At 53.1% G+C, this 57,245-nt stretch carries 61 protein-coding genes and 3 tRNA genes (2 of these 64 cut by a window edge); 10 read left to right on the top strand and 54 right to left on the bottom strand.

Annotation, left to right across the window (positions count from 1 at the left end):
• A protein-coding gene (locus DS878_RS05205; protein ID WP_113814927.1) for a PEP-CTERM sorting domain-containing protein crosses the window boundary here: on the top strand, positions 1-516 show its 3' portion. The gene continues 252 nt to the left of window position 1, outside the view; only the last 516 of its 768 coding nucleotides appear in the window; its start codon lies beyond the left edge, outside the window; its stop codon occupies positions 514-516.
• A gap of 99 nt (positions 517-615) precedes the next feature.
• On the opposite strand, the gene prpF is transcribed toward DS878_RS05205, so the two are convergent.
• The 10 genes from prpF to DS878_RS05255 all read right to left on the bottom strand — a co-directional run bounded on the left by prpF (position 616) and on the right by DS878_RS05255 (position 14,233).
• On the bottom strand, positions 616-1,794 hold the full coding sequence (gene prpF, locus DS878_RS05210; RefSeq protein ID WP_113814928.1) for a 2-methylaconitate cis-trans isomerase PrpF: 1,179 nt from the start codon (positions 1,792-1,794) through the stop codon (positions 616-618).
• 70 nt (positions 1,795-1,864) lie between these two features.
• A complete protein-coding gene (acnD, locus tag DS878_RS05215) occupies positions 1,865-4,477 on the bottom strand; it encodes a Fe/S-dependent 2-methylisocitrate dehydratase AcnD (RefSeq protein WP_113814929.1) in 2,613 nt (870 codons plus the stop codon).
• 25 nt (positions 4,478-4,502) lie between these two features.
• Positions 4,503-5,633 (bottom strand): 2-methylcitrate synthase, encoded by a 1,131-nt coding sequence (prpC, locus tag DS878_RS05220; protein WP_113814930.1) that lies wholly within the window; start codon positions 5,631-5,633, stop codon positions 4,503-4,505.
• Positions 5,634-5,650: 17 nt separating this feature from the next.
• Positions 5,651-6,538: a methylisocitrate lyase gene (prpB, locus tag DS878_RS05225; protein WP_113815425.1), complete on the bottom strand. Its 888-nt coding sequence runs from the start codon at positions 6,536-6,538 to the stop codon at positions 5,651-5,653.
• 17 nt (positions 6,539-6,555) lie between these two features.
• Positions 6,556-7,236 carry a GntR family transcriptional regulator gene (locus DS878_RS05230; protein WP_113814931.1) on the bottom strand — a complete coding sequence of 227 codons (681 nt, stop codon included), beginning with the start codon at positions 7,234-7,236 and terminating at the stop codon, positions 6,556-6,558.
• 119 nt (positions 7,237-7,355) lie between these two features.
• The gene (locus DS878_RS05235; RefSeq protein ID WP_113814932.1) at positions 7,356-8,942 is read right to left on the bottom strand and encodes a glucan biosynthesis protein; all 1,587 of its coding nucleotides are present in this window, start codon (positions 8,940-8,942) and stop codon (positions 7,356-7,358) included.
• A 77-nt stretch (positions 8,943-9,019) separates the two neighbouring features.
• The gene (gene mdoH / locus DS878_RS05240; RefSeq protein ID WP_113814933.1) at positions 9,020-11,116 is read right to left on the bottom strand and encodes a glucans biosynthesis glucosyltransferase MdoH; all 2,097 of its coding nucleotides are present in this window, start codon (positions 11,114-11,116) and stop codon (positions 9,020-9,022) included.
• Positions 11,109-11,378 (bottom strand): hypothetical protein, encoded by a 270-nt coding sequence (locus DS878_RS05245; RefSeq protein ID WP_113814934.1) that lies wholly within the window; start codon positions 11,376-11,378, stop codon positions 11,109-11,111. Before DS878_RS05245 ends, mdoH begins: the two co-directional genes overlap by 8 nt.
• A 34-nt stretch (positions 11,379-11,412) precedes the next feature.
• Positions 11,413-12,963 (bottom strand): glucan biosynthesis protein G, encoded by a 1,551-nt coding sequence (locus DS878_RS05250; protein ID WP_113814935.1) that lies wholly within the window; start codon positions 12,961-12,963, stop codon positions 11,413-11,415.
• A 115-nt stretch (positions 12,964-13,078) separates the two neighbouring features.
• A complete protein-coding gene (locus DS878_RS05255) occupies positions 13,079-14,233 on the bottom strand; it encodes a ShlB/FhaC/HecB family hemolysin secretion/activation protein (RefSeq protein ID WP_113814936.1) in 1,155 nt (384 codons plus the stop codon).
• A gap of 315 nt (positions 14,234-14,548) precedes the next feature.
• On the opposite strand from DS878_RS05255, the gene galU reads away from it, so the two are divergent.
• Positions 14,549-15,388, top strand: a complete 840-nt coding sequence (gene galU, locus DS878_RS05260; protein ID WP_113814937.1) for a UTP--glucose-1-phosphate uridylyltransferase GalU — start codon at positions 14,549-14,551, stop codon at positions 15,386-15,388.
• A gap of 30 nt (positions 15,389-15,418) precedes the next feature.
• On the opposite strand, the gene DS878_RS05265 is transcribed toward galU, so the two are convergent.
• Positions 15,419-15,835 carry a helix-turn-helix domain-containing protein gene (locus DS878_RS05265; protein ID WP_113814938.1) on the bottom strand — a complete coding sequence of 139 codons (417 nt, stop codon included), beginning with the start codon at positions 15,833-15,835 and terminating at the stop codon, positions 15,419-15,421.
• Positions 15,836-16,053: 218 nt separating this feature from the next.
• On the opposite strand from DS878_RS05265, the gene DS878_RS05270 reads away from it, so the two are divergent.
• From DS878_RS05270 to DS878_RS05290, 5 genes are all read left to right on the top strand, one after another.
• Positions 16,054-17,127: a hypothetical protein gene (locus tag DS878_RS05270; protein WP_113814939.1), complete on the top strand. Its 1,074-nt coding sequence runs from the start codon at positions 16,054-16,056 to the stop codon at positions 17,125-17,127.
• 36 nt (positions 17,128-17,163) lie between these two features.
• On the top strand, positions 17,164-18,252 hold the full coding sequence (locus DS878_RS05275; protein WP_113814940.1) for a hypothetical protein: 1,089 nt from the start codon (positions 17,164-17,166) through the stop codon (positions 18,250-18,252).
• A 124-nt stretch (positions 18,253-18,376) separates the two neighbouring features.
• Entirely contained in the window at positions 18,377-19,327 is a 951-nt protein-coding gene (locus DS878_RS05280; RefSeq protein ID WP_113814941.1) for a DMT family transporter, read from the top strand.
• Positions 19,328-19,382: 55 nt separating this feature from the next.
• Positions 19,383-19,459: transfer RNA gene (locus DS878_RS05285), tRNA-Val, on the top strand.
• A 213-nt stretch (positions 19,460-19,672) separates the two neighbouring features.
• Entirely contained in the window at positions 19,673-20,140 is a 468-nt protein-coding gene (locus DS878_RS05290) for a c-type cytochrome (protein WP_113814942.1), read from the top strand.
• 30 nt (positions 20,141-20,170) lie between these two features.
• Here DS878_RS05290 and DS878_RS05295 read toward each other — a convergent pair whose 3' ends face one another.
• Complete coding sequence (locus DS878_RS05295; RefSeq protein WP_113814943.1) at positions 20,171-20,854, bottom strand: cytochrome b/b6 domain-containing protein; 684 nt, start codon at positions 20,852-20,854, stop codon at positions 20,171-20,173.
• A gap of 109 nt (positions 20,855-20,963) precedes the next feature.
• Here DS878_RS05295 and DS878_RS05300 point away from each other — a divergent pair, with 109 nt between their 5' ends.
• Positions 20,964-21,359, top strand: a complete 396-nt coding sequence (locus DS878_RS05300) for a glutaredoxin family protein (protein ID WP_113814944.1) — start codon at positions 20,964-20,966, stop codon at positions 21,357-21,359.
• Here the strand turns inward: DS878_RS05300 and DS878_RS05305 are convergent.
• From DS878_RS05305 to dapA, 9 genes are all read right to left on the bottom strand, one after another.
• Positions 21,319-21,948, bottom strand: coding sequence for a flavodoxin domain-containing protein (locus tag DS878_RS05305; protein ID WP_113814945.1), 630 nt, complete (start codon positions 21,946-21,948; stop codon positions 21,319-21,321). The genes DS878_RS05300 and DS878_RS05305 overlap by 41 nt on opposite strands.
• Positions 21,945-22,748, bottom strand: coding sequence for a DUF4198 domain-containing protein (locus DS878_RS05310; RefSeq protein WP_113814946.1), 804 nt, complete (start codon positions 22,746-22,748; stop codon positions 21,945-21,947). Before DS878_RS05310 ends, DS878_RS05305 begins: the two co-directional genes overlap by 4 nt.
• 25 nt (positions 22,749-22,773) lie before the next feature.
• Positions 22,774-23,292: a DUF2271 domain-containing protein gene (locus DS878_RS15600; RefSeq protein WP_113814947.1), complete on the bottom strand. Its 519-nt coding sequence runs from the start codon at positions 23,290-23,292 to the stop codon at positions 22,774-22,776.
• A 9-nt stretch (positions 23,293-23,301) separates the two neighbouring features.
• Entirely contained in the window at positions 23,302-23,958 is a 657-nt protein-coding gene (locus DS878_RS15605) for a PepSY-associated TM helix domain-containing protein (protein ID WP_113814948.1), read from the bottom strand.
• Positions 23,959-24,216: 258 nt separating this feature from the next.
• The gene (locus tag DS878_RS05325) at positions 24,217-25,224 is read right to left on the bottom strand and encodes an NAD-dependent epimerase (RefSeq protein WP_113814949.1); all 1,008 of its coding nucleotides are present in this window, start codon (positions 25,222-25,224) and stop codon (positions 24,217-24,219) included.
• A gap of 25 nt (positions 25,225-25,249) precedes the next feature.
• Positions 25,250-25,972 carry a TIGR04219 family outer membrane beta-barrel protein gene (locus DS878_RS05330; RefSeq protein WP_113814950.1) on the bottom strand — a complete coding sequence of 241 codons (723 nt, stop codon included), beginning with the start codon at positions 25,970-25,972 and terminating at the stop codon, positions 25,250-25,252.
• Between the two features lie 45 nt (positions 25,973-26,017).
• Positions 26,018-26,731 carry a phosphoribosylaminoimidazolesuccinocarboxamide synthase gene (gene purC, locus DS878_RS05335; RefSeq protein WP_113814951.1) on the bottom strand — a complete coding sequence of 238 codons (714 nt, stop codon included), beginning with the start codon at positions 26,729-26,731 and terminating at the stop codon, positions 26,018-26,020.
• 48 nt (positions 26,732-26,779) lie between these two features.
• Positions 26,780-27,922, bottom strand: a complete 1,143-nt coding sequence (bamC, locus tag DS878_RS05340; protein ID WP_113814952.1) for an outer membrane protein assembly factor BamC — start codon at positions 27,920-27,922, stop codon at positions 26,780-26,782.
• A 47-nt stretch (positions 27,923-27,969) separates the two neighbouring features.
• Complete coding sequence (gene dapA / locus DS878_RS05345) at positions 27,970-28,848, bottom strand: 4-hydroxy-tetrahydrodipicolinate synthase (protein WP_113814953.1); 879 nt, start codon at positions 28,846-28,848, stop codon at positions 27,970-27,972.
• A gap of 74 nt (positions 28,849-28,922) precedes the next feature.
• Here dapA and DS878_RS05350 point away from each other — a divergent pair, with 74 nt between their 5' ends.
• The gene (locus DS878_RS05350; protein WP_113814954.1) at positions 28,923-29,393 is read left to right on the top strand and encodes a peroxiredoxin; all 471 of its coding nucleotides are present in this window, start codon (positions 28,923-28,925) and stop codon (positions 29,391-29,393) included.
• Positions 29,394-29,402: 9 nt separating this feature from the next.
• Here DS878_RS05350 and DS878_RS05355 read toward each other — a convergent pair whose 3' ends face one another.
• Both DS878_RS05355 and DS878_RS05360 read right to left on the bottom strand, forming a co-directional pair.
• Entirely contained in the window at positions 29,403-30,482 is a 1,080-nt protein-coding gene (locus DS878_RS05355; protein ID WP_113814955.1) for an AI-2E family transporter, read from the bottom strand.
• A gap of 16 nt (positions 30,483-30,498) precedes the next feature.
• A complete protein-coding gene (locus tag DS878_RS05360) occupies positions 30,499-30,726 on the bottom strand; it encodes a sulfurtransferase TusA family protein (RefSeq protein WP_113814956.1) in 228 nt (75 codons plus the stop codon).
• Positions 30,727-30,948: 222 nt separating this feature from the next.
• Here DS878_RS05360 and DS878_RS05365 point away from each other — a divergent pair, with 222 nt between their 5' ends.
• The gene (locus DS878_RS05365; RefSeq protein WP_410003464.1) at positions 30,949-32,373 is read left to right on the top strand and encodes a M48 family metalloprotease; all 1,425 of its coding nucleotides are present in this window, start codon (positions 30,949-30,951) and stop codon (positions 32,371-32,373) included.
• On the opposite strand, the gene nadA is transcribed toward DS878_RS05365, so the two are convergent.
• The 31 genes from nadA to ruvC form a co-directional block, all read right to left on the bottom strand.
• Entirely contained in the window at positions 32,370-33,431 is a 1,062-nt protein-coding gene (nadA, locus tag DS878_RS05370; protein WP_113814958.1) for a quinolinate synthase NadA, read from the bottom strand. The genes DS878_RS05365 and nadA overlap by 4 nt on opposite strands.
• A 66-nt stretch (positions 33,432-33,497) precedes the next feature.
• A complete protein-coding gene (locus DS878_RS05375; RefSeq protein ID WP_096781582.1) occupies positions 33,498-34,052 on the bottom strand; it encodes a BMC domain-containing protein in 555 nt (184 codons plus the stop codon).
• Positions 34,053-34,076: 24 nt separating this feature from the next.
• Complete coding sequence (locus tag DS878_RS05380; RefSeq protein ID WP_113814959.1) at positions 34,077-35,426, bottom strand: 4Fe-4S dicluster domain-containing protein; 1,350 nt, start codon at positions 35,424-35,426, stop codon at positions 34,077-34,079.
• The gene (eutL, locus tag DS878_RS05385; protein WP_113814960.1) at positions 35,423-36,079 is read right to left on the bottom strand and encodes an ethanolamine utilization microcompartment protein EutL; all 657 of its coding nucleotides are present in this window, start codon (positions 36,077-36,079) and stop codon (positions 35,423-35,425) included. Before eutL ends, DS878_RS05380 begins: the two co-directional genes overlap by 4 nt.
• A 73-nt stretch (positions 36,080-36,152) precedes the next feature.
• Complete coding sequence (eutC, locus tag DS878_RS05390) at positions 36,153-37,109, bottom strand: ethanolamine ammonia-lyase subunit EutC (RefSeq protein WP_113814961.1); 957 nt, start codon at positions 37,107-37,109, stop codon at positions 36,153-36,155.
• A gap of 10 nt (positions 37,110-37,119) precedes the next feature.
• Entirely contained in the window at positions 37,120-38,484 is a 1,365-nt protein-coding gene (locus DS878_RS05395) for an ethanolamine ammonia-lyase subunit EutB (protein WP_113814962.1), read from the bottom strand.
• 15 nt (positions 38,485-38,499) lie between these two features.
• The gene (locus tag DS878_RS05400; RefSeq protein ID WP_113814963.1) at positions 38,500-39,933 is read right to left on the bottom strand and encodes an ethanolamine ammonia-lyase reactivating factor EutA; all 1,434 of its coding nucleotides are present in this window, start codon (positions 39,931-39,933) and stop codon (positions 38,500-38,502) included.
• 2 nt (positions 39,934-39,935) lie between these two features.
• Positions 39,936-41,228, bottom strand: coding sequence for an ethanolamine utilization protein EutH (eutH, locus tag DS878_RS05405; RefSeq protein ID WP_113814964.1), 1,293 nt, complete (start codon positions 41,226-41,228; stop codon positions 39,936-39,938).
• A 33-nt stretch (positions 41,229-41,261) separates the two neighbouring features.
• Positions 41,262-42,509 (bottom strand): iron-containing alcohol dehydrogenase, encoded by a 1,248-nt coding sequence (locus DS878_RS05410; RefSeq protein WP_113814965.1) that lies wholly within the window; start codon positions 42,507-42,509, stop codon positions 41,262-41,264.
• Position 42,510: 1 nt separating this feature from the next.
• The gene (gene eutJ, locus DS878_RS05415) at positions 42,511-43,356 is read right to left on the bottom strand and encodes an ethanolamine utilization protein EutJ (RefSeq protein ID WP_113814966.1); all 846 of its coding nucleotides are present in this window, start codon (positions 43,354-43,356) and stop codon (positions 42,511-42,513) included.
• Positions 43,357-43,369: 13 nt separating this feature from the next.
• Positions 43,370-44,767 (bottom strand): aldehyde dehydrogenase family protein, encoded by a 1,398-nt coding sequence (locus DS878_RS05420; protein ID WP_113814967.1) that lies wholly within the window; start codon positions 44,765-44,767, stop codon positions 43,370-43,372.
• A 51-nt stretch (positions 44,768-44,818) separates the two neighbouring features.
• On the bottom strand, positions 44,819-45,124 hold the full coding sequence (locus DS878_RS05425; protein WP_113814968.1) for a EutN/CcmL family microcompartment protein: 306 nt from the start codon (positions 45,122-45,124) through the stop codon (positions 44,819-44,821).
• A gap of 31 nt (positions 45,125-45,155) precedes the next feature.
• Positions 45,156-45,476: an ethanolamine utilization microcompartment protein EutM gene (gene eutM, locus DS878_RS05430; RefSeq protein ID WP_148707073.1), complete on the bottom strand. Its 321-nt coding sequence runs from the start codon at positions 45,474-45,476 to the stop codon at positions 45,156-45,158.
• 91 nt (positions 45,477-45,567) lie between these two features.
• The gene (gene eutM, locus DS878_RS05435) at positions 45,568-45,867 is read right to left on the bottom strand and encodes an ethanolamine utilization microcompartment protein EutM (RefSeq protein WP_113814969.1); all 300 of its coding nucleotides are present in this window, start codon (positions 45,865-45,867) and stop codon (positions 45,568-45,570) included.
• 23 nt (positions 45,868-45,890) lie between these two features.
• Positions 45,891-46,874, bottom strand: coding sequence for a phosphate acetyltransferase (gene pta / locus DS878_RS05440; protein ID WP_187298741.1), 984 nt, complete (start codon positions 46,872-46,874; stop codon positions 45,891-45,893).
• Positions 46,871-47,695 carry an ethanolamine utilization cob(I)yrinic acid a,c-diamide adenosyltransferase EutT gene (gene eutT / locus DS878_RS05445; protein WP_113814970.1) on the bottom strand — a complete coding sequence of 275 codons (825 nt, stop codon included), beginning with the start codon at positions 47,693-47,695 and terminating at the stop codon, positions 46,871-46,873. The genes pta and eutT overlap by 4 nt, the downstream gene beginning before the upstream one ends.
• A gap of 14 nt (positions 47,696-47,709) precedes the next feature.
• A complete protein-coding gene (gene eutQ, locus DS878_RS05450; protein ID WP_113814971.1) occupies positions 47,710-48,405 on the bottom strand; it encodes an ethanolamine utilization acetate kinase EutQ in 696 nt (231 codons plus the stop codon).
• Between the two features lie 24 nt (positions 48,406-48,429).
• Positions 48,430-48,984, bottom strand: coding sequence for a EutP/PduV family microcompartment system protein (locus DS878_RS05455; protein ID WP_261977613.1), 555 nt, complete (start codon positions 48,982-48,984; stop codon positions 48,430-48,432).
• Positions 48,963-49,325, bottom strand: a complete 363-nt coding sequence (eutS, locus tag DS878_RS05460) for an ethanolamine utilization microcompartment protein EutS (protein WP_113814972.1) — start codon at positions 49,323-49,325, stop codon at positions 48,963-48,965. The genes DS878_RS05455 and eutS overlap by 22 nt, the downstream gene beginning before the upstream one ends.
• Positions 49,326-49,622: 297 nt before the next feature.
• Positions 49,623-49,698: transfer RNA gene (locus tag DS878_RS05465), tRNA-Lys, on the bottom strand.
• A gap of 71 nt (positions 49,699-49,769) precedes the next feature.
• Positions 49,770-49,845, bottom strand: a tRNA-Lys gene (locus DS878_RS05470).
• An 85-nt stretch (positions 49,846-49,930) separates the two neighbouring features.
• Entirely contained in the window at positions 49,931-50,704 is a 774-nt protein-coding gene (gene ybgF, locus DS878_RS05475) for a tol-pal system protein YbgF (protein ID WP_113814973.1), read from the bottom strand.
• 27 nt (positions 50,705-50,731) lie between these two features.
• Positions 50,732-51,301 carry a peptidoglycan-associated lipoprotein Pal gene (pal, locus tag DS878_RS05480; protein WP_113814974.1) on the bottom strand — a complete coding sequence of 190 codons (570 nt, stop codon included), beginning with the start codon at positions 51,299-51,301 and terminating at the stop codon, positions 50,732-50,734.
• A 67-nt stretch (positions 51,302-51,368) separates the two neighbouring features.
• Positions 51,369-52,628: a Tol-Pal system beta propeller repeat protein TolB gene (gene tolB, locus DS878_RS05485; RefSeq protein WP_410003465.1), complete on the bottom strand. Its 1,260-nt coding sequence runs from the start codon at positions 52,626-52,628 to the stop codon at positions 51,369-51,371.
• 73 nt (positions 52,629-52,701) lie between these two features.
• Complete coding sequence (tolA, locus tag DS878_RS05490) at positions 52,702-53,667, bottom strand: cell envelope integrity protein TolA (protein ID WP_113815429.1); 966 nt, start codon at positions 53,665-53,667, stop codon at positions 52,702-52,704.
• Positions 53,668-53,746: 79 nt separating this feature from the next.
• Entirely contained in the window at positions 53,747-54,193 is a 447-nt protein-coding gene (gene tolR / locus DS878_RS05495) for a protein TolR (protein ID WP_113814976.1), read from the bottom strand.
• A gap of 46 nt (positions 54,194-54,239) precedes the next feature.
• Positions 54,240-54,941: a protein TolQ gene (gene tolQ / locus DS878_RS05500; RefSeq protein WP_113814977.1), complete on the bottom strand. Its 702-nt coding sequence runs from the start codon at positions 54,939-54,941 to the stop codon at positions 54,240-54,242.
• 3 nt (positions 54,942-54,944) lie between these two features.
• A complete protein-coding gene (gene ybgC, locus DS878_RS05505) occupies positions 54,945-55,406 on the bottom strand; it encodes a tol-pal system-associated acyl-CoA thioesterase (protein ID WP_261977614.1) in 462 nt (153 codons plus the stop codon).
• The gene (gene ruvB / locus DS878_RS05510; RefSeq protein WP_113814979.1) at positions 55,399-56,430 is read right to left on the bottom strand and encodes a Holliday junction branch migration DNA helicase RuvB; all 1,032 of its coding nucleotides are present in this window, start codon (positions 56,428-56,430) and stop codon (positions 55,399-55,401) included. The genes ybgC and ruvB overlap by 8 nt, the downstream gene beginning before the upstream one ends.
• A gap of 139 nt (positions 56,431-56,569) precedes the next feature.
• A complete protein-coding gene (gene ruvA, locus DS878_RS05515; RefSeq protein ID WP_113814980.1) occupies positions 56,570-57,190 on the bottom strand; it encodes a Holliday junction branch migration protein RuvA in 621 nt (206 codons plus the stop codon).
• Positions 57,191-57,219: 29 nt separating this feature from the next.
• Positions 57,220-57,245, bottom strand: the 3' portion of a protein-coding gene (gene ruvC / locus DS878_RS05520) for a crossover junction endodeoxyribonuclease RuvC (RefSeq protein WP_113814981.1). The gene runs 502 nt beyond the window's last position; only the last 26 of its 528 coding nucleotides appear in the window; its start codon lies beyond the right edge, outside the window; the stop codon is at positions 57,220-57,222.

Raw genomic sequence — 57,245 nt, forward strand, 5'->3', positions numbered from 1 at the left:
GGCACAGGGACAACTCTGGGTGCGACGATAACGGGCACCGGCTCTATTGACACCAGCGGCCCGGGGCGTTTTGCCACCTCTGGGACCAATTTCTGGGGCGTCAGCACCGGCGCCTTCACGATAGACTTTGCGGACCCGGTGAGCGCGTTTGGGTTTAATGGTATCGATATCGGTGACTTTGTAACCGATCAGATGATACTGAACCTCACCAATTCCTCTGGAGAAACCTCGGTACTGACGGTCCCCCACTCTCTGAACATCGGAAACAACGATCAGGCAACACTGTTCTTTGGTTTCTACGATCTTGAGACAACCTACACCAGCATTGCGTTTACCAATGCCGGTGGCGGCGACGTGTTTGCGTTTGACGATATGGTCATCGGCGACCTTGGCCAGATTACACCTGACCCGGATCCGGATCCGCTGGCGGTCCCAGAACCATCAACCCTGGCGTTGCTGGCGATGGGGCTGGTAGGTTTCGGGGCAAGGCGTCGGTTCGCTTTGCGTCGCTCCTGACATGGCGTAATGCAAAGTCTCAACGATTAAATCGGTACTTTTGAAAGTAAAAGCCATTTGCTCGAAAGATCAAATGGCTTTTACTTAAATGGCATTCACTTAAAAGCTATCCTCTGGAACCCTCACCCAACCTTCCATCAGGATGCGGGCGCTGCGGCTCATAATTGCCTTGGTGGCTAGCCACTGACCGTTCACTTCCTTAGCTTCTGCGCCAACCTGCAGGGTGCCTGAAGGATGGCCAAACGTGACTGACGTACGGTCACCGCCGCCTGCAGCGAGATTCACCAGAGTGCCCGGAATAGCCGCTGCAGTTGCAATAGCTACAGCTGCTGTGCCCATCATGGCATGGTGCAGTTTGCCCATGGAAAGCGCCCGGACCAGTACATCGATGTCGCCTGCAGCAATCTTCTTACCACTGGATGCCGTGTAACTCGCCGGGGGTGCCACGAAAGCAACTTTTGGCGTGTGCTGACGAGCGGCGGCTTCTTCAACGGTCTGGATAAGCCCCATTTTTACAGCGCCGCAGGCACGAATGGTTTCAAACATTTCCAGGACTTTGGGGTCGCTGTTGATGTCGTCCTGCAGTTCCGTACCGGTATAGCCAACTGCATCCGCATTAATAAACACTGTGGGAATACCAGCATTAATCATGGTGGCTTTCAAGGTACCAACACCAGGGACTTCCAGATCGTCCACCAGATTACCAGTAGGGAACATGGAGCCTTCGCCGTCTGCCGGGTCCATAAACTCAACCTGCACTTCCGCAGCCGGGAACGTCACACCATCCAGTTCAAAATCGCCGGTTTCCTGCACTTCACCATTGGTAATGGGTACGTTGGCAATGATGGTTTTGCGAATGTTGGCCTGCCAGATACGAACAATAGCAGTACCATTTTCAGGGATACGGTCTTTTGCAACAAATCCGCTGTTAATGGCAAATGCACCTACTGCTGCGGTGAGATTGCCGCAGTTGCCACTCCAGTCCACGAAAGGCTTATCGATGCTCACCTGACCAAACAGGTAATCCACATCGTGATCCGGCTGGGTGCTTTTGCTCAGAATAACGGTTTTGCTGGTACTGGATGTTGCTCCTCCCATACCGTCGGTCTGCTTCTGGTAGGGATCGGGGCTGCCAATAACCCTCAGCAACATGTTGTCCCGAGCGGGACCCGGAGTGCGGGCCCTTTCAGGAAGATCTTCAAGGCGAAAAAATACGCCTTTGCTGGTGCCGCCACGCATATATGTGGCAGGGATTCTGATTTGGGGAGCGTGACTCATTTCGTTGCTCTCATCTTGATATTGAAGACGGGGCCCGGGCTTTGCTTCTTACGCCCGGGGCCCCGTTTTTTTATGCTGCGCCTTCAGATTCCAGGAAATCCTGGGCGAAACGCTGCAGCACACCGCCAGCTGAGTAGATAGACAGCTCTTCTGCGGTATCCAGTCGGCAGATGACCGGCACCCGTTCGGTGCTGTCGTTCTTGCGATGGATAACCAGCGTCAGCATAGCGCCAGGCGCTGGCGTGCCTTCCACATCAAAGGTTTCTGTCCCTTCAATATCCAGGGTTTTACGTGTAGTGCCTTCCTCAAACTGCAGTGGCATAACACCCATCCCCACAAGGTTTGTGCGGTGAATACGCTCAAACCCTTCAGCAACAATCGCTTCAACACCCGCCAGAGCTACGCCTTTGGCGGCCCAGTCACGGGAAGACCCCTGGCCGTAGTCAGCACCGGCAATGATGATCAGCGGCTGCTTGCGCTCCATGTAGGTCTCGATAGCCTCCCACATGCGGGTAACCTTACCTTCCGGCTCGATACGCGCCAGGGAGCCCTGCCTCACATTGCCGTTTTCATCCCGCACCATTTCGTTAAACAGCTTGGGATTGGCAAAGGTTGCACGCTGCGCAGTCAGGTGATCGCCACGGTGGGTTGCGTACGAGTTGAAGTCAACTTCGGGCACGCCCATTTTGTGCAGGTATTCACCGGCAGCGCTGTCCATCATGATGGCATTGGACGGAGACAGGTGATCTGTTGTGATGTTGTCTGGTAACACCGCCAGTGGACGCATACCCTTGAGAGTCTTCTCACCAACCATGCCACCTTCCCAGTATGGCGGGCGACGGATGTAGGTACTCATCTTGCGCCAGTCATAAAGAGGATTGGTGTTGGCCTGTGCATCGCGGGTAATGTCGAACATCGGAATGTAGGTCTTGCGGAACTGTTCCGGCTTTACCGACTTTTTCACAATAGCGTTGATTTCCGCGTCATCCGGCCAGATGTCTTTCAGAGTGACCGGTTTTCCGTCTTTGTCGTAACCCAGAGCATCTTTTTCAATATCGAAACGGATGGTGCCTGCGATCGCGTAGGCGACGACCAAAGGCGGTGATGCAAGAAACGCCTGTTTGGCGTAGGGGTGAATCCGGCCGTCGAAGTTACGGTTGCCTGAAAGCACAGCCGTTGCGTACAAGTCACGATCAACAATTTCGTCTCTGATTGCCGGGTCCAGTGCGCCGCTCATGCCGTTACAGGTAGTACAGGCAAATGCCACCACGCCAAAGCCGAGGTTTTCCAGCTCGGGCAGCAATCCGGCATCTTCAAGATACATTTTGACGGTCTTGGATCCCGGCGCCAGGGAGGACTTCACCCAGGGCTTGCGAGTCAGGCCCAGCTTGTTGGCGTTGCGGGCAATCAGACCTGCAGCCACCATGTTGCGCGGGTTACTGGTGTTGGTGCAGCTGGTGATAGCGGCGATGATAACCGCGCCGTCCGGCATTTTGCCTTCTTCCTGCTCCCACTCGCCTGCAATACCGCGCTCTGCCAGCTCGGAGGTTGGCAGGTGTGCATGCGGGTTAGAGGGACCTGCAAGTGTACGGGTGACAGAAGACAGATCAAACTTCAGAACACGCTCGTATTCAGCCGTCTTGAGGGCATCAGCCCACAGGCCGGTTTCTTTCGCATACTTTTCGACCAGTGCCACCTGCTCGTCTTCACGGCCGGTCAGCTTCAGGTAGTCGATCGTCTGGCCATCAATGTAGAACATGGCTGCAGTGGCACCGTATTCCGGTGTCATGTTGGAGATGGTGGCACGGTCGCCAACGGTAAGGCTGTCAGCGCCTTCACCGAAGAATTCCAGATAAGCACCTACCACACGCTCTTTGCGCAGGAACTCGGTAAGAGCAAGTACCATATCTGTGCTGGTGATACCTGGCTGCAATTTACCGGTGAGCTCAACACCCACAATATTCGGCAGACGCATCATGGAAGCACGGCCGAGCATCACGCTCTCGGCTTCCAGACCACCAACACCTACGGAGATTACACCCAGGGCATCGACCATAGGTGTGTGGCTGTCTGTACCTACACAGGTATCCGGGAAAGCAACACGCTTGCCCTCGCCATCTGCTCGCGCCTGAACCACCGGAGACATTTTCTCCAGGTTGATCTGATGCATGATGCCGTTACCCGGCGGGATCACATCCACGTTCTTGAACGCGGTTTTGGTCCAGTTGATGAAGTGAAAGCGATCATCATTCCGGCGATCTTCGATTTCGCGGTTCTTCTCGAACGCGTCTTTCTCGAAGCCAGCATGCTCAACCGCCAGAGAGTGATCCACAATCAACTGTGTAGGAACCACCGGATTTACTTTGGCAGGGTCACCACCCTTCTCGGCGATAGCATCACGCAGGCCAGCCAGATCAACCAGGGCGGTCTGACCCAGGATGTCGTGGCAGACCACGCGAGCCGGATACCAGGGAAAATCCAGGTCCCGTTTACGCTCAATAAGCTGTTTCAGTGAATCCGTCAGTGCAGCAGGATCGCAACGACGAACGAGTTGTTCAGCCAGAATCCTGGAGGTGTACGGAAGCTTGTCATAGGCCCCGGCCTGGATATCTTCGACAGCCTGACGGGTGTCGAAATAATCCAGGTCCGTGCCCGGAAGCGGTTTACGATAGTTAGTGTTCATCAGAAGACTCGTATTCGTTAATTATTTAGGCGCGCTTCTCGATCGGCAACCATTCAGCATGATCCGGGCCGGTGTAATCTGCACTCGGGCGGATAATACGGTTATTGGCGCGCTGTTCTTTTACGTGGGCAGTCCAGCCTGATACCCGGGACATAACAAAGATCGGGGTAAACAGCTCGGTCGGGATGCCCATAAAGTGATAGGTCGAGGCATGGAAGAAGTCAGCGTTACAGAACAGTTTCTTCTCACGCCACATGACTTCTTCACAACGGACAGAAACCGGGTACAGAACTGTGTCGCCTACTTCCCTGGCCAGCTTTTCGGACCACTTCTTGATGATCACGTTGCGCGGATCGGACACGCTGTATATTGCGTGACCAAAGCCCATGATTTTTTCCTTACGGGCCAGCATGCCCATCAGGCCTTCTTCTGCTTCATCCGGGCTCTGGAATCTTTGAATCAGTTCCATGGCCGCTTCGTTGGCGCCGCCGTGCAGAGGGCCGCGAAGCGTGCCGATCGCACCTGTCACACAGCTGTGAATGTCAGACAAGGTGGAAGCACAAACGCGGGCAGTAAAGGTAGATGCGTTGAACTCGTGCTCTGCGTACAGAATCAGGGATACGTTCATCACCCGCTCATGCAGTTCACTGGGCTTCTTGCCATGGAGCAACTCAAGGAAGTGGCCGCCGATAGAGTCGCATGTACCTTCGGTATCAATACGCACTCCGTCGTGAACAAAACGGTACCAATAAGTGATGATGCCCGGGAAGGTCGCCAGCAGCCGGTCAATTTTGTCGTCCTGCTCGCTGAAGTCCATCTCGGTTTCCAGATTGCCCAGCATAGAGCAACCGGTACGCATCACATCCATAGGGTGGGCATCTTTGGGAATCTGCTCAAGCACGGTTTTCAAGGCATCGGGGAGGCCCCGCATGCTCTGAAGTTTCTTCTTGTAGGCATCCAGCTCCTGCTGGTTGGGCAGCTTGCCGCGTAGGAGCAGGTAAGCAACTTCTTCGAATTGAGCATTATCGGCCAGGTCGCTGACATCGTAACCGCGATAAGTCAGGCCCGTTCCGGTTTTACCAACGGTACACAGTGCAGTTTCACCAGCTACCTGACCGCGCAGGCCTGCGCCACCGAGTTTTTTTGCTTCTGCCATGGGTCGCTCTCCTGTAATTATTTTGACTGCTGGAACAACTGGTCCAGCTTCTGCTCGAATTCGTGATAGTTCAGATAATCGTACAGTTCCATACGAGTCTGCATCAGATCAACCACATCTTTCTGGTCGCCCTTCTCCAGAATATTCTGGTACACGGTTACCGCAGCTTTATTCATGGCGCGGAAAGCGCTCAGTGGGTACAGCACCATGCTGGCACCAGACTCGCCCAGTTCTTTACGGTTATATAGTGGCGTTGCGCCAAACTCGGTGATGTTCGCCAGCAGCGGCACGTCACCCAGAGCTTCGGAGAATGCCTTGTAGTGCTCAAGCTCGGTAACGGCTTCAGCAAAAATACCATCAGCACCAGCTTCAATGCAGGCTTTAGCGCGATCGATGGCTGCTTCCAGGCCTTCTTTCTGGAAGGCATCGGTGCGAGCCATGATAAAGAAATCTTTATCTACACGGGCATCGGCGGCTGCTTTGATCCGGTCAACCATTTCTTCTTTGGAAACGATTTCCTTATTCGGACGATGCCCGCAACGCTTCTGGGCAACCTGATCTTCAATGTGCACGGCAGCCGCGCCTGCGCGTTCCATTTCACGAATGGTTCGCGCAATATTGAACGCCCCGCCCCAACCTGTATCTATGTCCACAAGCAGCGGCAGATCTGTGGCTGCGGTGATGCGGCGTACATCTTCTACCACATCATTCATGCTGGTCATGCCCAGATCCGGCAGTCCGTATGAGGCATTGGCCACGCCGCCACCGGAAAGGTAGATAGCCTGATGCCCTACTTTTTCAGCCATCATGGCAGCGTAAGCATTGATAGTTCCTACGATCTGCAGGGGCTTGTTGTCGTTCAGGGCTTTGCGAAACCGCGCGCCCGGAGATAGCTTAGCGGACATATACTTTCCCTCTCTTATCATATGGTTAAAACGCCTTCTTGAATCTTTTTCTCGATATTTTTACGAGCAGCATTGATGTGTCTTTTCATCAGAAATTCTGCGAGCTCTCCATCACGCTGGGCGATGGCTTCCACAATACGACGGTGCTCCCCGAGAGCAAGGTGGGGGCGGCCAGCGGAGGTGCTTAACCGGTAACGATACATACGCACCATGTAATAAAGGTCGCCCAGAAGCATCTGGGCCAGTTTTGTATTCCGGCTACCGGTGGCAATTCGATGGTGAAAATCATAATCCCCTTCAGCCTGATAATAGGCCTGACCACGGGCTTCGTCGATCATGGCTTCGTGAGAATCCAGGGTGGCCTTGAGATCAGCGATTTCCTGGTCGGTCATGCGTTCGGCCGCCTGACGAGCAGCCAAACCTTCCATGACCTCCCTTATGCGGTACAACTCCACCAGTTCCGAGGTGCTCAGAGAAACAACTTTTACGCCGGCATGGGGGCGACGAACCAGTAGCCCCCGGGATTCCAGACGGCCAAGAGCCTCCCGAAGGGGGCCTCGCGTCAAATCGAAACGGGCACAAAGATCCAGCTCGCCGATTTTATCCCCTGGAGCGAGATCGCCTTTAACGATCGCCGTTTGCAGACAATCAAAAGCCTCATCGGCGCGGGTGTAGGTTTGTGAAGCGATATCCGACATATTTTGTCAACAATATTAACTATTATTGGCGAAATCTACGCCAGACACCCAATATTGTCAACAATTTGAAATTTAATTGTTAACAATCCTGAAGGCTGTAACTACTGACTTCCGGTAAATCAGTAGAGCTTTCGACTGGATGCAGGTGGCGGGGTGTACTGGTAAACCCAGGTTTCAGTGAGAGGCTCCTGCCCCAAACGCAGAAACATGCGAATATTGATGGGCTCCTCCGAGTCACCCGGAACCAGATCGAACATAGCCCGGTAGCCATTGATTGCAGACAATGGGCGCGCTGAGGTTATTTCCACCTCGCCCCGGCTTACACTGATAACAGCTTCTACCTCAGCATTATCACCCAACATCTCAAGTACACCTCCCGCGAAATCTACGGCAAAGCGCCACGAGAAATATTCACGTTTCTGACCGATGACACCGCCCAGACCGGTTCGGGTCGCCTGCACGGTCGCAAGTTCACGCGGGTTGACCGGCGCCCCCTCCCCCCAGTGCAACCTGTAGGAAAACAGGTATTCCTGCCCTGGTTTAAGCGCTTGCTGCGGATGCCAGAATGCAACAATATTGTCGAAGGTTTCATCCACCGTTGGGATTTCCACCAGGTCAATACTACCCCGGCCCCATTGGTTTTTTGGCTCAACCCAGACGCTGGGGCGACGCTCATAGAACACTCCGTCGTCCTGATAATGATCAAAATCCCGGTCCCGCTGCAACAAGCCGAAGCCCCGGGGATTATTGTCGATGAAGCTGTTAAAGCGGAGGTGTGCCGGATTCTCAAGTGGGCGCCAAAGCCATTCTCCATTGCCTGACAAGATTGCCAGCCCGTCAGAGTCATGAATCTCCGGGCGCCAGTCGTAATCCATGCGCTGATCATTTTCGCCAACCTGATACATGCTGGTCAGAGGCGCAATCCCCGCCCGTTTGATTTCCGTGCGCGGGTACAGGGCTACATCTACATCCATGACCATGTTACGGCCCGGATCAAGCACAAATGCATAAGCGCCAGTGGTACTTGGGGAATCAAGCAATGCCCATACCCGTATAACCTGGCTGCCGGGTTGAGGGCGCTCCAGCCAGAAAGCACTGAACCTGGGGAACTCCTCTTCGCCGTTTACGCCGGTATCAATGGCCAGCCCCCTGGCAGACATGCCGTATTGCATTTCCGAGCCCACCGCCCGGAAATAACTTGCACCAAGAAAAGCAGCAAGGTCCAGAGAGAAGTTTGTCTGGTAGTGAAGGCGAAAGCCCGCATAACCAAGATTGCCCGGCAGGTCGCCAAGCGGCTGTTCACCTTCGTAATCAAAAAATTCCGGGTTGTAACGAAGCTCTGTTGCTTTGCCGTCAATCACCTCATAAAGGGTAACCGGAGATTGGAAATACAGCCCGAGATGGAAGAGCTGAGCCTGAAAGGCTGATTCGCTATCAGCCCATAGCGCATGATCCTTGCGAAAGCGGATGGCCTGGTAATCGTCCCAGGAGATCTGCCTGAGGCTCTGCGGCAACTCACCTTCATGTGAAATAAAGGGTTGTGCCGCCAGTTCCCGGGCGTAGCCCTTAAGCCAGGCATAGTTAAAGGTAGCATTGCTATTGCTACCATCTGACTCGGTTTTCTGCGCCCAGACCAAAGAAGTCAGCGGCAAGCTGCTGGCACCAAACCCTGATATAAGCGTTTTTACGAGGGTCCGTCGGTCCATAGTCTTTCTCCTTCTGACAGGAAACAATCAGATTTAATGTATGAGTCGTATAAAACTATGTGTCTCTCGCTTGCGGCTTAAGTTTGAGCATTCAGCCTTCCGATAGCGCGCCCCCAAAAACTGTCGGGGGCAGCTCGCCAGGCGCCTTCGTGTAAGGCTCTGAGTGATTGCCGGTCCCTGGCAATCTGGCTCATTTCAGAACGCGACAACGCGCCCGGACCACCTTCAAGACACCGCGCCACACAAGACTCCAGCTCCACCTTGCGTGAACCAAGCCGGTGATCCCAGGCCAGAACCTGGTGCAGACAATTGTGATCACGCCTCAACACTGCCTGCTCAAGTGGTGTAAGCGGGGAACCTGTATCGTCCCGGGAACGGAACGATACAGCATCATCAAGCAAAGGCATTGTTCTGATCTCCTCAGGTATAAGCAGGAGCTGATGTTTCCTGAGAGCCTTCCCGAGAGAATTCCGGCTAAGGTAGACCGCCGTCGGCGCAGCCAGAATCAGCGGCAAAGCCACAGGCAATGACCAGAGGAAAAACATGGTGTCCAGACTCCAGGCAAATGCAGACCAGCCAGCACCCAACAACATCCCGGGCAGCTGGGTGATCAGCGCTTCCTTCCAGCCTGCTTCTTCTGTGCGGTTTTGCCCGGCCCATTGCAGGGAAACATTGAGAAGAGCCGAGACCACATAGCGACTGTGTGCCCACATGCGTACCGGGGCCAGCAACACCGAAATAACGATTTCCAGCATGACACTGCTGAACAGACGAAAAAAACCACCAAACTCTTTGGTAAATCTGTGAATCATGGCGTCAAGAATTGCCAGGAACTTTGGCAGAAACAACAGAGCCAGGGTACTCAGGGCAAGGCCCAGGGCCCACTCTGGCCGCCATTCAGGCCAGAGCGGGAAAAGCCCCTGGTGGCCATCAGGAAAGTATTCAATTGGTGAAAGCGTCATATCGGCAGCTGCGATCGTGGTCAGGATCAGGAAACCCAGCCACAACGGGGAAGCGACGTACGCCATAATACCGTTGAGAAACGCCATCCGGTGGGCAAAACGAAGGCCAGGCTCCCGCAACATAACCCAAAGATGCTGCAGATTACCTTTAGCCCAGCGACTGTCCCGGGCCAATTCGTCAGCCAGGGTTGGCGGTGACTCTTCATAACTGCCATTGAGGCCTGGCTCCAGCCATACCTCGTAACCGGCACGCCCCATATAGGCAGCCTCAACAAAATCATGACTCATGATAGGGCCACCGAAGATTCCGAAACCAGGCAACTTTCGCAGCCCGCAGTGTTTCATGAAGGGTTCTGTTCGGAGAATGGCGTTATGGCCCCAGAACGCCGCATCGCCCATCTGGATAGCCGCCAGCCCGCTGGCGAACAAGGTGGAGTAGAAGCGGTTGGCAAATTGTTGAATCCGGGCAAACAGGGATTGGCCATTTATGATATTCGGATTGGTCTGAAGGATACCAACGCCAGGTTCGCGCTCCATCAGCTGTACCATGCGGACAATGGTGGCTCCCGTCATCAGGCTGTCTGCATCCAGAACCACCATATACCTGCAACGCCTGCCCCACCGGCGGAGAAAATCGGCAACGTTGCCGCTTTTGTAGTTGAGGTTTACCGGGCGCCGGCGATAAAAAATCCGCCCCTCACCTCCAAGCTCTTTCGCCAATTGGCTCCAGGCAACCTGCTCTTCCAGCCAGACATCGGGGTCCCGACTATCAGAGAGGATGTAAAACTCGAAATGATCAATATGACCGGTACGCTCAATATCCCTGTATACAGCTTTAAGACCGCTTAGCGTCCAATGCACAGGTTCATGATAGACAGGCAGCAATACAGCTGTTTTCGCCAAAGGCGTTTCCAGTATTTCTGCTTCTTTATGACGTTTGAGTATGGAATGGCGATCACCTCCCGTCAGCCTGATAACAAACCCGAATACAGCAGTCCAGAACCCGACAGCTATCCAGGCGTACAGGATGGCAAAAAGCACCAACATGCCAATTTCGAGAAAGGTGCCACCGTGATACGGCAAGACCCAAAGCAGGTAGTAGCAAGCTACAGCCGTCTGGCCGAATACAAACAGCATCAACACTGCACGACGCAGGTTGGCTACCATTCTCCAGGGGTGTTTCGTGGAGGTTTCCGCAGTGGGGCTACCCATGGCCACGATACCCTATGCTACCCCGGTTCAGGGGCGGCGCTACCACTGGAATCAGGGCTTCGGGTATCGCAAAGTAATCCGGCAACCGGTCCATAACGTTCTTCAAAAGGCGATGACCACCTTCATCCTCGCCAACTTCAGCCATGGCATCGTCAATAAGCTGCAGCATTTGCCGGCAGCGCTCACTGGTCATTTCGACGCCCGCCTCACACAGATAGCTGTATACCCGGCTGAATACATGCTGAAAGGAAATATCTTCCATATTTGTCTCCCCCTGTCTCGGCTTTCGGTCAAAGCTACTTCGGAATGCCACGAATGTCTGTTGAAGGTCCTAGCAGATAGGTCCATGTCTCTGTGACGGGCTTGTTCTCCTTGCTGAGGAAGCCTCGCAATTCAAGCGGTTGGTCTGGTGCAGGGTTAGCAAGAATTGACAAGCGCCACACGTCGCTGGCTTCAATGTATTCAACAAAGTGCTCGATTATTTCAACGCCTTTACCACCGCTAACCTGGCTCACAACCGCCGCATCGGGACGCAACCCCGCCAGTTCACCACCTTTGAAATCCACAATCAGCCGCAAAGCCTCGCCGGAATCACCGGATCCGCTGCCCTTGCCGACAAACGTCCGTACAGCCCGGCCACTTGCCTGCCCGGTAATATCCGGCTCACCAAATATCACGGAGTATTCAAGGTTGCGGCTCGTCCCGGATTTGACCGCTTGATCCGGCTTGAAGAAAGCAACAATGTTATCGTTGGATTCCGCCCCGGACGGAATTTCTACAAGCACAACTTCGCCTTCACCCCAGCCATCTTCGCCAGCACCGGTAGGTTTCACCCACATACTTGGCCGGCGATCGTAGCGTGCTTCACTGTCCTGAAAATCGTGGAACTGCCGATCGCGCTGAATCAGGCCAAAGCCGCCGAGCCGCTGAACATGGTGATAACTCAACTGCAGCCTGGCGGGGTTTACAAGTGGACGCCAGAGCCACTCACCTGTTATGTCATCGTTGATCAGCAGACCTTTGGAATCATGTACCTGCGGACGCCACTCTCCCCGTGGACGCAGAGTGTTGTCGCCATAGAAAAACATGGAGGTAAGCGGAGCCTGCCCTAACTGATCAATGTCGTCCCGGAAAAACAGCTGGGCCGTAACATCCATCCGGGTGCTTTTACCGGGGCGGATTTCAAAGCGATAAGCGCCCGTCAGGCTTGGCCCATCGAGCAGACCATATACCACCATGACATCGGCTCCGGCCCTGGGGTGCTCCATCCAGAATTCGGTAAATGCCGGAAATTCCTCACCGGAAGGCAAACCTGTGTCTACAGCGACACCCCGGCCGGAGAGCCCGAAGCTCTGGTTTGCGCCCACGCCACGGAAATAACTTGCACCGCCAAACACCAGAAACTGGTTTTGCTCACCCGTCCCCGACAAAGGATAAGTTAACTTGAATCCGGCATAACCGAGATCTGCCGGAATCCTTTTCGCAAGTTCAGGGTTGGGATAGTCAAAACTGGCCTTGTCGAACCCGATCGGGTGAACACCTTCACTGTCAACAACATGGAGCCTGACTGCATTGGAATAGAAACTCCCCTGGGGAATCATCATCACCTGAAACCGCGACCCGCCAGAGCGCCAGAGACTCTGTTCAGGCCTGAACCGAATCGACTGGTAGTCGGAATAACCAAGGTTACGGAGGAAATCCGGAGCCCTGGGTGGCTCCTTATAGGTTTCATCTGACATGGTTCTGGCTTTGTCGATCACATCGTTGAACCCGAATGCCTTAGCATGTCCGGAAAACGTGATCACAGAAATCAGAGTAAAAAATATAGGCAGCCGTGATCCAGTCATCGCCAAACTCCTTGTAAACCAGCTTCCCAATGTAACACCCAGTGTGAGGCAGGCCTCAAGTGACATCTTAGTAACGAGGCGTCAAGAAACAGTAAAGCAGGAGGAGTGTCAGATGTCAGATGCCAACAGAGATCGACAAGGAAAAATCAGGGCTGGAAGGCATCAGAACCGCGGTGTTCGAGGCGTTAAGCATTTGCCCCACGCTCATGTCCGCGCGAAAATCTCTTGAGTAGAGTTGAAGGGATATTTCACCTGTGCTGGTGCTGCCGAAACGATCAGACTGTGCGGCTGAATAAGGCGCCCACCCTTGCAGCAATGAAAACGTAACCGTTGAATTGAATTCAGATGCAAACGGCCAGTGGTAATCCGGGCTGCGCGCATTCACGCGGAGCCAGCCACCCTCCGAAACACGTACAGACTGGCCGTTAAACCCTTTCATCATTGCCGGGCCTGCAATACTCAGGTACTCGGAGGTTGGCAGATCTTCTGGTGCAAACTGATAGCGCCCTCGAAGCCCGAGACTCCAGTCCAGCACCTCCCGACTGAGAGATGCCGCAATGGCCAGTTTATGGAAACCATCAAAATCGCTGCTAGTGCCGGACAGACTGACAGTTTCCCTTGAGTCCAGCCCTCCGATGGCTGTCAAAGACGTTGTTGCATACAGCCCGCCAAACAGCGCCCGCGAAGCTGAGCCTTGCAGGCCAAAGCTCGATAGCCGATGGGTAGAATCTTCTACCCATAGAGAATCTTCAAACGCACTTGCGTTACCACTCGTATGGGAAAAAATGCTGTCGACTTCAATACCCTGCCAGGACCAGAGAGAACGGTTACCCGCTATTTTCAGGTTGCGGTGTTTCCCCCGGGTATTATAACGCTGTCCGGAACCACTCACGGCTCCCGCATAATCCCTGTTTTCAAGGTCAATCCGAAAATTGTTGCCCGCCAGAGGAAAAGAGTACCGCAAGGCGAATGTTGTGGATTCGGCACTACCTTCCCTGGCAACAGAATCACTGAAATCGAGACCAAGAACATGCTGGGACCAGATCAGGTTACTGCTCGTCAGGTTGAGACGGCCATCTGCTCTTTCGCTGGTCTGGCTGGAATCGCCGGAAAATTCCGTATGGGAAGCCAGGTATCGGGTAACCGACTGAAGCAGATCCGCAGGATAAAGGTCCCACAAGGGGGACTCGGAAGAAGATCTCCCGTTGTTAGCTGAAACCTGGCTGACAACTGTGCCAAAAATCAGGACTGTCAGCAGAAAACGCCCCACAGAAAAACCTCATTGAAGAATAGAACCGGAATTACGGTACTTTAAAGTAGCAGGATCACTGTAAAAAAACCCAGCGCCAAAATCCAGTGACAGTTTCCAAACATTACAAATTTAATATTCCAGAAAACAGTAGGTTATGGCGACATTTAAATGTATGAGATGAGATATCTCAGGCATGCTGCCGACGCAGCAAGAGCTCAAGCAACAATTACAAAAGGTAATGAATACCGGTGTCCCCTCCTCTCACGCCGATAACTTGGTAAACTCCTGTAAAATGATAGAAACTCTTCTGATACCGACCAAAGGACGAATGACATGATTAAAAAGTGCCTCTTCCCTGTTGCCGGCTACGGCACACGCTTTCTCCCGGCAACAAAAGCAATGCCGAAAGAAATTCTGCCCGTTGTTAACAAACCGCTTGTTCAATACGGCGTTGAAGAAGCAGCAGAAGCCGGTATTCATGAATTCGGATTTGTGACTGGCCGCGGCAAGCGCGCAATAGAAGATCATTTTGATATCAGCTATGAACTGGAGCATCAGATTGCAGGGTCAGGCAAAGAAGACTTACTGACATCCATTCGTGACCTGATCGACCACAATACGTTTGCCTTTACCCGTCAGGTTGAGATGAAAGGGCTTGGCCATGCCATTCTCAGTGGCCGCAATCTGGTAGGCGACAACCCCTTTGCTGTTGTGCTGGCGGATGACTTTTGCGTGGGTCCTGGTGAAGGTGAAGACGGCGTTATGGCACAGATGGTCAAACTGTATAACCAGTTCCGCTGCTCCATTGTAGCTATTGAAGAAGTTCCGGCTGATGAAACCCACAAATACGGCGTTATTGCCGGCGAATCCATGAAAGATGGCCTGTACCGCATCACCGACATGGTAGAAAAACCAGCTCCCGAAGACGCGCCCAGCAATATGGCGATCATCGGCCGTTACATTCTCACCCCGGATATTTTCGACATTCTGGAGCGTACACCCGCAGGCAAAAACGGCGAAATCCAGATTACCGATGCATTGCTCCAACAGGCAAAAAACGGCTGCGTACTGGCATACCAGTTCAAAGGCCAGCGTTTTGACTGCGGCAGTATTGATGGTTTTGTAGAGGCCACGAATTACGTGTACGAAAATATCTACAAAAAGCAGAAATAAGGGAGCTGGACAAGCCCGGGATTGCCCCGTTCAGGCACCCAGAATCTGCAAGATCATGCGCCGGTTTTCCTCAGTTGTCTTACGGAACCGGCGCAGTAGTTTTACTTCTTCCCCTGAGAGCTGAACCCGGTTTATTTCCTTTTCCAGCTCTTTCAGTGCATTCGAGAGGTCATCGCTTTCGCTGAACGCCAGTCCCGGGAGTTCAAGCTGGCCTTCGTCTCCGGACCCCGCAAGATCGAGCAGGTTTTCCAAAGGGGTTTCAGTTTTTATGCAGAAATCCAGCAACGCTGTCACATCAGGGTAGGTGCGCTGCCTTACATCCGATGCCTCCCAGCTTTTAACCTGCGCCTCTTCCACGCCACAGATCTCAGCCACGTCCTGACAGGATAAGCGCCCTGCCTCACGCATCTGCCGCAGCCGGCGGTTGAATGTCTGCAGGTAACGCATGGTATTCGCCTCAGAAAAATTGACCGGAAATGTAAGCCAAGCAGGAAATGTAACGTACATATAGTGTTGAGCACAATCGGCCCATACTGATTTGAACGCTTTGTGAAAGTAATCACAGGAATTAACTGTGCGGATCCAATTATCGACTATATTTTAGCCATTGCAGACTAACCATCTGTATGTTTGTCAGACAACACTATAAAAATAAGGACAGACAAATGCCCGGTAAGGCGATCCTGGTCGGTTTGTTTACAGCCTCCGTTGTTGTCGGCACAGGATATCTGTTGTCAGACAATAATAACTTTAATTTTGACTGGAGCACGCGATCCGCAGAGCAGGATTACCCGGATAGACCATCCGGGTCAGGCTCTCATCCCGGGCCACTGCAGATAGCAGCCGGCATTCAGAAAAAACCTCCATCAGATAATCCGATTGGCTTCATGTTATCAACGGTAGCCGACCAATATAGCCAGTCAATTCGTTATCCTCCCTGGTCTGTACCTTTAACCAAAGCCCAGGCACAGGGGTACCTCGGAAATCACTATGAGCCAGTGGTATTGCCCCTGGAAAACGGAGGAGAGTTTACGGTAACCCTGGACAAATTCCGCTTCACCCGGGGTGAAGACATTCTTGTCGTTGCCTCATTGCAAGGGCCTCAGGTGATGGGCCATTCACTTCAGGCAACTCTTGAGAATACTGAGTCCAGGGAGCCTGCCGGAAGCAAGACACTGGAACAGGACGGCCAGACCGGTTACTACCAGGGCAGTCTGAGCAGCGATGAAGAGCCCGGAGAATACCGGCTTATTGTAGAAGCAAACATTGACGGAAAACCTGTCCGGCATGCATCAACCCTGACCATAGAACCTTATCTTGGTGACTTTGAAGGGCTGGAAGATACATACCTCAGTAACAACAACCTGATCATCCCGGTAAACTTTTCACCTCAGGCTTCGGGGTTCTATGCCTTATCTGCCCAGCTCTATTACGGGCAGCAACCAGTGGCACAACTTCAGGCGGAAAAACGCCTGGACAGAACATCAGATTCCATATCCCTGAAAGCTCACGGCACCCTCCTCGCTAATAGATCGTTCAAGGGCAAGTTCCAGCTGCGCAACTTGCAGATCCGCCAACTGCCGGCTTTGCCAGGAGACCGCACCCATTACGCCTATGGCCCGGATGACGGATACGAATTCGAACCGCCGGATCTTGATGACCTGAGTGATACTCCGGCGGTGAATCCCGAATCGGAACAACGTGCAGCTCTGCTGAAACAGCTGGCTGACAAGTTCTGAGGTACCACAATAATAACCAAGCAAAACGGAGCAATCATGACAACAATAAAAACCCGATATGCCTGTAAAGTTGCACTGGCGACAGCGCTTGCCAGCAGTATGATGGCCGGAACGGCCCAGGCACAGCTTGCCGGACACAATGTCATACTGGTTCACGGATTTCAGATGGAAGACCTCTCGTCGCCGCCCACCGATCTGCAGGCGATTAAAGACGCAGGTGAGGATTACTGGCAGACATTCTGGCTGTCCCGCTCAGAAGCCCGCATTGACTGGCCAAGCGACGGACGTATCGAAGGCACCATCGCACAAAGGGCTTACGAGCAAATCCGCGAAATAAGCCAACAAGGGCTGTGCAACGACTTCTGCATAGTAGTCTCCCACTCAACCGGTGACCTGGTTACACGCTACCTGTTGGACAACCAGGCTCGCTGGCTGCAGAACGAAGGTTTGCCTCCGCTGAAGATCCTGGCGTCCATCGACTATGCCGGAGCTGGGGGTGGTACAGAACTGGCCAACCTCGCCATGAGCCTTGCGTACAATCCTACCTGGTACAACTGGGCTCTTCGTGCCGCTGTACAGGTGTTCACAGGTATAGAGCCAGAGCCTGGCAAGATGGGAGTAGTAAATGACCTGCAAACCAACACCGCCAGAAACCTTGCATTGAGCCCGAACTCAATCCCGAGACTGCGCTTCGTAGCCGGAGGATCACCCTACGCGGGCATCACCAAACCATTTATATCCGGCACTGACGATGGCGTTGTACCCACGCATTCCGCGTGTGGGGCCACCTCAGCCCAGGGTATTGATTCCTGCTCCGGGAGTCTGAGTCTCGCTGGAAAAGTAACCAGCCAGGATGGCCCGTCTGGCCTTTACTACAACCATTACCCGATACTGATGAATGATGGCGTTACCCATGGCGGTGTATTGGGCACGGAAACTGGCAATATCTCAGTGCCAGTCGTGAACAACACAACCCTGAATGGCCTTCAGGTCGACTTTGCCAGCAGAAGTTACAGCCAGCGACCCTGGTGGAAGCTGTGGGGTTCCAAAGACAAATTCATCGAGGTTCCAGGTTCAGATCAGACCGACATGTCGTCACTGGTTTATTCTACCCTCAACAATTAACAACAGAAGACAAAGGCTTGCAGGGATTCTTAACGGCTCATGGACGAGCCGGCTTTCTTTTTTACTTCGCAAACTATACATTGTCGCGCTACACCACTTCCCTTACCCTAGCGCTGCCTAAACCATGTCCGACGCTCATAAATCAGATCTCCTTCTTGTTATCGTCACCCTGCTGGCAGCCATAAGCTGGATTTTCTCCAAAGAAGCTGTGTTGCTCATGCCACCGTTGCTATTTATGGGATTGCGGTTTCTGATCGCCGGCGGCCTTCTGGCTGTGTTTGCCTGGCGGCCTCTGATGCGCCTGACAGCAGATCAGCTCAAACGTGGCGTGGGTGTCGGGCTGGTGTTTGGCATTGCCATGTGTTTCTGGGTGATGGGCTTGTTTCACGGAACCAGCATGGGTGAAGGGGCATTTATCACCAGCCTTGGCGTGGTCATTGTGCCTGTAATCGCCCGCCTGGCATTCAAAGAAGCGCAGCCACTGAGCACCTGGCTTGCTATCCCCGTTGCCATTGCCGGACTGGCTCTGCTCTCCCTTCGTAATGGGTTTCAGCCAGAACCCGGCCAGATATTCTTTGTTGTGGCCGCCACCATCTTTGCGCTGTATTTCACCCTGAACACCCGAGCTGCAAATCAGCGTACGGTTATCAATCGCGAGGGTAAAACCATTGAAAAGCAGAGGGTTCCCGCGCTGCCGCTAACGGCTATCGCGCTGATTACTGTCGGGTTCGTAACCATGACTATATCGTCGATTCTGGAGCCCTGGAAGCCAACCTTCAGCACCCCCCCTCCACTACTCATCTGGTGGATTATTGCCAGCGCAACAATCGGCACCGCGGGGCGCTTTCTTGTACAAACCTATGCCCAAAGTCTGTCTGCCCACAGCCATGGCGCCGTTATTCTGGTTCTGGAACCCGTCTGGGTATCACTATTTGCCGCAGGATGGTTTGGTGAGACCATGTCACCAACGCAACTGGCCGGTTGCGGGCTAATCTTTGCGGCTCTCATAGTGAACCGCTGGAGCGCTCTGAGTAACGCACTTAAAGCGTCTCTGCGGAAAAGAAAAACCGGATAAAAGAGGTTGACCCAAAACCCCGGAGTCAGTATATTTCGTCCCCGTTGCAGGACACAGGACCATAGCTCAGTTGGTTAGAGCGCTACCTTGACATGGTAGAGGTCCCCAGTTCGAATCTGGGTGGTCCTACCAATTCTGCAAAAAAGTCAGTCGCTTGCGCAAGCCGTAGGAACTGGCTTTTTTTTATGCCCGCATTTCGTCTCCACAATACCCTGCACACCTTTTGCTCAGACAATTCAAGCTCTTTACTGTGTCTTTACAGTATTTCAGTGTAATCCTGATTGCATCTGTGAAATCATTACACTGGTAGTACCACATTGTTTTTATAAATGAGAGAGGAAGACCATGCGTAAATCAGGATTTTTTGCGGCCTTGGCATTGAGCGCAGCCATAGCTACACCTGTTATGGCTCAAATGGATGTGGAAGACCAGATTAAAACCCGTCAGAGCGCGTTTACGTTCGCCGGCTGGAACATGGGCAAAATCAAGGCTCAGGCCATTGATGGAGAAGTTGCTTACAACGAGAAGCAGATACTGGCAGCAGCCAACTCCATTGCGGCTGTCGCAAATTCCGGGCTGGGCAGCCTCTTCGGCCCGGGTACAGGCATGGACAAAAATGACAACACCAAGCTCAAGCCGGAGTTTTTTGAACAACCGGATAAAGCCCGTGAAGTAGCTATCGGATTTGCCCAGGCTGCAACCAAGCTTCAGCAAGTCGCTGCCAACGGCGGTGATAAAGCAGCTATCGCAGCCCAGTTCAGTGAAGTTGGCAAATCCTGTAAGGCCTGCCACGACGCATTCCGCGCCAAGTAAGCCCTACAGGCATAACCTTCCTTCCGCTGTTTACCAACCCAAATCGGTTGGCGGCGGCGGAGGGGGGGGAAGAAGCCCTCCGCTGGCGACCCAGACTGCAAATCCTGCTATCGCCAGTGCGATAATAAAAGCCACCAGGCCACCACCCTTGCGGTCTTTATCCGGAGCTTCTTCTACAAGTTTGCGCCCGGTAATCATCGGGGCGATCAGGTTATCCTTCTTTATCAGCGTGTAAAAAAACACGCTGGCGATATGCAGGCCAATCAGGCCGTAGATAAACCATTCTGTCAGTTTATGCCAGGAAGTAATCGTATCGTTCCACCCGGAGGATACCGCGCTGTAGAGCGGTCCATTGAATGCAATGGCATCTGTCGCAAACAAACCAGTAACCGCCTGAAAACCCATTAATCCGAGCAGAGCAAGTACTGACAACGCTCCCAGTGGGTTGTGCCCCAAACCTTTCCACTCACCCCTCAGGTAGGCAGCGATGGCCGAGGGCCGCGGAATAAATTGTATAAAGCGTGAGTAGGTTGAACCAATGATTCCCCAAACCAACCGAAAGCTGATGAGCCCCACGATGGCAAGGCCGCAGCGCTCATGCCACAGCATCCAGGTACCACCGAGATTTACCGTTACCAGCGAACCTGTAACTGTGACTACCAGCAACCAGTGAAACAACCGTGTAGGCAGATCCCACAGGGAAATCGAATTCATTTTCAGTTCCTTATAAGGCTGTCATACATACGTGCAGATTAACCGAACGACCCTGGTTTTGCTTTATACTGCCCACCGGAGTTCATCTACCAAATTAAAGGCTTATTCAATGCGAATGGTTATCCGATTTTTCTTCCGGACATTGCGTCTGATTCTGACACCCTTTGTGTTATTGAGCGAAAAGCTTGGTAACGGCAGGCCTCTGGAACGCAGCCCTGCGGAGCAACAGGAAGCTGATGCCGCCTGCGAACAACTGGTATTGTACCAGTTTAAAACCTGCCCATTCTGCGTCAAGGTACGAAAGCAGATAGCGCGGCTTAATCTGAAGATTGAAAAGCGGGACGCCCAGCACAATGAAACCCACCGGGCCGAACTCGAACAAGGCGGAGGTCAGGTAAAAGTGCCTTGCCTTCGAATCAGCAACCCCGACGGCAGTGAAACCTGGATGTACGAATCCAGTGATATCAACGCCTGGCTGGAACAGCGCTTCGGGAAAGCTGCCTGAACCAGTAGTTCACAGATGCAGGGTCTCCCTGATGGACTAACACAGGTTCAAACAGGGGCACTGCGCCAGCCTGCTGTAACTCTGCGGCAACTTGCAGGCCAAAACCGCAGAAGTTGCTATAACTGCGATCCCCCAAGGCTAAAACCGCATAGGAGCAGGAGGCGAAATTCCGGAGAAAGCTGCCTCCCTCCTCTTGCCAGGCATCACCCGTTCTCGGTGCATCGCCGTTGCCTGTAGTGCTGGCAATAACCAGCAAACCTTTGGATGGCCGCGGGCTTGAAACCAGCCGATTAAGCTCAACCAGAGATGCGCGCAGCCCGTTTTCCCGAATGGTTTTGCAGGTCTGCCTGGCTATTTGCCGGGCTGTGCCGGTTTCGGTGGCGTAAGCAACCAGGTAGTCCACCCCTGCTCCGCTCTCACCTTCAGCTTCCCCGAGACAAGCTTTGTTGTACCGGAGAAGGATCAGGGCGTAAGCCGCTATCGCAGCAGTTGCTACGATTTTTCGTTCCAGCGCAAGCCCTTCCTGAAACAGCACCCAGAGAACCCCGCAAAACAAAGCTGCAACAGCCGGCTTCACCCACCAGTTCAAAGCGGCAACACCTCAAGCGTGGCGCTGTAACTCATCCGTCTTTTGGCATTGTCGAGACGCTTACCTGGTTGCTCCAATTCGGTCTCCAGCCAATACATCCCTGGCTGCTCCCATTCAACAAAAATGCTGCCCTGAGCATCAGTCTTGAGCTGCATTTCATCAACCTGGTCCCGATATCGGATACCATCCCGAATCAGTACAACATCCAGATCTGCCGCAGGCTTGCCATCCACAAAGAAGCGGAACTCTGAGGTTTCACCGGCAAACAGGTCATTAGGGTGGGTAACTGGAACCATTTCCAGACCAACACCTTGAGCTTCAAAGGTTTCATAGGTCGGCGCGCCTTTGGTGACAAACACCTGCATGAGGTTATCCATCTCGAACAGGCGCAGGCCTTCGGCATCTTCAGGGATATCCTTGACTTCATCTACACTGCCACGCCACCTGACCGGCTTGTCATTCAGCTTATACATACCAGCAAGGCCGGAGCGTCGGATTTCGAACGTATAGGTCCCATCGTTTGTGAGCTCCGCGTCAAATACCGAACGGTATTTCCCGGTAGCCCTGTTCAGTGCCTCCACCGGCTCCCCCCGGGGACCGATTATTTCCAACTGGTCCAGGTTTAAAGGATGGTGCTCAAAATAGAAGAGGCTGTTTGAAACGGCTCCATCCATCGTTACCCAGGCGGTATCACCGGCAAGAACAGTTGCTGAAGGCAACATCCAGGCTCTGTGAGCATGAGCCTGAGATACCGCACCGATACCAGCGGCCAGCAAGGCCGCTGCGATTAACTTCTTCATAGTAATGAACCTCTTTCCGGGATGTTCAGGGTTTGACTACGAGTTGTATGCGGCCAAGCTCATTGCTGCCCTGCTTCACAATTTCCTGTCGTTCTTGAGGTGGCCACTGGAAGGGTAATCTCAATAGTTCCCTGCCACCCACTTCTCTCGCGGCTTCTACTACCAACCGATAGTCACCCCCCGGCAGATCTTTGATAACCGGGGAATTACTGCTGAATTCCAGCTTATGGGTGCCAACAGGTCGGGTTGCTGCACTGAACCCATCAACAGGGAATTCCAGTTGTCGCCCACTTCTTCGCCACCAGAGCCGAAGGTCCTTCAGCCATTTCTGGCCCTCGTCATCGCGCATGTCGTGGTCATACCAGAGTGACAGATTCTGCTGATGCTGCCCTTTGGTGTCTTCAACCCATATTGCAACGTAGGGGTGGTGGTATTCCGCTACGTTCAGGGCCGGAATCTCTACCTCGAGTTCCAACTCTGCTGCCCCCGCGCATGCCGAACCCAACAACAGGGCCAGCAAGGTGGTTTTGCCGGTTAACCTCATAAACTCTCCTTAGTGAACAAACAGTGCGACGAGCAAAACCGGAATCAGTATTCCGGCCCCCACAACCGGCCATACCGCTGGTCTCTCCCGGGAATGAATCCACAGAACACCAAACCCGGTTACGCAGAAAACCACACAAACCAACGCAAAAATATCAATGAACCAGACCCACGCATCTCCGGTATTCCGGCCTTTATGCAAATCATTCAGCCAGGCTATCCAGCCTCTGTCGGTGGTCTCGTAGACAAGCTCACCGGTTTCCAGATCTGCGCTCAACCAGGCATCGCCGCCCGGCCTGGGCTGCGATATATAGAGCTCATATTCCGACCACTCCGGAAGACCGCCCGTTAATGACACTCCATGTTCAGAAGCGAGCCACTCATTCAACTCAACCGGGATGTCCTCACTCTGCCTGTTATCCGAAGCACTGAGTTGATGCACCAGCTCTTCTGGCAAGGTGTCCTCGATAACAACAACATCGGGCGCGGCACTTATCTGGCCGGCGTGATTCAGAGTAATTCCGGTAATGGCGAATAACAGCATTCCAGACACGGCCAACGCTGAGCTTATCCAGTGCCAGCGCAAACAGAGTTTCAGCCAGCGGCTACGGCTCTTCCCGAAGCTTTCATCGCTGTTCGTTATTCTCCTGCTTGCTGTGTCTGTCATATACCGCTGAGGCTCCATGGCTCATTGCAGACTGCCACTATGCTTACAAGCAAGGCACTCTGATCGAAAACAAGCGGGAGATTATGTCATTTGTTAAACGCTTACAATTCCCATTTACAGATATTTTACAATACCAACCGTAAATGCTTATTGTTAGCGGGAAATCTTGACGTGCAGCGAACTGAGCCGGGGGGGGAATGCAGAAGAAGCTAAACTATAAGGGCACCAGAAATGGCGCCCCGGTTTATTCTGGTGAGATCAGACCTGGTAAAACTTACGATACCAGTCGACGAAGTTGGCTATCCCCTCCTCCACGGAGGTTTTTGGCGTATAGCCTACGTCGCGAATGAGATCATCTATGTTTGCGTATGTAGCGGGCACGTCACCTGGCTGCATTGGCAGCAGGTTTTTCCGGGCCTTCTTACCTGTCTGTTTTTCAATAATTTCAATAAAGCGCGACAACTCCACCGGGTTGTTACTTCCAATATTGTAGATGCGGTAAGGGGCTTTACTGGTACCCGGATCCGGCGCCGCTCCACTCCAGTCCTTGTTTGGCACGGCCACCTGATCCAGTGTCCGCACTACGCCTTCCACAATATCGTCTATGTAGGTGAAGTCCCGTTTGTGGCTGCCGTGATTGAAAACATCAATGGGCTCACCAGCCAGAATCTTTTTGGTAAAGATAAACAACGCCATATCCGGGCGACCCCAAGGGCCATATACCGTAAAAAACCGAAGCCCGGTTGTGGGCAAACCGTACAAATGGCTATAGGTATGGGCCATCAGTTCATTGGCTTTTTTTGATGCTGCATACAGGCTAAGAGGGTGGTCCACATTATCGTGAACGGAAAATGGCATGGCTTCATTGGCGCCATATACAGAACTGCTGGAGGCATAAACCAGGTGCTTCACATCGTTATGGCGGCATCCCTCCAGAATATTCATAAAGCCGACAAGGTTGGCATCTACGTATGCGTCAGGGTTTTCCAGGGAATATCGTACACCTGCCTGGGCGGCAAGGTGTACGACTCGTTCAGGGCGATATTCTGAGAATATATCCGCCATCACCTCACGGTCTGCGATGTCCTCACGCACTTCGACAAAGCCAGGGTTACCGGTGAGACGCGCCAGCCGGGCTTCCTTGAGACTGACATCGTAATAGTCGTTAAGGTTATCAACGCCTATGACCTCGTCTCCCCGCTCAAGCAACCGATGCGCCAGTTGCGCACCGATAAACCCGGCAGTGCCCGTTACCAGAATCCTCAAATTTCTTACTCCCTTAATTAGCTGCTTAGAAAGACAGGCCCGCGCTGATAAAGGGCCCGTCGATTTTCACATCAAAAACATCACTACCATCTTCATAATCAACAGCAACCTGACGATAGCCTGCCCGCAGCTGAAGCAATGAAATGCTGTACTGGCCATAGACATTGAAATCACGCATGGAGTCGCCATCGAAGCTGATAAAATTACCTTCTGCCCCGAGAGCTGCCCCGGTCAAAGGCAAGTCAAAACGGGCGGCAACATAACCCATAGGCACGACAGCATCGGCTTCTGTACGGCTTGACTGGATCGCATTATGCACCTGCAGTTCACCTGAAAAATCCCGGACTGTGAGGCCCAGGTCCAGATTCACCCAGTTATCAAGAATTTCGTAGTACAGCGTTAAATCCAGCTGTTCCAGATCCAGTTCAGAGCGGACATTACCTGCACTGACGCCATCAAATGAACTGCTTAGAGTTCCGTTACCGCTTTGCTGAACCAGCGTGTAGGCCAAACGCACATTTGGCAGCAGGGGCACCGGGTGTTCGATATAAACGCTGGCGTTGGCGTTACCATCATCTTTCAGCCGCAACTCGTCATTCACGTCAACAGAGCTACTGCCAGATGTGACATCTCCGGACAAATCCGAATCCCAGTAGCTAACGCTGGCACCCAGGCCAACCACATCGGCTTGTACCAGGGGGGCCGCCAGAACAAGAGAACTCCCTGCCGCAAGAATCAATTTACGCATAGTGCACCTGTGTTGTTTTAATCTGTTTGGATCTATCGTTGACCATCAGTCGAATTGGATACCAAGACGGCGACCCACTTCTTCATAAGTTTCGATAACGTCGCCCAGCCCTTGGCGGAAGCGATCCTTGTCCATTTTCTTACGGGTCTCCTTATCCCATATACGGCAGCCGTCAGGGCTGAATTCATCGCCCAGAACAATTTCCGCGCCGCTGCGGCCAAACTCCAGTTTGTAGTCCACCAGCAACATGCCCGCATCATCAAACAGAGTTTTAAGTACATCATTTACTTTGTAGGTAAGCTCTTTCATGCGGGCCAGCTCGGCTTCACTTGCCCAGTTAAAGCTGATCGCCAGAGATTCGTTAACCATTGGATCGTGCAGAGCATCATTTTTGAGAAACAGCTCATAGGTGGGTGGATTAAGCTCCAGCCCTTCTTCCACGCCAAGGCGGCGACAAAGACTACCTGCAGAAATATTTCGCACTACACATTCCACCGGAATCATATCCAGCTTTTTTACCAGCGATTCGGTAGCAGACAGCAGGCCCTCATGATGTGTCGGCACACCAGCAGCTTCCAACTTCTCCATGATGAATGCATTAAAACGGTTATTCACCATTCCTTTTCGATTGAGCTGCTCTTTCTTTTCGCCGTCAAACGCCGAGGTATCGTCCCGGAAGACCAGGACAAAGCGCTCAGGATCATCAGTACTGAACACGGATTTGGCTTTGCCTGCGTAGAGTTCTTCGCGTTTTTCCATTAGTAAGTCTCCGAAACGGAGGCCCGCATCGCAGGCACCCCTTCTGAATCAGTATAGGTAATCGAAAAGTTGTTTCAGCAGATCCTCAGAACCCCGGTCACCGCTATAATTTTCAACCACTTCTGCAGTCACGTGCACCTGACCATCCTGTTCTGCAAGATTGACAGTGTGGGTGTGGCGAGGCTTTTCTTTATCACTGAACCAACTGAACCAGCCCGGGTCGCGCTCATCGGCGGTTCGGAAATCAACAAAAAACCAGCCTTCACTGCGGTTAAGATCAACGATAGCGATATCCGATTCGACAAGTGCACGATTAACCTCGGCCCAGGAACGGCCGTAGTCGAGATCCATTTCTATGGCTTTCGCAATGTCATTTTCAGACACCAGCTTCACAAGAGGTCTGGCCGCCATCCCCGATGCCGCCCGGGAGAACGATTTACTTTCTTCACGTGCCTTCAGGAAGGACCCGAGATCTGCGAGCAGGCGTTTCTGCAATTCCAGATCGCCTGTTGATGAGTCATTGGCGCCAGACCAGGGAATAAGTCCCGTGGGCCAAACGCCAGTGTCGTCGGAACCGTCTTCTGCCCTATTACCTTCTGAGGTGAGCTTGCGCACCTGAATTTCAGTCGTTTTCCGGCGTACACCGGGCGCTATACGCACCTGCAGTAGTGCTTTAGCTTCTGAGCCGTTAACTGCTGCGGGCTCATTCGACAGTTCCAGAAGTTCACGGGCGCGCATGCTGAAGTTTGCAACTTCGCTTTGCAGCAGGCCCAGTTGCGGATTGTCATAGGCGACACCCAGACCCCGTTCATTCATGTAGGCGGTTGCCGCTGGCCAGATGCGACCAGGCACGTCATTAACTAACAGCCAGGTTCTGCCATCCAGCTCTTCGACCACGTAGTTTTCCTCGAGAATTTCCGAGGTCATATCGGGAGGCCGGGGGATGTCGGACGACTGAATCTTGCCCGCATCTGCCGCATCTATCTTGCGAATGGGCATAATCTGGGTGAAATTGGAAGAATCTGCCGTTTCCGGCAGAATCAGCTCATCACCTTCCGTTGCATTTACATAACGTCCAGAACGATCTTCCACCAGGCTACAACCAGACGTAGCGACGGCCAGTAATAGCCCGGATGCAACCGCTATGGACCGGAATGCGTCGAATTTACGAATTCCTGAAAGAACCGGCATCGGCCTACTCTCTGTGTGTGACTGTTTCTGGGTGGGTAGCTGCAAACTCAGAGCACACCCGAAGCTTTCATTGCTTCTTCAAGTTCGGCATGGAATTTTTCGCTGAACGGTGTCAGCGGCAGCCGGATACCTTCCCCGATCATACCCATGCGATAAAGTGCCCACTTCACCGGAATGGGGTTTGCTTCGAGGAACAATTTACGGTTCAACGGCATCAGAAGTTCGTTCAGACGCCCGGTTTCTTCCCGGTTGCCCGCCATGGCCGCTGCGCACAGTTCAGACATCGCTTTGGGAGCCACATTTGCGGTAACAGAAACGTTACCCTGGCCACCTGCAAGAATCAGCTCGGCCGCAGTAGCATCATCACCGGAGTAGACCGCCAGTCGCCCGTCCAGGGCTTCTATCAGCTCAATTCCCCGTGGGATATTCCCGGTAGCATCCTTGATAGCGACAATATTCGGAACGTCGGCAAGTCGAAGCACGGTTTCGTTCAGCATATCGCAGGATGTACGCCCTGGTACGTTATAGAGCATCTGCTTTATGCCCGGCACCGCTTCTGCGATCGCCTTGAAGTGCTGATACAGGCCTTCCTGAGTCGGCTTGTTATAATATGGAACAACCAGCAAACAGGCATCCGCACCAAGCTTGCAGGCTTCGGTGGTCAGCTCAATAGCTTCCCGTGTACTGTTGCCTCCGGTACCTGCAATAACAGGGATGCGTCCGTTCACACGCTTGATAATGTGACCAATCGCCCGGCAGTGCTCTTTCTGATCAAGTGTTGCAGATTCACCGGTGGTACCCACAGCAACGATACCGTCCGTACCGTTCTCCAGATGAAAATCCACCAACTTATCCAGATCCTCCCAGTGAATGTCACCATTAGGATGCATGGGTGTGACCAGTGCGACAAGGCTACCCGTAATCATAAATGCTCCGTCCGAATAAAACGGTTATGGTAATGTTGGGCACGTACTGACACAAGGGAATTAAAGGAGAAGTCATGTCATCGGTTGAACTAAACAAACCAGTACCAGACTTTGAAGCGGCCGCCACAGGCGACCAGACCATTCGCCTGGCAGATTTACGCGGCAAAAATGTCGTGATTTATTTCTACCCGAAAGACAATACACCGGGCTGCACAACGGAAGGACAAGACTTCCGGGACCAGATGAAAGCCTTCGCGGAACTGGACACAGAGATTTTCGGAGTTTCACGCGACGGACTGAAAGCACACGAAAATTTCCGGGCAAAGTTCGAATTCCCGTTTCATCTTATTTCCGATAAAGATGAAACTTTGTGCAAACTGTTTGATGTTATCAAACTCAAGAAGCTATACGGCAAAGAATACATGGGCATTGATCGCAGCACTTTCCTGATTGACCAGGATGGTGTGCTGCGCAAAGAGTGGCGAGGAGTGAAAGTACCGGGCCACGTGGACGAAGTCCTCGCAGCCGTCAAAGAGCTCGTATAAACGACCCGGCTAACTCTGATCTGGTCCGGTTGAGGAGTATGGCTCCTTCACCGGCCAGGCAGAAAAGACAGCTTTCAGCATGGTTGCCAGGGGGATGGCAAAGAAAACACCCCACAGCCCCCAGATCCCGCCAAAAAACAGCACCGAAATAATGATGACAACCGGGTGAAGGTTGTTCACTTCCGAAAACAGCACAGGAACCAGCACATTGCCGTCCAGGGCCTGAATAATCCCGTAGATAACCATTACCCAGATAAAATGAGTACCCCAGCCGAAAGCGAACAGCGCAATCACTGCAACAGGAATGGTTACAACAGCAGCTCCGATATAAGGGATAACAACACTCAGGCCCACCAATAGCGACAAGAGTGCCGCATAGGGTACGCCGAGAAGTTTGAATGAAACGTAGGTTGCGCTGCCAACGATCAGAATTTCAAGGGCTTTTCCCCGTACATAATTGGCACATTGAAGATTCACTTCGTGCCAGATCTGCAACATCATCGGGCGCTGGGGTGGAAGTAACCGTGAAATTGAACCAAGCAGTACCGCGCGATCTTTCAGGAAGAAAAATACCAGAATGGGCACAAGGACCATATAGATCAGCAGAGCCACCAGATCAGGAATACTCGATAACGAGAAAGAAACCAGCCACTGGGTCATATGCCCTACTTCGGTGTTCACCTGCTGGTAAAGACTGCTTACCGCCTCTGCAGAGATTATGTGTGGATACTCTTCAGGGAGCAACTCCAGATAGGACTGTAGCTCACCGATGATTCGGGGTGCCTCACGAGCCAGAGTACTGAGCTGAGTCCATACAAGCGGAAGAAGCCCGAAAATAAAGCCTACCAACACGCCGAGAAATACAAGGAAGACGCTCAGTATTGCGATTCCTTCCGGAACGCCGAGCGTGTTCAGCCGGGTTACAAGCCCCTGCAAAATGAACGCTACTATGAGTGAGCCGATTACGGGTGCAAGCATTGCACCGAACCAGATAATAAAAACTGTACCTGCCACCAGAATCAGGAAAAGAATGACAGCTTCTTCATCTGAAAAGTATTTATGCGCAAGACCGCGTAAAATTCTGAACATCAAAAACTCCGGAGAATCAACCGCCGCACTCTATCACAAACTTGTAATGGCCATCATTTTCCGAGGAGTTCACCAGACGGTGGCGGGACAACTCCAGAAAGGCCGGGATATCGCGGGCAGAGCCCGCATCGGTAGCGATTACCTCAAGCTTCTCACCGGGAGCCATGCCGTTGAGCTCCAGCTTTGTTTTCAGCAGGGGCATAGGACAACGAAGCCCGGAAGCATCCAGTGTACGATCAGTCATAAAGAAGCTGCACCATAACAAGACATGTAAGTCGCAAGCCGGCATTATGCCTCCAGTGATACTGTATTGCATCACAATACCGGTTATTGGTCAGGGTCTGGTTGTTTCAGGGAATTTCACCAGCAATATGTTGTCATAGCGGTAGCTTGAACCAGGAGCATATAGCATTACATGAATAACCTTCTTACAGAGTTTAGCTGTTACCGAAAGCTTTCAATCGCTATGACGTTTGCTTTTGCACTGGTATCGGCTTCAGCACCGGTCGCCCAGGAAACCCAGCTACCAGACATTGGCGGAACTGGCGGCGGACTGATTTCCGGACAGCAGGAAAGTGACATCGGGCAACAGGTTATGGTGTCAATCCGACGGTCGGCGCCGCGCATAACTGACCCCCTGGTCTACGACTACCTTAGCGCCATCACCTATCGGCTGGTTCCCTCGGCTCCACTGGAGAACCGGGACCTGACTCTCGCACTCATAGACAGCCCCGCAATCAACGCTTTCGCAGTGCCCGGCGGTATTGTCGGCGTAAATGGTGGCCTTTTTCTCAACGCTGCAACGGAGCAGCAGTTTGCTTCGGTGCTTGCTCACGAGCTAGCCCACCTCAGCCAGCGTCACTTTGCCCGCCGGCTGGAGCAACAGGAAACCAGCACACCATTCACGATTGCCGGAATGATTGCCGGAATTGTGCTCTCAGCAGTTACGCAATCCGATATAGGTATCGCAGCAATCGCCGGCACTCAGGCACTGGCCGTGCAGAACATGCTGGCGTATAGCCGCCTGCAGGAACAGGAAGCCGACCGGGTTGGACTGGATATCCTGGCGACAGCAGGGCTGGACCCCCGAGGTATGCCTGAAATGTTTGAGATCATGATGCGACAAAACCGGCTGCAGGGAAACACCATGCCGGAGTACCTGTCAACCCACCCGCTGACCCGGAATCGTGTGGCAGATGCCCGTAACCGGGCAGAACAGTATCCCGACAAAAAAATACGGGACGGTCAGGAATATCACCTGGTACGCAGCCGTCTGCAGGTACACTACGCCGCAACACCTGAAGTTGCTGTTGAAACCTTCGAAAGCTATCTGGGAAAACCGGACGCCCAAAGCAATGAGGCTATTCAGTACGGGCTGGCTGTAGCCTATATGGCGAACGATCAGCTCGGGAAGGCTGCCGACCTGATCAACACCTTACTGGCCAGCAACCCAGGCAGAATAACCTTGCAGGTCACACTGGCAGAGATACAGATCCAGCAGAAAAAAACAGATGAAGCCAGAGCTCTTATGAAAGACGCCCTGAGCCGGAACCCGGGGAACTACCCCATCACGTCAACGCTTGCAGACGTGGAAATTGCAGCCGGTAACGGCTCTCAGGCCGCAGAGTACCTCAAACAACTGACACGCAGAATGCCCCAGCAGGAGTATCTGTGGCTGAGACTGGCGGAAGCTGAAGGGATGGCAAGAAATATTGTGGGCGTGCACCGGGCCCGCGCAGAGTACGATGCACTCATGGGCAACCTTGAATCTGCCCAGAGACAACTCAGGCAGGCTCAGGAAAAATTGCCCGCAGGCTCCGCCCAACGTCAGATTGTGAGTGAACGGCTGGCAGAGATTACCAGCCGTCTTCGGATGCAGCGAAACAGCTAGGCGTTACCAGCGGCCTTGAGATTCATTTGTGCGGTGAAATCCAGCATGCGGCGCAGGGGCTTGAGGGCGAGTTCCCGGGTCGCCGGATCCACATGCACTTCCTGGTCACCCATCTCAATTACCCGGAGCAGGTTTTCCAGGCCATTCATTGCCATCCACGGACACTGAGCACAACTCCGGCAGGTTGCACCATTGCCGGCAGTAGGTGCTTCAATAAGCGTTTTATTGGGCGCCAGCTGCTGCATTTTGTAAAAAATGCCATTATCCGTAGCAACAATAAATTCCTGATTCGGCATGGTCTGTACTGCGTGAATCAGCTGCGATGTTGAGCCAACCACATCCGCCAGCTCCACAACAGCATCCGGGGACTCCGGGTGCACCAGAATGGCAGCGTCAGGATACAAGGCCTTGAGATCTTCCAGACCGCGGTGTTTGAACTCCTCATGTACGATACAGGAACCATCCCACAGCAGCATGTCAGCGCCTGTGGTTTTCTGCACGTAATGACCAAGATGCTTGTCTGGCGCCCAGAGAATTTTCTCCCCCCGTGCATCCAGGTCTTCAACGATTGCCTGAGCACAGCTGGAGGTTACAACCCAGTCGGCCCGGGCTTTTACTGCAGCTGACGTGTTGGCATAAACCACCACCGTACGGTCACTGTGCTCGTCACAAAAGGCTTCAAATTCATCCGCCGGACAGCCTACATCCAGCGAACAGGTTGCCTCCAGCGTTGGCATCAGCACGCGCTTTTCAGGATTCAGAATCTTGGCAGTTTCACCCATAAAACGAACACCCGCGACGACTACCGTCGAGGCCGGGTGCTGGTTCCCGAAGCGGGCCATCTCAAGAGAATCTGCCACACAACCACCAGTTTCTTCAGCAAGGCGCTGAATGTCAGGGTCTGTGTAGTAATGTGCCACAAGCACGGCGTCTTTTTCCTTGAGGACAGCCTTTATACGGGCTTCAAGCCGTGCCTGCTCATCAGCACTGAGCGGCTTTGGCTCCGCTGCATGGGCCAGGTGTTCCTGAACAAGGATTCGGTCTTCAGCTTTAGTCATGTACAGCTACTCTCAGTTTTATTCTGCGCCCAGTATATCATTTCGGACAGCAGTAGCACTGTAAGACTACAACTTGTCCCGCAGGATCTCTTTGCGGGGCTGAGGGATGACAACCTTATCCACCAGCAGTCCCTTTTTCTTGATGTAGTCAGTACCCGCTTCAACAGCTGCTGTCACAGCGGCGACATCACCTGTCAGGGTCAGAAAACCTTTGCCACCAATCGCCATGGCCAGATGAATATCGATCAGTTCAACGTTGGCCGCCTTCACCGCAGCGTCCGCCGCCTCAATGATGGTGGCAACCGAAAATGTCTCGATAATGCCCAGGGCGGCCGTTTCTTCGATAACCCTTGTGCCACTGATGGCAGAAAATACGGAGGGATGAACATTGGGAATAATCAGTTCGTCCACAATGGTTTCACTCCCCATATCGAGCCCCGCAGACATGGCAGACTCAACGGCGGCTACATCGCCTGCTACCATGACCATGAATTTGCCCGGGCAGATGGTCCGGTTAAAAACGATTTCGACGTTGGCTGCCTTCAGCATAGCGTCGCCTACCGCATACCCCTTCGCGATTGAATTCATTTCAATCATTCCGATCGCACTTTTGTTGCTCATAATCAAATCCTGTTTGAGCCCGCGTCAGTTACCAGCATTGATTTCAATGAAGCCGTTTGTCAGTGTCACTTTACCGCTGATACTGGCGTGGACCGGAACACCCATCCCCTCGCCTGGTGGCCTGGCAATTACTGCACCCTCAGCCACAGTATCCCCCGTCTTGACGACCGGCTCGGGAAGCTGCCCCATGCGCTGATGCAATGAAATAACAACCCGGGAAGGAATCGTATCAACCTCTTTCCAGTGCGCCGTTTTGCTGTCGTATTTGGCCAGTCCCAGCTTGCGGACCAGCCGCGGCGATGGCACACCGCGATATTCACGCATACTGTGTACATCACGGGTCTGGCCCTGCAGCTGTGCCGGTGTCAGCCACAGATCGTTGGCTTTAAGGTCACGTTTGGTTGAAGCACAGATGTCACGGGGGTTCAGCTGCTCAGGACATGCCCACAAGGTACAGACATTACATTCACAACAGGCCTGGGCATGAACAGATAAGGTTTCGCTGACCTCCCCGGTGGTAAGCAAGGAGCGCATAACCAGATGCGGTTGTACCGGATATCCGAGCAGATATCTGGGGCACATTTCAGTACATAAGGTGCACTGGTCACAGCCGGACTTGCCGATTCGCCTGTATTCCTGCTCGGTTTGCGAGCGCCGTTTTACCAGGTTGCTATCCCGCGGCAGCACCAGCAACCCGCTGCTCACAGCTGATATAGATTCATCGAGGCTCTCAACTACCTGCCCCATCATGGCACCACCATCAATTACCACAGGGTCATCGCAGGTTATGGAACCCGCAAGACTGATGACATCTGCAAAGCGCATACCTATGGGCAATAAAGCTGTAAATGGATGCTCAACCTCTCCGTGAACCGTGATCATGGTGCGGGTTACAGGGTTACCCTGCTCAGCCCGCGCAATATTCACCAGCGTCTCGACATTCTGAACCAGTACACCAACATCCTTTGGCAAGCCGCCAGCAGGAATGCGGTTCCCCGTTACCTCATAGACCAGCTCATATTCATCACCTGCCGGATAAGCGTTAGGCATGGCTTTTACTTCAATATTCGCCGGCAGCAGAGGTTCTATATGAGATATGGAGTCCTGATGCATCTCTTTGATAGCGATTACACCCCGGCTGGCACCAGTCAGCTCCATCAAAAGTGCCATGCCCTGAAGCAGCTCCCCCGAGAACCGCTGAATAATCGTCTGATCTTTGAATAACAGGGGTTCGCATTCGGCGCCGTTAGCAATCAGCACGTCCGCCTGAGCCTGGATTTTCACATAGGATGGAAAACCCGCTCCTCCGGCACCCACAACACCCGCATTTCTGACTTTTTCCACAAGGGAGTTCATGTCAAGTGCGCCACTCATATGTCAATATGGTTGCTGGCAACCGCCAGAACAGCCTCCTCAAAGGCTTCACACGCCGCTTTACATGCAGCCTGAGTGCCCGTGAGATATCCACCACCGTAGTTGGTTTCAGAAGGCGGGGCAAAGAAGTTCGAAACCGTGACACTGGCGGCTTTCAGTGCCGCATCCATACCGAACATTGCCTCCAGCGGTGGCGCAATCAGATACGCCATGGAATCGCCTCGTTTTAACCCCCCCTCTTTGGACAGATAGCCGCCGGTAGCAGATACAAGATGGGCGAAGTACGCAATAGTGCCGTCTTCATTGGCAGAGTAAAAGCAGGCTTCATTCTCGATAACTTCCCGTGCTCTCTGAAGCCCTGCAATGACATCCGCTGGTCCTGGCCCGGCAATGATTCCGATTACCTCTCCGGATAGCAGACCGGATGAATGCGCCGCACCGGCGTAAAACGACCGGGCATAAACCACATCAACCTGTGCCGCTTTTGTCGCTTCATCCAGAGCCACGTAGGTAACGTCATCACTGTCGGCGGTAAGCATGCCAATGCAACGTTGTTCCTTTTTGAGATTAAATTGTTTCATCATTCCGTCATCGACTGACGCGATAACACGGGTTGCCAGTACCGACGCTCTGATTTCGTCCCGGATTGCCATGATGGTGCTCCTTTCAATATCGTACTGAGGTTTCTTTTCGAATACCCCGGACCATGAGTCTGAGCCCTTGGCTTCAGCGTTTCAGTTTTAGCCCGCTCGCCTTCTGCTCAAGCATTTTGCGCGTCAGATCAACAATAACGGCTGCAGCTTCAATGGGCGGCGTACCGCCTTTATGAATATTGGAAATAACCATGCGATCTGATTCCACCGTCTTCTGGGTGGGTTTGTAAACGCAATAACAGCTCAGGCTCTCAGACTGCCCCAGCCCGGGCCTTTCGCCAATGAGCAGAAGATTGGCTTCAGCCTGTAGAAGCTCGCCTATTTCGTCCTGAGCCTTCACCCGGCCGTAACGTAAAAAGAAAGGCGTGCCAACTGTAAAGCCGGCACTCTCCAGCCCCTTCATGAGAGGCGGGATGATTTCCTCAAGATTATTGGTAATAGCATCGGTACTCAGGCCATCAGATATAACCACCTGAACCTGGGGCGATTTTTTACAGCGCTCACCAATAATTTTCTTTGCTTCATCTGAAAGCTTGCGACCCAGATCCGGGCGCCTGAGGTACTCACTTTTATCAGTGGCGCAAGACTGCACTTCCCAGAGCTTGTGGGCTTCCAGCCATTCCGGAGTCACTTCCTTTACAACGGTGTCCTTGGAACGGGAATGGTCTGCAAGAAAACGCAGCAGTGAAATGGTGCGGGGCCTGGGTCCTGCGCGCCCCTGGCAGACCCGGGCGGCAGTTTGTTTGATCATATCGTCGTTTACTGAAGCGTTATGAGCATTTTCAATGCCATTCCAGTGAATAAATTTATCCAGGCTGAGGTCTTCCAGACCTTCTCCGGTATCCGCCGGCTTCTGTTCAGAAGAACGTTGGCTACCCGCAGCCGCCGATGGTTTGTAGGCCGGAGGATTATTTTGCTGTGAACTTTTGCCTTCAGGCTGAATGCGGGTTACCTGCCCTGAAGGGAGATCTTTCTCTCCCAGTTCACGCAACACTGAATTGACGATACTCTGGATTGTTTGCTCGTCCATGGTTATCACCTCAATCAAAGAAGATGGATGGGTCGCCCGCCCGGGCGGTGAGCTTGCCGTCTTCCATCAGACCCATAGTCTCCAGCCAGGCCTCGAACTCGGGAGCGGGACGGTATCCCAGGAGCCTGCGGGCAGTGGCGACATCATGGTAGCCAGTAGTCTGGTAATTCAGCATGATGTCGTCCCCCATCGGAAGGGACATGACGTAGTTACAGCCCGCAGCAGCCAGCAATGTGGTCAGGTTTTCGTTGGAGTTCTGATCAGTATCTGCGTGGTTTGTATAGCAGGCATCACACCCCATAGAGATGCCGGTCAGCTTACCCATGAAATGATCTTCCAGGCCGGCGCGTGTGATCTGTTGATGGTTGAAGAGATATTCCGGCCCGATAAATCCAACCACCGTGTTCAGAAGATGAGGGCTATAACGTTTTGCCAGGCCATAGTTTCTGGCTTCAATGGTTACCTGATCCGCACCATGGTGTGCATTTGCAGATAGCGCCGATCCCTGGCCAGTTTCAAAGTACATCATGTTTGGACCCGCAAGCTTGCAGTAATGCTTGCCCATCTCATAGGCTTCATCCAGCATTTCTACGGTGACACCAAACTCATTGAGGCCCTGTTCTGTGCCAGACAGGCTCTGGAACAACAGGCCACCGGGTGCGCCTTTTTCAAGCGCCGCCATCTGGTTTGTTATGTGAGCAAGTACACTACCCTGGGTTGGAATGTTCCACTTGTCCGTAGCTTCCTTGACCGCATTAAGAATACGAATGGTGTTCTCCACGGATTCGGTGACGGGGTTGATACCAATAACGGCGTCACCGCAACCGTAAGACAATCCTTCGTATACCTGAACCATGATGCTGTCGACATCATCCCGTGGATCATTCGGCTGCAAACGGGATGAAAAATGACCGGGAATGCCAACGGTGCAATTTGCTTTGGAAATCACATAGAGCTTCTTGGCTCCTACCATGAGATCCCCGTTCGAACATATTTTGCACACGGCAGCGACCATTTCCGACGTCAGACCCTTGCGCAACCGTTCATAGTCTTCATAGGTTGGCACATCAGACAGTATGTATTCCCTCAACTCACTGACGGTCCAGTGTCTGATGCTCTCATAGGCCGCTTTGTTCACCGAATCCTGGATCACCCGGGTTATCGAATCCTCTTCATAAGGAACAACCGGGTTTTCCCGTAAGGTTTCAAGGCGCATCTCGCTCAATACCTGCTTGGCAGCAACGCGCTCCTGAGCAGTTTCGGCGGCAACACCGGCAAGTACGTCGCCGGAACGGAGTTCATTCGCCTTCGCGAGTACATCCTTTACATCACGGAACTGATAGACCTTTCCGAAAAGTGTTGTTTTCAAGATCATGAAAAACCTCCCCCTCTAGGCAGGAAATGCCAGAGATTTGATGGTTAATGGCACAACTTCCCCGCCAAAAAAACTTTCACCGATATCGATATAATCACCAGTAACGGCTCGCACTTCGTCAATCACCAGCAATTTCTGAGGTTCAATCAAGGGTTGTAGCTCCATGCCCAACACCTTGCCCAGATCGTTTTCTGTCACGATGACTGCAGGTGCATGGCGATTACCGTGCTGGTGATAATATTCTGCTATTTCCTTTGCTGTGTGATGCACCACCCGATAGCTCATAGGCATATCCCCGCCCAGCGCGATAGCATAACTGTCCTCTCGCAACCGCAGATCCATGCGCTCTGCGGCTGCAATAATCTGCTGGCAAACCGGTGGCAGTTCAGCCTCCAGCCAGTCAATCTGTGGCTCTACCACTGGTATGTTGCGAATAGGTAGCGAATCTACATTCAGCCATATCGAACTTCCGGAGAGTGACATGGAGTAAGCACCTGCACCGATGACGGTTGCCTGCTGGGTCTGGGCCGGTACTTTGACATTCATGGCTGCAAGCGTAGGGTGTTTTAACAGAGCACCACCAAGCAATACGCCAATGTCCTGCCACTTGAACGGATCAAGTTCTTCTGTTTTCAGGCTGTAGTAACTGGTGCCGACGCCTCCGCTTATGAACACAGCGTCAAATTCCCCGGCTTCTTTCAGATACGGTGTCATCATCAGCTTTTGAGCCAGCTCAGAGCGTTTGCCGACAATGACATCAACAACCAGTTGTGCCATACAGTTGACTACGCTGTTGAGGCGATCAGCACTTAACTGGGTTTCCGACAACGCTGCTCCGAACAGGGATTCGATAACCGGTCTTGCTGGCTCCCGGATTTTGGTTACAAATCCCGACCGGTCAGTTTTGATCAGGTTCCCGCCGATATTAAGACATGCGGTATCTTCTACCCGACCACTGTTGAAAACCACGTAATTGCTGGTGCCACCGCCAATATCGATATTGAGCACCCGGGCGTGGTTCCGTTTGGAGTAGTCTCCGGCGCCACTGCCTCTTCCTGCAATTACAGACTCCAGGTTAGGCCCAGCAGTTGCCACCACAAAATCCCCGAGACGCTGAGCAAGCCCCATTACCGTGTCTTTGGCATTTTTAACCTTGGAGGTTTCGCCTGTGATGATAATGGCACCTGTTTCAATATCACTGAGCGCAAGGCCCGCAGCCGCGAACTGCTCGTCGATAAACCCTTGCAGTTCAGCCACATTAACGCTTCCGTCTTCCTGAAGAGGCGTTGCGCTCACAGGGCTCTGGTAAAAGATTTCACGTTCCACAAACTCATACCGTGGCACCTGGGTAACAGGCGCCCGGTTGACCATGGTGAGCCGTGAAAAGATCACCTGGGTTGTGGTGGTACCTATATCGATACCGACACTGTGTACGGTTTTTCTGTTCACAGTTACGCTTCAGCCTCTTCTGAGGTAGATCGATCCGCGCCAGGTTTACCGTTCTTCTCGATAGACGCGATCATCCGGTTGGCCACAAGCATGGCGAACAGAACCGCCGTGATACCACCGACAAGTTTGCCGATGATGACGGCCATGATCATGTCCGGCTTATTGGCAGCAGTGAAACCGAGGTGATCACCGAAGGTAAATGCCGCACTCACCGCAAAGGCCGAACATAAGATCTTGCCGCGGCTGTCCATATCCTTCATTACCTGGAACATCGGGATATTGTTGGCCAGGGTAGCGATCAGGCCTGTGGCCGATGTGGGGTTTACGTTCAGAACATGGCCCATTTTCAGCAGTGGCTTTTCAAACCAGCGGGTCAGAAGAAGAACCATGGGGTATGCACCCAACAGGATGACAGCAATAGAACCAATAACCTCGATTGCCCGCATATCGATACCCGGCTCATCACCTGGCACCATGAAAATCGGGTCCATTCCGGGAATCAGGGTAATGCCCAGGGTATGTTTCAGCACTGCGGCAGCGAGACCTATAGTGATAAAGGCAACCAGAAATTTCGCAAAAATTGCGAAGCCACTGATCATCCGGTCAGGCATGAACCAAAGGCCGGCCGCAATCAGAGCGGACACGATAATCACCGGTATCAGGTTCATGAAAATAAGTGGCATGTTGAACTGTATCGCCTGATCAGTCCCGGGAATGAGAACCGTTGAGGCCATAGCAGCCAGTCCACCGGCAATACAGCCAACAGGAATGGTTACAATACCCGCAAGTACGCCAGAGGCCAGATAGGGCCGATCACTTTCATGGATAATGCCGACAGCAACCGGAATAGTGAATACGATGGTAGGCCCCATCATGGCGCCAAGAATCAGGCCTGCATACATCCAGGCACCGTAGTTAATCGTGCCGTCCACAGCCGTAGCCATTTCTTTCGCCAGGAAGTACCCCCCCATGTCGTTGGCAAGCAAGGTGGTGGCAAACATGGCGGGATCAGCACCGAGAAATGTGTATATAGGCACAACAACCGGTGACAGTATTTTTGCAAGTACCGGCGCCATGGCAATAATACCGACCATAGCCAGCGCGAGTGCTCCCATGGCCTGAAAACCTTCTTCAAACTGGCTGCCTGCGCCGGAGATCGATCGACCCATGCCTCCGAGGCCGAGCTTTCCAAGAACCGGTTCAGAGCCGCCGAATTGCATGAATACCCGGTCCAGCGCGCCGATGACCATAAAAGTCATCATGATATAAAGGATTATCTGATTTAACATTTCCATAATCGGTTCTCCGCTTTCCAGCAAACATTCGAATCACAGGTTCTTCTTGGTACCGCAGGCCTCTTCAAGCAGTTTCACGATATCCGCTTCAGTAACGTCTCTCGGGTTAGACTCGATGCAAACGTCCGTCAGAGCTTCAACCGCAATCGCACTAAAGTCGTCACGGCGAATACTGGTCCCCGCAAGATCTTCCGGTAACCCTATATCAGAGAGCAGTTGTCTGACCGCGTCGATTGACGCCATACACTGCTCCCGCTCTGTCATTCCGGCATGGCTAACTCCCAGCATATGAGCGATAGCTGCATATTCTCTCTGGCAAACCAGTGCATTAAATTTCATTACGTAAGGAAGAAGAATTCCGTTGGCGATGCCATGGGCCAGATTGAACCGGGGGCCAATCTGATGGGATATGGCATGCACCAGGCCGAGCCCGGAATTGCTGAACGCAAGCCCGGCCTTATATGATGCGGTGGACATGGTAAGCCGCGCAGCCCTGTCTCCCCCGTTACCCACCACAACAGGCAGTGCCTCAGCAATGCTCTGTATTGCACATATAGCCAACGCCTTTGCGAGCGGATGGGAGTTTCGCGCTGCGTAGGCTTCAATGGCATGGGTGAGCGCATCAATACCGGTTGCCGCCGTCACCCTTGGAGGCAAATTGAGCATAAGGCCCGGGTCGACGATCGCCAGGTCTGGCATAAGATCGCCATTCTTGATGACGAACTTGTGCCGCCGGCCGGCCCGCATGATCACGCTGATATCTGTAACCTCTGATCCAGTACCAGCCGTTGTCGGCACAGCACCCAACCCGACGCTCCGACGACCACTGAACCCGGGCTCTGCCAGTTGATGCAGGCTGCACTCGCTGCTTCCTGTCAAGGCAATAGCCTTGGCCGCATCCAGTGCGGACCCACCACCAAAACCGAGTATGAAATCCGCCTTGTTGCGAGTCAGCAGTTCAGTCGCAGAAGCGACAACCGTTTCATCCGGTTCCTGAGTAATAGCGGGATAAATTGTGAACTCAATGCCTGCACGTTCGAGGCTACGCTCCATGCTTTTCATCAGGCCTTTGTCATGTACCACGCGGTCTGCGACAACCAGCACATGAGTTACATCCAGCTTGCCGAGCATCTCACCTATTCTGAGAATTGCTCCCTCACCCATCAACGTCTGGCGCGGTGCATTAAAATTGAACAGACCATGGGGCGTCAGCTCATCTACCGTGCGGGTGACAATGTCTTCTATCAACGCATTGTCCAATGGCTGCTCTAAAGAATGCATATCATCCAGCCCTCACTTCTCTTGCCTGGAGTACATCCGAATAGCTGGCGATCGCCAGTGGCGTCAGATAAAGCGGGTGCGAGGGAAGCACAACCTCAACATCCGGAAACTCCGCGGCAAATACCTCAAGAAAGCCTGGCAGCGCACAAGAGCCTCCGGTCAGGTAGATGGCTGGCACTTTCATACCGGCAATATGGCCATGAACAATATCTGCCATTTTCGCAATTACCGGTGTCGCCAGCTTGCACAGGGCAAGATCCTTACCGCTGCGCTTCATCTCTTCGGCTTCTTCATAGGGAATACCGAAGTGGCCAGCCAGAGCCAGCGTAATATGACGGCCACCGGTAGCATCATCCCTGGAACACACAACCTGGCCATGTTCGATAATTGCGGTTCCCGTAGTTCCACCACCAATATCGACCACCGCCGCATGATCAAGCTGCAACAGCCTGGCTACACTGCTGGGCTCATCAATAACACCAGCAACTTCAAGGCCGGCGGCCTCAATAACATTGGTTGAAATACGTGAGTCGGTACCTGGAGGAAAAGACGTGCTGACATGTTCAATCTCAATACCCAGCTTGGCGCTCGCACGCCGTACCTGTTCCCGGACAATCTGGCTGGCGCCAAAGAAATCGACAACCACACCATCCCGGACAACATTGGCCCAATCCATATAACCGGCTAAAGGGTTACCGTCGGCATCCAGCACAATTGTCTGAATATCAGCTGTGCCCAGATCGACACCTACCCTGAACTCCCCCTCAAACGGGCTGGAGGTGTCATCGTTGATCAGGCCGGCAGTTTTCTTCAGCAACCGGTTAACCTCGGCCATTGTCCTGCTCATTACTATCTCCTTGTCAGACGATCCGGAACGAATCCACCATGGTGCAACGCCGCTTGCGCACAAAAGTGCTGGCATTGGTAACGCCTTCACCGGTGGGAGTTGATATCGTCATGGATGTCCACCCTTCGCCGCCCGCACCCAGACCGGCAATGCAGGGCCCATTTTTCACAAACAGGCTGCAGTTGATTTCCAGGGCCATACGGGAAAGGTTGTCGATATTCCGGGAATGCATTGCAGCGGTATGAAGGTTTCCGGCTTCCAGTTCCACTGCCCAGTCAATAGCCTCATCGGCATTCCTGGCGCGTATCAGCGCAATAACCGGGAGCATCATTTCAGTTGTGGCAAAAGCATGATCCCGCTCGGTTTCCGTAACGAGCAAACGGGTACCTGCCGGGACACTGAAGCCAGCTGCTGCCGCAATTTTTTCTGCATCCCGCCCTATCCATTCCGGTTTCGGGCGAGGATTGGGACCCGGATAACCTGCCAGGACGAGCCTTGCAACAGCGTCAGCCTGATCCGCATTGATCTCTGCTGCACCGTGCCTGCACATGGCCTCTTTCAACTCAGTCGCAATCGACTCTACGGCAACGATTTCTTTTTCATCAACGCAGATAATGTTGTTATCAAACGATGCGCCCTGCACGATGCTGATCGCCGCCCGCTCTATATCAGCCGTTTCATCTACTACAACCGGGGGGTTGCCTGGCCCAGCGGCAATCAGGCGTTTATCAGTAACTTTGCGCGCAGCGTTCACCACCGCATCACCACCCGTAATGGTAAGCAGACGAATACCAGGGAAACTGAATAACCGGGTGGCCACCTCAATCGTGGGCTCTTCCACACAGGTAACCAGATTCGCCGGCCCTCCTGCACTTACTGAAGCCTGGTTGACCAACTGAATAGCACGCTGGGAGACCGCCTTCGCCGCGGGATGTGGGGAAAATACAACTGAGTTCCCGGCTGCAATCATGCTGATCGCATTGTTAAAAACGGTTACAGATGGGTTGGTTGAGGGAGTAACCGATGCTATTACACCCCAGGGCGCATTCTCCACAAGGGACAAGCCATGATCACCGGTAAGGGCAACCGGCATAATGGCCTCCACCCCCGGTGTTTTATCCAGTACGAGATTGTGTTTGCGTATTTTATCCTCTACCCGGCCGTAACCTGTTTCCTGAACAGCCAGCTGAGACAACTCCTGTACATGCTCATGCCCCAAACGTCGGATAGCAGCAATAATTGCTTCTCTCTGCGCCACCGACTTCAGCTGTTTATGAGCACTCTGAGCGGCTGACACCGCATCATCAAGTGTCTTGAATACCCCGTAACTTTCACCATCGCACTGCGGCGAGTGTAACTGCTCGATAACGCGGCGGACGATGGATTCTATCTGCTGTGCATCCATCTGCATGCTTCCTCTCCCCGAGGCTGCCTCACACTATGGCAGCCATGTAAAAGTGGCCTAATAACGTCGCTGGGATTTCTGGAACCAGGTTTTCGAGCCACCGGTAACTTCATCGATAATGCCCACGATACTGAGGTCGACAGGCGCGTGGCCCACGCTGTCTATAGACATGCGAGCAGAGCTGCCACCAACCACCAGTACCCATTCACCTTCCCCAGCGCCCAGCCGGTCAGCTGCAACCATGACCGGGCTTTCCTCTTTACCGTCCTGATCGATAAACTTGATCAACGCCAGCTTATCCATCCCCAACCGCTCGCTGCGGACAGTAGCAACGACTTGACCAATTACCTTTGCAAGTCTCATGGGATATCTTCCAGATCAGTTGGCTTTGGCCCTATGCCTTCTTGGCCGGGGCTGCCTTCCCCTGAGCTGCCGCCTTTCTCGGCACAATCGGGAATATGGCTTCCAGGTCCGCGTGTGGCCGTGGAATTACATGGACGGCGATCAGTTCACCAAGCCGCTGAGCTGCCGCGGCTCCTGCGTCTGTCGCAGCTTTACAGGCAGCAACATCACCTCTCACCAGAGCAGTGACGTAGCCATGGCCTATTTGCTCATAGCCCACCAGTTCAACCCTGGCCGCTTTAACCATGGCGTCAGAGGCTTCTATCAAAGCCGTCAGACCTTTCGTTTCAATAATGCCTAATGCTTCCATCATGCTGGTACCCTCTTGCCTTTCGGCTTGTTCTGAAGCCTGCTTCCAGACTGCGTTCATCTGAATAAACCTTTTTCACTGTTGCCTGATTGCCTCAGGCGTCGGATGAAGGCTGCCCGGTAGGAGTAATAGGGAATATGGATTCCAGATCTCCGTGCGGACGCGGAATCACGTGTACAGCCACCAGTTCACCCAGCCTCTGCGCTGCGGCTGCACCGGCATCCGTGGCTGCCTTACAGGCGGCTACATCACCCCGAACCATCGCAGTTACAAGGCCGCTACCAATCTGTTTGTAGCCAACAAGCTGAACTCTGGCTGCCTTGACCATCGCATCAGAGGCCTCAATCAGGGCGGTCAGGCCCTTTGTTTCAATAATTCCAAGTGCTTCGTTCATGGTTTGTTCTCCTCAGGGTGTCACTACTCATTGTTAACCAGGCACGACGCCACAATAGCGACGTCGACGATATCGTCGGCCGTGCAGCCTCGTGACAAGTCATGCATAGGTTTCGCTAATCCTTCCAGCATCGGACCCAGCGCCATGTAATGCCCCATGCGCTGGGCGACCTTATAAGCGATATTTCCAGCTTCAAGTGATGGAAATATCAGAACATTCGCATTGCCTTTCAAGGGGCTGTCTGGCGCCTTTTTCATGGCAACAGAAGGCACCACAGCGGCATCAAACTGCAGCTCACCATCAATAATCAGCGACGGCGCACGGGAGCGCGTCAGCTCAAATGCTTCCACGACCCGCTTTGCCGCAGGATGCTGTGAACTGCCTTTGGTAGAAAATGACAACAAGGCGACCCGCGCCTGCTCTCCTGTAAGCCTCTCAAAACTGCGAGCTGAGTCGATGGCTATGTCAGAAAGCTGTTCCACAGTAGGCTCCGGAATAACTCCCGCATCAGCAAACAATCTTATGTCGCTGCCATCGGGAGAGGACATGAGGAAAAATGAGGATACGGTTTTCTGCCCCCCAGCCGGGCCGATAACCCTTATGGCAGCCCGTATGACGTTGCCACTGGTCGAAATATTTCCGGCAATACAGATATCAGCCTGTTCGCGCTTTACCATCATGGCCCCGAAAAACAAGGGGTCGCTCATGAGCTCGCGGGCTTCTTTATCGTCTGTGCCCTCATTTTCTTCCTGATAAGTACTGATAAACGAATCCAGCCATGGGGAATGCAAAGGGTCAACAATTGCGAAACACTGCACAGCTATCCCCATCTGGTGAGCGTAATCCCGAAGCTCAAACGGGTTACCCAGCAAAATGGGTTGTGCCAGGCCTCGCTGCTGCAGCTCGTTTGCCGCATGCAAAACCCTCTCATCAAGAGCATCAGGAAAAACAATACGCCTGGGCGCTTTCCGGCATGCGTTCCGGCACTGCTCCATCACCCTGATCATGAAATCACTCCAATCTCGGGGAGTGATCCGGTTGTTTCAACCACAAGAACCATGAGCATCAACACATAAAGAGCACTACTCAGGCGATTAAGCCCCTGCACGATATCAGGTCGCGTGAGACTGAAACTGTCCGTCTGAAAGGCTTTGCAGGCCTCAACTTCTGCTTCCCGCGCCATGGCTCTGAGGACGTTCAGCAAGGACACATTCGGGCCATGAGACAATTCCGGAACTATGTGGTCGTGGCCAAGGTATTTCAAAGGGTGATGAGAGATCTCGTGGATGGTCTTATCGTCAAGATCACCCATACTGATCTCCGCCTGAGCCTCTCCTGTGACTTCGCTACGCAGAAGGTTGCCCATAAATGAACGCAGGTCTGCCAGCGAATGACACAGCGCCGGGTATTTTTCAAAACTGACGGCAAACTGGGTCTGTACCCAGACGGTCTGGGAAATCAGGGTATCAAGCTTGCCACGCAGCGCGATTCTTGGGTGCGTCTTGGGAACCAGCTGCTCACTGTCCAGCAACGTGAGCAACTCGGTTTTCTTTTCAACGTGGCTGTTGCACACAGCGCAACGGTTGCCAGGCCGCACATTCGCACTGGTGAGTGGGTGTACCGGAGTTTTCTCGCTAGCACCTGCATCCGCATCATCGGGAAGAAATACCCGGCCGTCATCGGCGATATACTTTATGCGGATCTTGCGCTCGGCCAGAAGCTGACTCGCAGAAGGGGTCAGCCTGGATCCCTCAGGCAGGTGCACCTCACTGCCATGGGCCAGGCCATGCTCGGCTCGCAAACTGGCTTCTGTTATCCAGGATGGCATCGATACGGCCCCTTTTATTGCGCTGACCAGTCCGCTGGATAGGTCACATACACAAACCGCACTTTCCCGGGCGATCCAAACTCAATAGATGCCCCCTTGGGTATAAAGAACACATCACCCGGCTTGCCAACGTGAGTTTTGTTGCCACAGGTAATGTGCAACTCACCGTCCAGCACCACATCAATTTCGTCGTAGTTCAGGGTCCAGGGAAAACTGCAGTTCTCCCATTGCATATAGCCAGCAGCAATAGAGCTGTTGTCAGCGGAACCGATTACGTCGGTCAGGCCAATAGGTTTGCCGCCTGCGCCATCAAACTTTCCGGGTTTAACGGAACTGCCACGCACAAGAACAACGCCATTGGGTGCTTTCTCGCGTTCACATGAAGGGCCAGCCTCATCCTGATGTTGCAACTCCTTCAGGGCCTTTTCGATCAACTGGTCAAGCAGAGCAGAATCCTGATGCCCGGCCGGCAACTTCGCTCTTACCGCTTCTTTGATAGACTGAAGATTATCCGGGCGGCTGCCTGCAAGGGAACCGCTGCTTTTTCGAGGTTCGATACCGGCCGCAACATCAATAATTTTAAGGCCGAGCTTTTTGGCAACATCACGCGCTTCCGGCGTAATGATGGTGCTCTGGGGAGAGATCTCAACGGAGGTTTCCCCGTTCTTGTGAAGCTCCTTTATTTTTTCAGCCGTAAACAAAGATTTCATAATCCGGCCCCTGTCAGGTTTATTTCAATATTCGCTTTCGCTGGCAACAGCCCGCTCTGCATGAGCTTCGCGGGCACCCGTACCGGCTTTCGATGTTTGTAAACTGATGAGAAAAGACCTCAGATCGGCAACACCCTCGCCGGTTGCTGTAGATGTCAAAAAATATGGAGGAGAAATATTATGATCTGCCAGTACCCGACAGGCAGATTCAGTATCAGCGTCCGGCAGATCCGTTTTGCTGACGACTCCGATAACCCGCTTGTCGGGATAGACCTGTAAAAGGCCAGGAGGCAAAGAAAAAGCTCTACTGTTGGCAGGCTGCAGGTACACAACCGTATCGATTTCCGCGATGGTGGATAACAAAGCACCATAGTATGCGGGGCGGCTGATGAACTCCCCTGGCGTGTCCACTATGTGACTGGGATGAAACACAACAGCCTGGGTTTTCAGCAGCTCGTCAGTGGATTCAAGCAGTGCGAGAGTGAGCGCTGTTTTTCCACTCCCGACATCACCCACCAGCACAAAATCTGCCAGATCAGGATGTACTAGATGCTCATTCACGTCCGGGTTGCCTGACATACGCTGTATCCCAGTGACGATTCCAATGTAGACAGAATCGCGTTTAATGCTTCTTCTACCGACCCAATACTTCCGGTAAGGACAAGTGCCCCCGAAAAACGATCCAGAAATCCAATTTTTACTGATGCGAACTTGGTTGCTACGTCTCCGGCGATGATGGCAGTTTCGCCTGGCGTCAGGGTAAGAATGCCAACGGCCTCTGCGTGCTCTACCCCGACCTTGTGACACAAATCTTCAGTAGGGTTCGCAAGCAAATGCGCCAGCGTTACCTGTTTGCCCGGAACATATTCCTGAATAATGCGTTCGATATCGGCTGATTTGCCAGAATTGCTCAAAGTCACTATAAACCGCTCCGCTTTTCAGGTGCCTTGGCACTTCGACAATCCAGAGAAGTAACCCGAACATACGGTTACATGATGTAACCTGAACATATGCTTATCCTAGACCAGCCCTGTTTAATTACCAGCTTCCATTACGCCAAGATGCGGAAGAATTGATGCCAGTCAAATTACAGCCGTGGATCAGACAGGGGGTTCCCGAGAGGGAAAAAAGTGAGGAGAGGCAGGAATGAATCAGACAAAAAAAAGGACCGCATCTCTGCGGTCCTACATAAGCTTCAATGTTCGAGCTTCAAGATATGGTGGGTCGTGATGGATTCGAACCATCGACCAATTGGTTAAAAGCCAACTGCTCTACCAACTGAGCTAACGACCCAAAACTAATGATCAGTGCCTGGACCCTGACCGACCCCGAGACAGCTCAGAAAATGCCTCGGGATACGAATATGGTGGGTCGTGATGGATTCGAACCATCGACCAATTGGTTAAAAGCCAACTGCTCTACCAACTGAGCTAACGACCCAAGCGAGGCGCATATAGTAATGATTTTTCCCCGACGATCAACCCTTTCAGGCCATGTTCTTCATTTTTTTTTGAATCTATCCGCCCTACCCCTGGTCTGAAGCCATAAATTTTCTGGCCAGACGAGCAGCATCGCTATCCGGGTAGTCACTAATCACCTGCTCCATCTGTCGACGAGCTTCTGCTTTTTTATCCAACCGATCCAGCGTGATGCCTAATTTGTAAACAGCATCAGGCGCCTTGCGATGATCCGCGTAACGGGTCGCTACAATTGAAAACGCCTGCCGGGCCTGTTCAAGCTGGGGCTTTACCAGATAGACTTCTCCCAACCAATAGTACGCATTCACCGTAAGATCCCCTTCCGGGTATTTATCGGTGAACTCATAAAGCTGGCTAATAGCTTCATCGTAGTTTTTCTGATTGTGGATAAGATCCTGAATGGCTTTGTACGCCTTTCGCTCTTCTGCACTGGGCTGGCGATATTCTCGTATCTCGGCTGCTACCGCCCCCCCGGTGTCTGCACCACCAACCGGTGAGTCTGCAGCCTGAGGCTGGGCCGAAATCTTCTCGGAGAGGTCGAGGATGCGCTGATCCAGATCGATATAACGATCTCTGCCCTGATCCTGCAGACGCTTTATAAGATGTCGTTGCTCTTCTGTTTCACCCTGAAGCCGCCGTACTTCGCCTTGCAACTGCTGGATCATGTAAAAAAGCTCAGACGTCGCCTGGCTGGAATTAGCCTTGCGCTGGGCCTCGGAAGCATTGCTCTGGAATGCTGGAGTCGATGATTGCGCCAGCGTTATTCCCGCCTGCCCAAGGGCAAGCGGGATAACAACTGCCGCCATGAGCTGCTTTCTCATGGAGTTAACCCGATGTTGTGTGTGCGTTTACTCGAATACGAGTTCCACACGACGATTCTGAGCCCATGCACTCTCTGATGAGCCCATCACCGCCGGCTTCTCTTCACCATAGCTTACGGTTTCCATCTGGCCCCGTGAAGCACCATTCACAATAAGGAAACGCTGAACGGCGTTCGCACGGCGCTCACCCAGAGCCAGGTTGTATTCCTTGGAACCACGCTCGTCACCATGACCTTCAAGCCGCACTTTCTGGCCGGGATTGCTGGACAGGTAGCGGGCGTGAGCCATCAGGACGTCCCGGGCTTCAGGCTTGATTTCAGAGGTGTCGAAATCAAAATAGAATGTTGTGATGCTCCGAAGGGCTTCCTGTTCAGCCTGCTGCTGAGCTTCCATCCGCTCTTCTTCAGTCATTGAGGACGAAGAAATCCCGCCTTGATCACTGCCGCCATATACGGTTGAGCCACCGTCCTGATCAATGGCCGCAACGTCAGAGCCGTAATCTCCTTCATCCATGTTTTCACCGGTCGTGCTACAGCCGGCAAAGAGGCCAGCGGAGAACAAAAGAGCAAGTACCTTGGTTTGAGCTGACAACTTCATAATCCCTTCCTTTCTGTTGGTTAACTTGGATTTCCGCTTTTCAGATGACTACCTTCGCACCCATCACCTACCGAACAATAGGCCCCCAGGCCGGATCGCGGACATCACCTTCCGACGCAGGCAGACTATACGCTGCACCGCCATCAGCGGAGATGACCGTCAGTACACTTTCACCACTTTGTTTGGTGGCATAAATCAACATACGGCCATTTGGCGACACACTGGGTGACTCATCGGACCCGGTACGGGTAAGAACCGTCTCCTCACCATTTTTCAGATTGGTACGGGCAATGGTGAATGCCCGGTCGCGCTGATGAACGTAATACACATAGTTGCCGGCATTATCCGGCCGTGGACGTGCGTTGTAACGGCTGCCAAATGTAATCCGCTGAGGTTCGGCGCCCGGCTTTTCCATGCGATAGATCTGGGGACCACCCGAGCGGTCAGATGTCAGGAATATCCCCTTACCCGAGCTGTCCCAGGCTGCTTCGGTATCTATCGCCCAGTGATTTGTGAGCTTCGTCAGCTTACGGGACTGAAGGTTCATCTCATAGACTTCAGCATTACCGTCTTTTGAAAGGGTCATCAGCATGGATTGCCCATCGGGGGACCAGGCCGGAGCCGAGTTCAGGCCGGGGAAATCTGCCACCTTGGTGCGCTTACCAGAACCAAGCTCATGAACAAAAATGACTGGCTTGCCGGTTTCAAACGAGACATAGGCCAACTTTTTGCCATCTGGAGACCAGGCTGGCGACAAAATAGGCTCTTTGCTCTCCAGCCGGATACGCGCACGCTTTCCATCGATATCGCTCACCTGCAACCGGTAGCGGGGCTGCCCGTTGGCCCTGTCGAGCGTTACATACGCCAGTTTGGTAGAGAAGGCACCGGGAACCCCTGTAATGGCTTCATACACTTTATCGCTGATGTGGTGGGCAAGTGAGCGCAAATTTGACGCCGGCGCAGAAGCCGTCTCACCGAGAATCCGTTCCTCACGGTTTACATCAAACAATTCGTAGCGGGCCTGCACCTTGTCACCGTTAAGTGTCAGCTCACCAACCAGTACATAACGTTGCCCAAGCAGCCGCCAGTCACGGAAATACACGTCTGACCGCTTTGACGGCAGGCTCAGCATTTTCTCGGGCGGCAAAGGCCGAAACTCACCACTCATGGCCAGGTCGGCCTGCACAATACTGCTTACCTTGTCACCCGCAGGCATGGTCCCGTTTTCTGCAAAGGGCACTACGGATACCGGAATCGCCGAATCGGCACCTTCAGTAACCCGGATCAGCAATTCGGCCTGGGTGTTTGTGACCACCAGAAACAGCATGGCAAGCAGGGAAAACAGTGCCTTTGAGGGCCTGAACGATATTCTCTGTATCATGGTGTTACCCGCTTCCTTATCACAATCTTCTTGGATTGAATTCAATCGTAAACTGACGGAAATAGGCTTCAAAGGTATCCCGCTCACTCGGCACTGGATACCGGCTCAATGACTTTGCCGCACTCAAAGCAGAATTATCAAAGGCAGTATTGCCACTGCTGCTTACAAGTTTTACACCTACCAACTCTCCGGTTGGCAGCAATGTAATCTGCAGCCGTGTTACCATCTCTTCTGTTGCTGAGGACGGCCAAAACCAAGCGTCCCTAAGCCGATCTCGGATTAGTCCCTGATATTTCTGACTCTCCGACAACATCTGCGCCTGCCGGGCCTTTGCAGCGGCAGCCTGTTCCTGGCGTCTGGCCTCTTCTGCCTGAGCTTTTCTGGCCTGTTCTGCCTGTGCCTCCAGTTGCTGCTCCCGCAGCCGACGCTCAGCTTCCTTCCGCTTGCGTTCAGCCTCTTTGCGTGCCAGCTCTTCCTGCTTCTTGCGTTCAGCTTCTTCTTTGCGCTGCCTTTCTTCTTCAGCCTTACGTTTGGCTTCCTGTTGGCGCTGTTTCTCTGCTTCAGCCTCGGCCTTTGCGCGCTCACGCTCTTTTGCCTCAGCTTCGGCTTTCTTGCGAGCAGCCTCTGCCTCACGGTCTTTCTGGGCCTTCAGTTCTTCAGCTTTTGCCTGCTGCCGCTTTTGTTCTTCAGCCTGACGCTCAGCCTCTTCGCGTTTTTTCTGCTCTGCGACCTTACGCGCCTCTTCTTCCTTCTGCTTCTGGAGTTTCTGAGCCTCGACCTGCTTCTGTCTTTCGAGCTCCTTCTGCTCCCGCTCCCGATCCGGCTGCTCTACCGGCTCAACAACCGGGCTCGGCTCCGGCTTCTGCTGAGTAATAAGTCGCGCGGAGATACTGCTCGGGGGCGGCTCCTGAATAGACGAAGACCAGGACCAACCGGCAAGCGCTACGCCAACTATCAGCAGGTGCAAAGCGACTGACAGTGCCACTGGTGATTTCCAGGGAGGCACTCCGGAGCTGGTAATTTCCCGTTCCTGACCTGTCACAACAATCCCGCCTGCCCTGATCTCACGTTTCGTCCGGGAGCGTGTCGGTGATCAGACCAATACTGGTTGCCCCCGCGCTCTGAAGAGCTGCCATCAAACGTACTACGGTTCCGTACTCTACATTCTGGTCACCGCGAACGAGAATGTCGCTGGACGCTCTCTGCGACAGAATCCTGGCTACCTGCTCACTCACTTCTGAAAGCGGCATAGGATCGCTACCTTTATCACCGACCTCAACATAATAGGCACCGTTAGCGTCAACGGAGACGACAATGGATTCCACATCCTTGTCTGCCTGAATCGGGTTGGAAGCGGTCTCAGGGAGATCGACTTTTACACCCTGGGTCAGCATGGGCGCTGTGACCATAAAGATAATCAACAGCACCAGCATCACGTCGATGTACGGAACAACATTGATTTCCGCCATCGGCTTACGCCGGTTCTCGGGCATCATTCCTATGCCTTTCATAGTGCTGCACTCCGACTGTTATCAGTAGGCGTCAATGTTCCCGTCACTACTCTGGGCCCCTGTCGGTACTTTTAGTGGCACTATGAACACGACGATGCAGAATGCTGGAGAACTCTTCGGCAAAGGTTTCATAATGCTTCAGAAGCGCATCTGACCTGGTCGAGAAACGGTTGTAGGCGATAACCGCAGGGATAGCTGCAAACAGCCCCATGGCTGTCGCAATAAGTGCTTCTGAGATACCGGGAGCCACCGTAGCCAGCGTAGCTTGCTGAACCTGTGCCAGGCCGCGAAATGAATTCATAATGCCCCAGACTGTACCGAACAGGCCGACATAGGGGCTTGTGGAGCCGACTGTAGCAAGAAACGGCAAATGGGCTTCAAGGCGCTCCTGCTCCCGGGAAAATGCGACCCGCATGGCCCTCTGAGTCCCTTCCATAACGGCATCGGCATCACGGCTTTGCTGACGCAGCCGGGAAAACTCTTTGAAACCTGCACGAAACAAGGATTCCATGCCAGAAAAAGGCGTAGGCTCAGCATTCACTTCACGATAGAGCTGCCCCAGATCCATGCCGGACCAGAAGCGCTCCTCAAACTCAAGCTGGGCCTGCCGGGCCTTACGAAATACCTGAGAGCGCTGAAATATCAGCGCCCAGGAAACCACCGATGCGGCTGCAAGTAACAACATAACAAGTTGCACCAGCACACCGGCGTTTGAGATCAGACTCCAGACTGACAATTCCGAATCCACCGCTTACTCCTGGCTTGTTCCGTGTTCTGTTTCAGGGTGCGGCCTGCTTTGCTCAAGCAAACCCCGCATATTATCCGGTAACCGTATAGGCCGCCCGCTGTCGAGGGCTACACAGGCTACTTTCACATTCGCTTCACACATCAGTTTGCGGTCCCGCACTCGCACAACCCGCTGCCTGAACTCCATCCAGACCCGGCCAAAGCCCACAGGTTCTGCTGTTACCACAAGTTCGTCATCAAGCCTCGCAGGTGCAGCGTAATGAATAGACAGACGCTGAACAACGTAGCTTATGTTCTCTGCCATCCCTGCCCTTAGCCCTACACCACAACTGCGCACCCACTCTGTACGGGCCCGTTCCATGTAGTGCAGATAGCGGGCATGAAAAACAATACCGCCGGCGTCCGTATCTTCGATATATACCCGGACAGGCCAGCCGAACTCCGCTGCCACTTCGCAGTCACTCAAGTGGGCCTCCTTCAGAACCTGAACCATCCCTGATAATCCCGAAATGCTCATATGCGTGGGATGTCACCATGCGCCCACGAGGGGTACGCAACATAAAACCCTGCTGAATCAGAAAAGGCTCAAGCACATCCTCAATAGTGCCCCGCTCTTCACTGATCGCTGCTGCAAGACTTTCAACACCCACCGGACCACCATCAAACTTCTCGATCATCGCCAAAAGCAAGCGCCTGTCCATATGGTCAAAGCCCTCATTGTCCACTTTCAGCATGTTCAGGGCCTGGTCCGCAATGCCTGCATTAATATGTCCGTCTGCCCTTACTTCTGCGTAATCTCTTACCCGACGCAGCAGGCGATTGGCTATCCGGGGCGTTCCTCTTGAGCGGCGGGCTATTTCATAGGCGCCCTCTTCATCTATATCAACGCCGGAAAGCCGTGCCGAGCGCACAATAATATGGGTGAGATCCGCAGTATTATAAAACTCCAGGCGCTGAACTATGCCAAAGCGATCCCGCAAGGGTGATGTCAGCAACCCCGCCCGGGTGGTTGCGCCAACAAGTGTAAAAGGTGGCAAATCGAGCTTTATTGAGCGAGCTGCCGGCCCCTCGCCAATCATGATATCCAGCTGGTAATCTTCCATGGCCGGGTACAGTATTTCTTCTACTACGGCGCTGAGGCGATGGATTTCGTCAATAAAAAGAACATCGCCCTCCTCAAGATTGGTCAGCATCGCAGCAAGATCCCCGGCTTTTTCAAGTACCGGCCCGGAGGTCGTCTTTATCGCCACATTCATCTCATTGGCAATAATATTGGCAAGTGTAGTTTTGCCGAGCCCCGGGGGACCAAAAATAAGGACATGATCCAGCGCTTCCCGGCGGCCACGGGCAGCGGAAATAAAGATGTCCATCTGCTCCCGTACTGCAGGCTGCCCCACGTACTCGGAGAGCAACGTGGGCCGGATGGCACGATCCTGAACTTCTTCGTTGTCACCGGCTCTGGCTGAGATCAGTCGGTCGGATTCAATCATGTATTCGTCCGTTTATCGGGAATCAATAGACCACCAGGCACGCAGAGAAGAACATCAATTGTACAAACAGCTCTCTGCGTGTCACGTTACGCTCTCTACAGGTTTGGCGCTATATAAGCGACACATTAAAGTCACGTCATCAAGCAGGGATCATATTTCTCAGGGCAAGCCGGATCAGGGTCTCGCTGGACATTCCCTCCTCTGCCACTTTAGCAATTGCCCGCTCCGCCTCCTGTGGCTTATACCCAAGTGCTATAAGCGCTGCCTCAGCTTCATCCGCAGGGCGGTGCGCACTGGTTACAGGCTGCGGAGTATCGGTTACTGAGCCGGCCGACGCAGGTATAAACTGTCCTTCCAGCTGTTTTATGCGATCTGCCATTTCAATCAACAGACGTTCAGCCGTTTTCTTTCCTACACCCGGAAGCTTCACCAACGACTGGATATCACGGCCTTCAACACAATGAATAAACTGCCGGGCATCAAGACCGGACAAAATGCCAATGGCCAGCTTCGGGCCGACACCATTCACTTTTATGAGAAGTCGAAACAAATCCCTGTCAAGCCGCAACGCGAAACCAAAAAGGCTCTGGGCGTCCTCGCGAACCGCAAAATGTGTATGAAGGGTAACTTCCTGCCCGGCTTCCGGCAGATGAAAGAATGTTGTGTAGGGGATGTCAACTTCATAACCCAGACCGCTGCATTCAACCAGCGCATGCCCGGGTGTTTTTTCGACAAGAATACCTCGGATACGACCTATCAAGAATGCCTCCTGCCGCTCCGCGGAGCAGTTTATTGTTGTCGCACTCGCCCGCTGC

The organism is Marinobacter sp. F3R11 (genome assembly GCF_003318275.1).
In the GTDB taxonomy this organism is placed as follows: Bacteria; Pseudomonadota; Gammaproteobacteria; order Pseudomonadales; family Oleiphilaceae; genus Marinobacter.

Coding starts and splice junctions, on each gene's coding strand:
- acnD (WP_113814929.1), bottom strand. CDS start 4,477: ATGAACACTAACTATCGTAAACCGCTTCCGGGCACGGACCTGGATTAT.
- DS878_RS05350 (WP_113814954.1), top strand. CDS start 28,923: ATGTCATCGGTTGAACTAAACAAACCAGTACCAGACTTTGAAGCGGCC.
- DS878_RS05290 (WP_113814942.1), top strand. CDS start 19,673: ATGCGTAAATCAGGATTTTTTGCGGCCTTGGCATTGAGCGCAGCCATA.
- DS878_RS05310 (WP_113814946.1), bottom strand. CDS start 22,748: ATGAAGAAGTTAATCGCAGCGGCCTTGCTGGCCGCTGGTATCGGTGCG.
- DS878_RS05230 (WP_113814931.1), bottom strand. CDS start 7,236: ATGTCGGATATCGCTTCACAAACCTACACCCGCGCCGATGAGGCTTTT.
- dapA (WP_113814953.1), bottom strand. CDS start 28,848: ATGATTACGGGTAGCCTTGTCGCACTGGTCACACCCATGCATCCTAAT.
- DS878_RS05395 (WP_113814962.1), bottom strand. CDS start 38,484: ATGATCTTGAAAACAACACTTTTCGGAAAGGTCTATCAGTTCCGTGAT.
- DS878_RS05245 (WP_113814934.1), bottom strand. CDS start 11,378: ATGGAAGATATTTCCTTTCAGCATGTATTCAGCCGGGTATACAGCTAT.
- eutH (WP_113814964.1), bottom strand. CDS start 41,228: ATGGAAATGTTAAATCAGATAATCCTTTATATCATGATGACTTTTATG.
- prpC (WP_113814930.1), bottom strand. CDS start 5,633: ATGGCAGAAGCAAAAAAACTCGGTGGCGCAGGCCTGCGCGGTCAGGTA.
- eutL (WP_113814960.1), bottom strand. CDS start 36,079: ATGGCAATCCGGGACGAAATCAGAGCGTCGGTACTGGCAACCCGTGTT.
- DS878_RS05235 (WP_113814932.1), bottom strand. CDS start 8,942: ATGGACCGACGGACCCTCGTAAAAACGCTTATATCAGGGTTTGGTGCC.
- bamC (WP_113814952.1), bottom strand. CDS start 27,922: ATGCCGGTTCTTTCAGGAATTCGTAAATTCGACGCATTCCGGTCCATA.
- pta (WP_187298741.1), bottom strand. CDS start 46,874: ATGATCAGGGTGATGGAGCAGTGCCGGAACGCATGCCGGAAAGCGCCC.
- DS878_RS05410 (WP_113814965.1), bottom strand. CDS start 42,509: ATGCATTCTTTAGAGCAGCCATTGGACAATGCGTTGATAGAAGACATT.
- DS878_RS05380 (WP_113814959.1), bottom strand. CDS start 35,426: ATGAGTGGCGCACTTGACATGAACTCCCTTGTGGAAAAAGTCAGAAAT.
- DS878_RS05330 (WP_113814950.1), bottom strand. CDS start 25,972: ATGCGTAAATTGATTCTTGCGGCAGGGAGTTCTCTTGTTCTGGCGGCC.
- eutT (WP_113814970.1), bottom strand. CDS start 47,695: ATGCCATCCTGGATAACAGAAGCCAGTTTGCGAGCCGAGCATGGCCTG.
- DS878_RS05365 (WP_410003464.1), top strand. CDS start 30,949: ATGACGTTTGCTTTTGCACTGGTATCGGCTTCAGCACCGGTCGCCCAG.
- eutQ (WP_113814971.1), bottom strand. CDS start 48,405: ATGAAATCTTTGTTTACGGCTGAAAAAATAAAGGAGCTTCACAAGAAC.
- mdoH (WP_113814933.1), bottom strand. CDS start 11,116: ATGGGTAGCCCCACTGCGGAAACCTCCACGAAACACCCCTGGAGAATG.
- DS878_RS05420 (WP_113814967.1), bottom strand. CDS start 44,767: ATGCAGATGGATGCACAGCAGATAGAATCCATCGTCCGCCGCGTTATC.
- DS878_RS05425 (WP_113814968.1), bottom strand. CDS start 45,124: ATGAGACTTGCAAAGGTAATTGGTCAAGTCGTTGCTACTGTCCGCAGC.
- tolR (WP_113814976.1), bottom strand. CDS start 54,193: ATGAAAGGCATAGGAATGATGCCCGAGAACCGGCGTAAGCCGATGGCG.
- DS878_RS05280 (WP_113814941.1), top strand. CDS start 18,377: ATGTCCGACGCTCATAAATCAGATCTCCTTCTTGTTATCGTCACCCTG.
- prpB (WP_113815425.1), bottom strand. CDS start 6,538: ATGTCCGCTAAGCTATCTCCGGGCGCGCGGTTTCGCAAAGCCCTGAAC.
- ruvB (WP_113814979.1), bottom strand. CDS start 56,430: ATGATTGAATCCGACCGACTGATCTCAGCCAGAGCCGGTGACAACGAA.
- DS878_RS05250 (WP_113814935.1), bottom strand. CDS start 12,963: ATGACTGGATCACGGCTGCCTATATTTTTTACTCTGATTTCTGTGATC.
- DS878_RS05295 (WP_113814943.1), bottom strand. CDS start 20,854: ATGAATTCGATTTCCCTGTGGGATCTGCCTACACGGTTGTTTCACTGG.
- pal (WP_113814974.1), bottom strand. CDS start 51,301: ATGAAGTTGTCAGCTCAAACCAAGGTACTTGCTCTTTTGTTCTCCGCT.
- tolB (WP_410003465.1), bottom strand. CDS start 52,628: ATGCTGTTTCTGGTGGTCACAAACACCCAGGCCGAATTGCTGATCCGG.
- DS878_RS05300 (WP_113814944.1), top strand. CDS start 20,964: ATGCGAATGGTTATCCGATTTTTCTTCCGGACATTGCGTCTGATTCTG.
- prpF (WP_113814928.1), bottom strand. CDS start 1,794: ATGAGTCACGCTCCCCAAATCAGAATCCCTGCCACATATATGCGTGGC.
- DS878_RS05355 (WP_113814955.1), bottom strand. CDS start 30,482: ATGTTCAGAATTTTACGCGGTCTTGCGCATAAATACTTTTCAGATGAA.
- DS878_RS05265 (WP_113814938.1), bottom strand. CDS start 15,835: ATGCGTTACCTGCAGACATTCAACCGCCGGCTGCGGCAGATGCGTGAG.
- purC (WP_113814951.1), bottom strand. CDS start 26,731: ATGGAAAAACGCGAAGAACTCTACGCAGGCAAAGCCAAATCCGTGTTC.
- galU (WP_113814937.1), top strand. CDS start 14,549: ATGATTAAAAAGTGCCTCTTCCCTGTTGCCGGCTACGGCACACGCTTT.
- eutJ (WP_113814966.1), bottom strand. CDS start 43,356: ATGAGCAGGACAATGGCCGAGGTTAACCGGTTGCTGAAGAAAACTGCC.
- DS878_RS15605 (WP_113814948.1), bottom strand. CDS start 23,958: ATGACAGACACAGCAAGCAGGAGAATAACGAACAGCGATGAAAGCTTC.
- eutC (WP_113814961.1), bottom strand. CDS start 37,109: ATGGACGAGCAAACAATCCAGAGTATCGTCAATTCAGTGTTGCGTGAA.
- DS878_RS05275 (WP_113814940.1), top strand. CDS start 17,164: ATGACAACAATAAAAACCCGATATGCCTGTAAAGTTGCACTGGCGACA.
- nadA (WP_113814958.1), bottom strand. CDS start 33,431: ATGACTAAAGCTGAAGACCGAATCCTTGTTCAGGAACACCTGGCCCAT.
- DS878_RS05455 (WP_261977613.1), bottom strand. CDS start 48,984: ATGTCAGGCAACCCGGACGTGAATGAGCATCTAGTACATCCTGATCTG.
- eutM (WP_113814969.1), bottom strand. CDS start 45,867: ATGAACGAAGCACTTGGAATTATTGAAACAAAGGGCCTGACCGCCCTG.
- ybgF (WP_113814973.1), bottom strand. CDS start 50,704: ATGAGAAAGCAGCTCATGGCGGCAGTTGTTATCCCGCTTGCCCTTGGG.
- eutM (WP_148707073.1), bottom strand. CDS start 45,476: ATGATGGAAGCATTAGGCATTATTGAAACGAAAGGTCTGACGGCTTTG.
- DS878_RS05270 (WP_113814939.1), top strand. CDS start 16,054: ATGCCCGGTAAGGCGATCCTGGTCGGTTTGTTTACAGCCTCCGTTGTT.
- DS878_RS15600 (WP_113814947.1), bottom strand. CDS start 23,292: ATGAGGTTAACCGGCAAAACCACCTTGCTGGCCCTGTTGTTGGGTTCG.
- DS878_RS05360 (WP_113814956.1), bottom strand. CDS start 30,726: ATGACTGATCGTACACTGGATGCTTCCGGGCTTCGTTGTCCTATGCCC.
- DS878_RS05375 (WP_096781582.1), bottom strand. CDS start 34,052: ATGAGCAACAAAAGTGCGATCGGAATGATTGAAATGAATTCAATCGCG.